Source organism: Streptomyces sp. rh34 (assembly GCF_002551245.1).
Taxonomy (GTDB): Bacteria; Actinomycetota; Actinomycetes; order Streptomycetales; family Streptomycetaceae; genus Streptomyces.
The window spans coordinates 1-49,889 of sequence record NZ_NTGZ01000016.1 but is presented as its reverse complement, the minus strand read 5'-3'; the positions used below and the strand labels follow the sequence as shown (position 1 = coordinate 49,889).

Here is a 49,889-nt window from a genome sequence, read left to right as displayed (position 1 = left end):
TCTCCCGGATCGCGGCGGAGCGGTCGACGGCGGTCGCCGAGGCGACTCTGGCCGACCAGCGCAGGGAGGCCGAGGAGCGGCGCGCCGCTGAGGAGGAGGCCGGTCGGCCTCGGGTCGATCTGCGGGTTGAGTATCAGACCGGGAGCGTCTTCCTTCTGACCAACCACGGGGCTTCCCCGGCTCAGAACATCCGGACGGCGGAAGAATACCCGGCGATGACGACCTGGCCAGCGGATCTGTCGCTGGGTGAGAACGAGCGGTACCGGTTCATGATGATGGGCGATCTGGCGCACCACGTTCCGGCTGTGATCCGGGTGGTGTGGGACGGGCAGGACGAGCCCGTGTCCCTCCGGGTCCCACGCAACAACGCCTGAGAACCGCGCGCCCTCCCGACACAGAGTGGGGTGGGCGCGCGGTCGCGCAATCAGTGAGGCTGGGCGGGTTGAGTCACCCAGGCGTACGCCTCAGCCAGCTCTTTCAGAGCCTTGACCGTGCCGCCGGATCCGCGGTACTCCGCAAGTTCCTTCGTGTTCTCGATGATCTCCGTGTAGATCGCGTCCTGGGCCTGCGCCCTGAGGCTCTTCTCTTCTTCTTCCACGGTGGCGCCTTTCGTCGTGCGCTGTACGGGTGCTGGCCAGCCTCGCACGGCCCACTGACAATCCCTCCGAACCACGGCTACAAACGTCGGGCGGAGAGCCACTGGACGAGGTCGGCGAGCACAGGCGCCGGGGGAGGGTCGGCCGGGACGGTGAGGAGCCAGTGCGCCGGCCGGAGGGTGAGGCGCCCGTCTTCGGCGGTCCACCAGTAGGGCTTGCCGTGGAGCCAGACGGTGCGGGTCCGGTCGGTGGGATGCATGGGTCAGGCCTCCGTGGGGTCGGTGAAGTTCGTGCACCCGCAGGCGCAGAGGCCGTCGTGCCAGCTGCGGGCGTGAGTGCAGAGCGCGCACGGCTGCTCCCTGATCGGGTCGGCGGGCATGAGCGCGCGCATGTACTCCATGACCTCGGTGGCGCTGAGCGGTGGGGCAGCGCCCGGGGTGGGCCGGCAGTGAATGACGCCGGGTGTGATCGTCGGGTCGGCGACGAGGGGCCAGCCGAAGCCGTGGGCGGCGTGGTAGGTGATCACTTCGGGCGTGGCCTGGGGCGGTTGGGTGCGTGGGGACAGGGCGGCCGTGAGGGCTTCGAGGGTGTCGGGCTCTGCGGCGATCTGCTGGACCGGGTCGGTGCGTACGAGGTACAGGTACATGGGTCAGGCCTCCGTGGTGGGCTGCTCGGTGGCCAGCCACCACCGCATGCCGTGCTGGTCGGCGTGGCTGCCTTGGTGCCCGGGGCGCAGCACGCACTCGGTGGGGCTGGCGTTGTGGAGACCGTCGACGGTCGGCGGCTGGTCGCCGCAGTGCTCGGCCGGCGCGACGGGCGCGCGCTGGTCGCGGTTGCGCGCGGCCTTGCACCGCGGGTACGGGCAGCCGTCGACGGGCGGGGCGTGGTGCTTTTCGCACATGGCGCGGGAGTCGAGGCACTGCCCGGCGGTGAGGCGTGCGACCTCGGCTTCCAGCTCGCGGACACGGGCCTTGGCGCGGTCGGCTCGGACGGTGGCAACTTCGGCGCGGTTGCGCATGCGGGCAGTGGCTGCCTCGTAGAACTCGACGTTGCCGCGCACCTTCCCTACGAGCTCGCGGAGCCGGTCGCCTTCGCCGGGCAGGAGCACGTTGCGTTCGGCCCGGTCGAGGAGGTGGTCGAGCTCGGTGCTCATCGGGGCTCCTTCGTCGGGTCGGTCCAGCTGTCGCGGATGGCGGCGGCGAGGGCGGCGGCGTCGTGGTCGGCGGTGCCGGCACGGGCCTGCTGCTCTGCGGAGCGGGCTGCTCGCCGTTGCTGCGCCTGGCGGGGGTTGGCGATGTGTCCGGTGAGGGTGGCGGTGGTGAGGATGACGAGGGCGGTGACGAGCAGCACGGCGGTCACCAGTCCCCCTCGGTGGTGTAGGTCCGCAGCCCGTCGGCTGGGGTGTCGGGGTGGCCGGCGCAGTTGATGCAGTGCACGCCGTTGATGTCGGTGGTGTAGTCGGGGCCGAGTTCGGCGCCGCAGGTGGTGCAGGTCATGTCGTGGGTCCTTCCGGGTTGGGGTGGCCGCCGGGTGGGGCGGCCACCCACAGGGGCAGGGGCGTCAGCCGGCGGGCAGGTAGTGGATCTGGACGGCACCGTCGAAGCCCTCGGCGTCGAACCTCACCTGCCAGTCCGACTCGGCGTCCTCGGGCTGCCACTCGAAGCGCGCCCACGCGGCTTCCAGCGGGTCTTCCGCGTACTCGGGGTCAATGTCCTGCGCCTTGCAGTACGCGACGAGCGCGCCCCGGGCGGCGTCCTGGTCGGCGGTGAGGATGACGATGTCCTCGTCGTCGAGCTGGCAGACCGGGACCCCGGCGTAGGTGGCCCCGTCGAAGTCATCGACGGTGGGCGTGAACGCCCCCATCGGCAGGGCGGGGACGGGGACGACCTGGTCGAGGTATCGGATGCCGTCGTAGTCGGGGCGGCAGGCCACGTTGTTGCGCTTGCCGTCGAGGCGGACACGGAGGCTCGCGGGGTCGTCGGTGATCGCGGTGATGATGCCGGGCAGGAAGGTGGTCTGGTCGCGGTAGTAGGCGAACTCGACGCGGCGGCCGATGACGGCCTGGGCGGGGAGGGCGGTGGTGTCGGTCATGTGGGTCTCCGTGGTGTGGGCCGGGATCACCCGGCAGCAGGGGCGGGGGTGGTCGGTGCGGTGGGTTCGAACGCTCGGCGCAGCGTCCAGTGGTGGCGGCAGGCGGGGTTGCGGCAGACGGCGAGCGCGCGGTGCGGGTCGCCCTTCCAGAACTCCATGTGCTGCTCGGCGGGGCGGACGACGCCGGTGGTGTCGATGACTGCCTCGTCCCAGACGATGTGGCAGTTGACTTCCTCGACGACGCCGACGGGTTCGCCGCACTTGGTGCAGAGCAGGGGCCGCGTGGTCATCGTGTGGGCTCCTCGGGCGCGGCAGGGGCAGCGGGCGGGGTGGCCAGGACGTCGCGACCGCACTCGTGCCACGTGCAGAACCCCCCGTCGGGCAGGTCCTCGGAGTCGACCGGGACGAACTCGCCGGTGCGAATCAGGTACGGGCTCGGGGCGCAGGCGATGCAGCGCAGGATCTTCCCGGTGTGGGACCGGTAGCCCACGATGGGCAGCTCGCCGCCGGGTGCCTTGGTCTCGCCCTCGGTGGTCTGCTGCACCCCGGCGGCAGCCTCGTCGGCCAGACGGCGGAGATCCCGGCCGATGCCCGCAGCGACAGAGGCGGCGTACTGGCCGGTCTCGCTCTCGCCGCAGGCCCTGGCCGCGCGCACGGCCACCTCGGCAGCCTCGCGGAGTACGGCGGCCCGGTCGGCAGGCGCGGGCGGGGCGGCGTCGGCCAGCCTCTGCGCCTCCGTCTCCAGCTCGGCCACGCGGTCGCGCATCTCGCCCCAGTTCCTGCGGAGCCGGTCGGTCACCACGGGCATGACCGCGTCGGCCAGGGCGAGGTCGTCGACGCGGGAGGACTCGGCGCGAATGGCGGCGGCGATCCGGTCCCGCAGTTCGGTGTCCGGCTCCGGCTCGACGACCGCGCCCTCGGCCGCGCTGGTGCCGAGAAGCTGCCGGGCCACCGTGGCGGCGACCGCCGCGATGTTGCGCGGGTCGTCCACGACGATGCTGTTCTCCGTGCGGCACTGCTCCCACACGGCGGCGGCGACGGCCTCCATCAGCGGGTCACCGTCGGACCAGACGGCGGGGGTGGTGTCGGGCATCAGGGGCTCCAGGTGATCGGTACGGTGGTGGGGCGCCCGCCCGGCTACGACCCGGGCGGGCGCACTGTGTGGTCACGCGGCGGGGAGCAGGGCGTCCTGGACGACCGCGGCCGGGATGGTGGTGGCAGGTTCCAGCGGCCCGGGGTTCCATTCGATGTGCACCCCGGCCCAGCTCGTCTCGGCCATCTCCTCGAACGCGAGCGCCGACACCCAGTCGCTCCCGCCCGCGGTCATGGTGAGACGGCCATCGGGGTGGAGAGTGCAGTCCTGGGTGTGGCCGTCCGGGTAGTAGACGCGGAACCCGGTGGGCTGCTCGGGCATCGGGTCGGGCAGGGCGATCGGCTCGACCGCGGTGGGGACCGTGTCAGTGCCGTTCTTGGCCCGGCAGTGCGGGCACCGCTGTTCGTGGGTGTTCACGCGGCACGCCCTGACCGGTCGCCCACGGGCGCCTGGTTCGCGGGGAGGTTAAGGCGGTAGCGGGCCATGCAGACGCCGCTGGTACCGATGTCGAGGTGATTAGCGATGAGCCGGTCGGTGAGACCGCGGCGGTGGAGGCGGCGGATGGTCTCGTCGCGCTCGGCCTGGGTCATGCGACCGTTCCAGTTCCCGGCCACCGCCCGCTCGACGACCGCGTGGTCGTAGTCCGTGGCGACAAGGTAGGTGGGGTTGCCGTGGCGGACGTAGCGCTGGTAGCAGCGGGGGCAGTAGCCGCGGGCGCTGTGTTTGTTGGTGCAGCCGGGGACGTTGCAGATCCGGATGCGCATCAGGGGCTCCTCGGGTCGGCGGGGACGGTGAAGGCGAGTTGGCCGGCGGCTTCCCGCGCCGCGCGCCGGGTCGCGGCCGCGGTCTGCCGGTGGTGCTCCCGGTCGTAGTGCAGGTGGCACCCCTGGCACATCGCCCGCAGGTTCGCCGGGTCGCAGTTCTCCGGGGTGTGGTCGAGGTGCGCGACGGTGAGGATCACCAGGGACCCGGTGCCGTACGCCCGGCCGCGGTTGACGTTCGGGCAGCGCCCCGGGTGGGTGCCGCGCCCGCACTCCCCGACGCACTCGCACCGGCCGGCGGCGCGCTCGGTGCGGATGCGGAGGCTGATGGCCGGCCAGTCCTTCGGGTACCGGGCCCGGTTCTCCGGACGGATCGGCACCGGGGTCACAGCCCCTCGGCAAGGTGCCGGTGTTCGGCGGGGAAGTCCTCGTCGCACCAGAAGCCGATGGTGAGGTGCATGCCGTGGTCCTCCACGACCTTCCACACCGCGTCAGCCGTGCACGCGGGGCGGCCGTCCTGCTCCCGGTGGTGGTTGCTGGTGCAGGGCTCCGCAGTCTGCGATCCGCCAAACAGCCAGCCGTCCGCGCGGCGGAAGACCCTGATGATCGGGCCGTCGTCGCCCGTGCCGTTGGATCCGTCGAGGTCCTCGACGACGTCCAGGTCGAGCGTGGCGGCGATGCTGTCGAGCGCCACGAAGGTGTCCTCGTTGACCTTCTCGATGAGGTCGGTGGCGACGCGGTTGATGGCGGCTGCGGCGTAGGCCGGGCCGACTGCTGCGAGGACGGCGTCGACGGCGTGGGCGTGGGCCTTGTGTCCGTCGAGGCCGAGTTGCGTGGCGTCGTGCTGGCCGGCGAGGAGCGCTTCGACGGCCCGGTCGTGGATGCGGAGGAAGGCGAGTTGCTGGTAGGGGGTGCCGCCGGGGGTGGGCGTGTACTCGGTGAAGGCGGCTCCGCAGTCTTCAGTGGTGGTGTCGATGGTCATGGGCTGCTCCAGGAAGTGGCGGGCGGGAGGACGGTCACGCGGTGGCCGGCCGGACGGACCACTGGCCGTCAGGGTGGCGGACGAGCGTGTCGCCGAACCGGGCCACCACACGGTCGGGGCCGGTACCGACGCGGAGGCCGACGATGGCGGTGCGTCCGTCGACCCACTCGAAGTAGCCCTTCGCGTAGACGCCGTACGCGTCGACCGCGTCGTCGACGGCGGTGATGGTGTCCGGGGTGACGAGCCAGGTCTGGCAGTCGGTGGTGGTCATGGGTCTGCTCCTGGTGGTTGGGCTGGGGGCTGGTTGGTCCGGGGCTTATGCGGCGGGGTGGCTGCCGGTGGTGGGGTCGCAGCCGAGGTGGGTGTCGTATCCGCGTTCGGCTCGGAGTGGCTGGAGGGTGTGGCCGCAGATGGTGCAGAGGGGTGCGGTGGGGGTGGTGTTTTCCTCGTCGCTCCCCACACCTCCCCCCTCCCTAGAGGGGGAGCGGGGGGAGGGAGGTTTTGATGGGCCATCCCCCGGGCCTCCCCCCGTGGTTGGGGGGATGTTTGACCTGGGGTTTTGTGTGAACTCCCCGGGGGTCCCCCCGTTTTCGGGGGGAGGTTGGTTGAAAGTTGTAGGGGGGAGGTCTGGGGGGAGGTCATTTCGGGTGCAATCGGACGGGGGTGGGTCCGCTTCGGGGGTGTATGCCTGGCCTGCCCCGGTGTGGGTGTCCGGGTTGTCATCCCCCGTCCGCATATGGGGGTCGTCGAAGCTGTTCCGGTTCTTCCGGATCCGGACGGCCTCCTCGATGAGGCCTTTCCGCATCTGGATGCCTCGGTCGGCGCACCACCGGATGACCCGCGGGCTGCCCCAGGCGATGTCCACACGGTCGGTGTCGAGGCGGCGGACCAGCCAGGCGGGCGTGCCGATCGCGGGAACGTCGGGCCGCTGGTCGAGGGACTCCAGGACCACGCTCGTGACGGGCCGGCCGTCGGGCTTGTGCTCGCCGTCGAGGGTGACGACCTTCAGCCCAAACTGAAGGTCGGCGCCTTCCTCGGAGTCCTTCTGCTTGCCGACCTTCATGGTGACGACGATGTTGCGGGCGTTGTCGCCCTTCTTGGAGACGTGCATCTCGGACTGGAGGGCGCCCTTGGCGGCGGAGGCGCCGCGCCCGTGCTCGCCGATGTGTCCGGTGTGGTGGATGAGGAGGACACAGGCTTCGGTGGCGCGGCGGAGGTCGTCCATCCGCTCGATGACGATGCCGAGTTCGGTGTTGGAGTTCTCTTCGACGCCGACGGAGACGCGGGCCTGGGTGTCGATGACGATCATGGCGGGCTGGAGGCGGCGCATCGCCTCGATGAGGGTGTCCCACTCGGGGCCGCGGGCCTGGACGGGGCGGGGCAGGAAGAGGACGCCGGTCATCTTCAGCCCGTGGTGCTTCTCCCAGGCGCGGACGCGCTGGCGGATACCGCGGGCGCCTTCGGCGACGAGGTAGACGACGGTGCCCTGGCGGACGTGGTGGCCGTGCCACTTCATGCCGGTGCCGACGTGCCCGGCGATGTCGATGGTGACGAAGCTCTTCATGTGGCCGGAGGGGCCGATGATGCGGGCGAGGGTGTCGAGGTGGAGGAGGTCCCCGACGAGGGGCTCCAGGGTGGGCATGTTGTCCAGCGACGAGGCGTCGAGGAGTTCGGCGAGGAGCGCGTCTGCGGGGTCGCCGGAGCGGCCGGCGGCGCGTTCCTTCTGCCGCTGGAGGTAGTCGTCGATGAAGGTGACGGCTTGGCCGGGTTCGGCGTCGGGGGCGGTGGCTTGCTGGACGATGCGGCGGCCGAGGTCGGCCTCGGCGCGAAGGTCGGCCGCGGCCCGGACCTTCTCGGCCCAGTACAAGGGGTCGCCGCCGCCGACGTGGTCGCCGACCGCGATGACGTAGTTCAGTCCGCCGGCGCGGGTGAGTTCCTTCCGCTTCTCCAGCTCGATGCGTACGGCGATGTGGTTCGTGGGTTCCCCGCGGGCGGCGAGGTGGGTGAGCGCGCCCCAGATCAGTTCGTGTGCGGGGCGTACGAAGTCGCTGCCCTTGAGGATGGCCTGCACGGCGGGGATGTGCCGTGGATAGTGCATGCATCCGCCGATGACGTCGAGCTCTGCGTCCATGGCGCCGCTGTCCGAGGCGTGCGTGTCGCCCGTGTCTCGCGGGTTCATGTGGCGGACGTTCTCCACGGTGGCGGGCTCCGATCAGAAGAGGGTCGTCGGTGGCGCTGTGCACTGGTGGTCGGTGACGTGGGGGTGGGGGCAGTTCTGGGGGTGCCAGGTGTGGATCCAGCGGAGGCGCAGGGGCCGGTGTTCGCCGGTGACCAGGCACCAGATGAGCCGGTTGGGGGTGCGGGCCTCGGCCTGCTGGGCGGGGGTGAGGGGGGTGAGGTCCGCGGTGACCCGTACTGCGGCGGTGTCGCCGACCCATTGGGTGAGGGTGGGTGCGGAGCAGGAAGGGCAGCGGGTGGGGCTGCTGCCCTTCCTGCTCGCGCGGGCCATCAGGCGGGGGTGCCGTTCATGACCGGCTGGTCGATGTGCTCGCCGATCGCGGTGACGACGTCCTGGAAGGCCTTGGCCCGGATGTCCCCGGGCCGCTCCAGCTTGTAGCCGAGGGTCAGTTCACCGTCGCGGCCGACGCGGTAGCGGAAGCGGGCGGTGAGCTTGTAGCCCTCGGAGCCGTCGAAGGGGACGAGCCCGATCGTGAACGTCTCCGGGATGGTGAGTTGGCCCTTCTGTCCCGCCTTCGCGGTCGTCGTCTCGACGAATTGGAACTGGCGCTGTCCGCTGCTGAGGCGGGTGGAGGACTGGAATTCGGCCTTCGTCGCCCCCTGGATCGACTGGGCGATCTCCAGCATCTCGGCCGCCGACGGCTCCAGCAGCTCGGGCAGGTGGTCCTCGAGGAACTCGGCGAACTGCTCCTGGCCGAGGAGCCTTCCGTCGAGGGTGGCCCACTGCTTCCACGCCTCGGTCTCGCGGAGGGAGAGCCGGAGAACGTGGCCGCCGAAGCGCGGGGCGTCGGCCTGGTGGGCGTCGAGGACGGCGGTGATGGTGAGCCGGTCGGAGTCGGCGTACACCTCGGTGTCGATGTCGGCGTGCTTCTCGAAGTACGCGTGGAAGCTGGCGGCGTCGCGGACGGTGGTGGTGCCGGTCTTCCGGGTGGGGGCGGCGGCGGGGCCGGTGAGGTCGACCTGGTGGACGCCGGTGGGGGTGTGGAAGGCGTACACCTTGCCCGGGGTGAGCTCTGCCGGCGGGGCGGAGCGGAGGGCGGTGTCGATGACGGGCTGGATGTCGGTCATGTTCAGGCGTCCTTGAAGGTGTTGGTGGCGGGGGCGGTGCGGAAGTCCATGGCCATCTGGCGGGGGTCCTCGCGGACGGGCAGCCCGTCGTCGTCGAGGAAGTACAGGGACTTGACCGGGGTGGGCTTGGGGGCCTTGACCGCGGACTCGATGCCGATCGGCATGGGCGCGGACTCGACGCCGTTGGCGGGCGGGTCGACGATGATCGTGATCGTCATCTGGCCCTTCTTGCCGTGGGCGCGGACCGCTTCGAGGAGGGTGTGGAACTCCGTGCTCAGCTCCTCTTCGGTGCGGCCGTTGAGGTGGGAGGCGAGGAACGCGGCGACGGGCGCGGTCTCGGTGATCTCGCCGGTCTCGGGGTTGGTGCGCTCGGTCATGCGGCTTGTGCTCCTTCGTGGTGGCGCTGGGCGGTGGGGTGGCAGTTGGCCGGGTGGGTGATGCGGATGGTCTGGGTGAACGCGGTGACGGCGGCGGCGCCGACGACGGGGCCCTCGGTGGTGCGGCAGGCGAGGCACTCGTACTTGGCCTTGGGGTGCTCGGCCCAGGTGCCGCCCTTGAGCTGGCGGCCGAGGACGACGGTGAGCACTCCGGTGATTTGCCGGCCGCCGGGGAGCGGGTAGCCGGTCATGCCGCGACGGGCATGTCGGCGGTGCGGCCCCGGGCCCGCGCGTTGCGGGTCTCCTGGTCGGTGAGGTGTTGCACGCATCCCTTGTGGTCGCAGTCGGGGTAGACGCGTCCGACCGGCGGCTGGCCGTGGATGACGTGCCAGGCGATTTGGTTGCGGCTGAGGCGCTGATCGCCGATCCGGATCTCGGGAGTGCCGGTCCACTGGACGTGGCCGTCGATGGCGTTCGTCATGAGGTCGTACGCCTCGCGGTGGGTGGTGAACGCGGGGATCGGTTTCCGAGTGCGGAACGGGGCTGTCCCGCGGGACCGGTGGCGCAGGATGGAGCGCCGCTGGTTTTCGTCGAGGCCGCCCCAGATCCCTTCTTCCACGCGGTTGTCGAGGGCCCACTCCTGGCACTGCTGCATGACGGGGCAGCGGCGGCAGACGTACTTGGCTTCCTCGGCCTGGGTGAGGGCCGGGCCGGTGGTGCCGAGTGGGAAGAACAGGTCGGGGTCTTCGTCCAGGCAGGACCCGCGAAGCTGCCACGCGGTGTTGGTCATGACGTCCCTCCGAAGATCGAGGCGAGTTGGGTGCGGAGCTTCTGGCGCATCGGTTGGTCTTCGAGGTGCGAGCCCTGCACGCACCCGTCCTGGTCGCAGCCCGGGATGACCTTGCCGACGGGCGGCCGGCCGTAGTGGGTCTCGAACGCGAAGCGGCTGGCGGTGTAGGTGCGCCCGGCCCAGCGGAATGCGGCGAGGCCTGCGGCGTTGCGGTAGCCGGTCCAGTCGAGGTGTCCGCCGCCGACGGGGCGGACGCGCTGGTCGAACAGCACCTGGGGGTTGGCTGCGGGGGGCTTGCCGGGCTTGTGCTGGGGGATGTGGAGGGTGCGTCGGGTGGCGGCGACGGTCTTGTAGTCGACGTGGAGGGCGCGGACGATGGAGGCGTCGGAGTGGCCCTCGCGGAGCATGGCGATCACGTCGGTGCGGGCCTTCATCGGGCCACCGCCACAGTCTCGGGCCAGGTGCAGCCCTCAAGGGCGCGGGCGTGGGTGGGCGGGACCGGGGCGAGCGGGTGCCCGTAGTGGTGCAGGCCCATCGCGAGGAGGACGTAGGCGTCGGCCTCGTCGTACCGCCACTTACCTTCGGTCTCGATGCCGTACCGCTCGGCGACCGCCGACCGGACCAGGCCCTTCAGGGCGGTGCCCTTCAGGCGGGCGCCGGTCTCGTCGCGGTGGACGGTGCTGCCGGTGGCGTACGTGATCCTCTTGCTCGGCGTGATCACGGCGTACGGGATGCCGCGCTTCCACAGGTCGTGGCGGACCATCCACCGCATCGCGGCGAGCGCGTCGGCCCCCTGGTTGTTCTTCGAGTAGGCGGCGCCCTCGATTACGACGAGGTCCGCGTGCCGGTAGAAGGAGGCGCAGCCGTCGAGCTGGTGGGCGAAGCGCTCGTGCTGCCCCTTGGCGGCGGTGTGGATGTGGCCGGTCCAGCCGAGGCCGGCGACGCCGGTGGTGCCCATGGCGACGTCGAGGCCGATGACGAGGGGGAGGTGGGTCACCGCGGCCGGGCGGGTGGTCGGCCCGGCCGCGGGAGTCTGGTCGAACAGGGTTGCTGTGGTCACGGCTTCACTCCGTGGGTCTTGTCCGTGCGGTTCTGCTGCCACATGGCTCCGGCGTCGACGGCCGGGGTGGTGATGCCGCAGGCGTCGTCGAGGCGGTCCTGGAGCCGGTCGGCGCGGCGGGTCTCGGCGGCGAGCTGGGCGCGCGCTTCACGGAGTTGCGCGAGCGTCTCGTCCGGCGCGGCCGCCTGCTCGGCGAGACGTCGGCAGTTGGCGAGCGCGGACTGCTCGACACGGCGTGCGTCGCGGGCGGCCTGTGCGTACGTCTCGACGCGGGCCTGGAGGGTGCGCAGGGTGCTGCGGCGGATGAACGGCATCACGCCTCACCCCGCTGGCGGGGGATGAGCGGCCAGGCACCCTCGACGACCGCGGCCGGGTCCTTCTTCCGGAAGTGCGCCTGCAAGCTCGTGGCCTGATCGGCGGCCCACTCGACCTGAGCCCGGTGCAGCTGCTCCAGGCCCATCGCGGCGAGCGGCTGGTGCATGGTGCCCTGCCGCCAGGCGACCCGGCACGCGGCGATCGCGTCGGCATCGGCGGTGTGCGCGTCGCCGATCGGGACCTTGTAGTGCTCGCACAGGGCGGTCAGCTTGCGGCTGCCCTTGCGGTACTTGTCGACGTGCTTGTCGATGACGAACGGGTCGATCACCAGCGGGGCCGGCAGCGGGTCGAGCCCGTACCGTTCGGCCTCGCGGTCCAGGAGGGTGAGGTCGTAGCGGGCGTTCATCGCGACGACCGGGACTCCGGAGAGGATGACCTGGGCGAGGGCTCCGAGGATCTCCTCGACGGCCTGGCGGAGGTCGACGCCGTCGGCGTGTGCGCGGGCGGTGGTGACGCCGTGGATGTTCGCGGCCTCGTCGGGGATTTCCTGGCCGTCGACGTCGGTGAGCCAGTTCGCGGTCTGGGCGGGCTGCTTGCCGCCGACCTGGACGACGCAGGCGGTGACGATGCGGGCGGTCAGCGGGTCAGTGCCCGTCGACTCGATATCGAAGCCGCACATGCGGCCGAGGTGCCAGCTCATGCGCCACCACCGAACCGCTCAGCACCCACGCGGAAGATCAGCCCGGCCAGCGGTTCCTCGTCACCGACCTCGTTGACGACCTTCACCCCGGCAAGCCCGTGCTGCTTCACCTCCGCGTTGATCTGCACCATCCGCGAGCGGCTCGTGCTCCGCTCCAGGGCCTCGTCGCGGTACGACGCGGGCGTACGCACCGGTGCCTCGCCGCGCTCGATGACCGACAAGTCCGGGTCCTTGTCGTGCGTCGGGGTCAGCCCGCCCGTCAGTAGCAGTACCCTCAGCGCCACGGACTGGGCCTTCGCCGTCCCCTTGTCCGCAGAGTCGAGCGCCTCGCCCTGCGTCTGGAGCGACAGCGTGTCGCCCTTCGGGCCGACGATCAGCCACGAGACGCGGACCGTGCACTCGCGCATCTTGTTGCCCTTGGACGTGGTGGTGTCCCGGTACTCGGCGTCGACCTTGACGGGGAAGACGTTCACGCCGTGCCGCAGTGTGACTGGGCCGAAGGTGTTGACCACGGTGTCGACACCACGGAAGTTGAACCGGGTGCCGCCGCCGTTGTACTGCTCGCCCTTCGCGATGGCCCGGACCTCTTTGCGGACCCGGAGCCAGGCGAGGTGGACGGGGACCATGTCCGGGTCGTCTTCGCCCGGCTCGTAGTTGGCCATCGGGTCGACAGCCGGGGCCTGCTCGGCGGTGTCGGGGAGCGTGTGCTCCTCGGCCGTCGGGGTGGTGGTGTGGGGACGGCCGGCCGCAGCCGCCGCCCGCTCAGCAAGAGTGCTCATGCCTGGTGCGCCTCTCGGACGGTCTTCGGGATGTTGATACGGCGCGACGGCCGGTCCTCCACGCACGCCGCGTAGGCGTCGGGGAACTCCTCGCGGAGCCGCTCCCGGTCGACGTGCTCGCGGGTCGTCTCGTCGTAGGAGAAGGCGACGTGACCGCCCTGGATCGCGGTGTCCGCGCTGCCGAGGACACCGACGAGGGAAGAGAGGGCGGTCTTTTTCCGGGCCTTCGCCTCGCGCTCGTCGACGGCGGCGTCGAGGTAGTCGGACAGCGCGTCGAGGGCGTCGCCGTCGCGGTCGATCGCGACGATCCCGGCCCGGTCGTGGTGCAGCTGCTCGTACAGGTCGAGGAGCACCTCGGGGTCGGCGTCGTGCGGGAGGATCGGCGGGCGGCGGTCGGTGATCTGCTGCCACGCCCGCGCCCCGGCGGCCCGCAGATCAGTGATGAGCTGCTCGTGGTCCGCGACTCGGACGACGAACTGGCGGTAGTCGTTGCCGCCGATGAGGACACCGACGTGGATGTGGTCGTAGCCGCAGACGTCGGCCTGCCACAGGGTCTGGGCGAGGACATCGTCTGGGCAGCCGGTGCGCCACTGTCCGGCCTTGAACGCGGCGCGGCATTTGATCTCGACGGCGCAGCGTTCGCGGTCGACGGCGAGGGGGCATTCGAGGACGCGGCGGTCGAGGGTGCACATCTGCCACGGGCGGTCGACGTTGGCGACGAGCCCGACCCGGCGGACCACGGACCGGTTTCGGCGGGCCCACTCGCGGGCGACGGTGTCCTCGATGGCGCGGCCCCACAAGGCGGGCTCGGAGTCGTCGTTCTCCAGGGGGAGGCCGCCGGTCTTGTCGTGGTAGACGGAGAGGGCGTTGCCGTAGCGACTGATGCCGAGGACTGCGGCCATGTCGGAGGAGCCGAGACCGGAGCGGCGGGCGGTGAGCCAGTCCGCGCGGTCGGCGTCAGCGGAGAGGATGAGGCGGCCGGTCGGGGTGACTCGGCGGCCGGCGGCCGGGGCGGTGCTCGCCCCGGCCAGCGCGGTGTTCGTCATCAGGCGTCCGCCTCCGGGTCGTACTCGGCGGCGACGGTGATTCGCGTGACGGTGTAGTCCGTCGTCTCCTCGGATCCGTCCTTCTCGACGACCAGTTCGTACGGTGCGTCCGGCTCGGACTCGTCGCCGATCCAGTCGAAGGAGAGACCGGAGGGGTCGTCTGCGTTGTTGGTGGCGTCGACCGTGCAGTGCGTGCGGGCAGCGGCCTGGTTGGTGTACGTCCCCATGGGGACCGGGCCCCAGGCGGCGCGGTAGACGTAGGCGACGGCGGGCTCGGTCTCCAGCTGCGGCGCGGGCGGGGCCGTCTGCGCGGCGACGAGGGCGAGGGTGGCGTGCACCTGCGCGGCGACCAGCAACCGGTCGGCCTCGCAAGGCCCCTCGTCGTGGGGCCGGAGGATGGTGTACGACTCGGCCACCAGGCGCTCGGCCTCGCGGTAGTGCTCGGGTCCGGTCATCAGGCGGCGCTCCGTTCCGGGGTGGTCGTGGTGTAGGTGCGGCGCCCGGCGGTGTCGACGGCGGCGAGGACACCGCGTGCGGCGAGCGCCCGCAGGTCCTTCCGCGCTGTGTTCCGGCCGGACGACGGCCACGGGGAGGCGGTCAGCAGCTCGGCGGCCCGGTGCGTGGTGACCGGGGTGGGCTCCTGCTGGACGGCGACGGCGAGCCAGGCCCGCCGGGTGATGGGGGTGCTCACGTGACGGCTCCGAGGATCGTGAGGAGGGAGAAGGCGACGACGGACCAGAGGACGGCGGTGATGGTGAAGGACCAGGCCCAGGCGCGGCGGCTCACGCGGCACCGCCTTCCTGAGCGCGGTCGACGTGGGAGAGGGCGATGCACGCGTCGTGCCTGAAGACCCAGACGACGGCGGTGTGGCCGCCCAGGACGGACGCCTTGGTGCGGGTGCGGGTGAAGAGCCGTTCGGCTTTCGGGTCGTCCTCGGGGCGGCACCCGGGGTAGGCCACGACGAGGGAGCCCACCGGGTTCGCGGCGTTCCACCGGTCGGCCTCGGCCGCCGGGCCGGGCTCGGCGCCGCCGTGCCGGGAGGACAGGCTGTCGCGGGCGGTCATGCGGCACCTCGACGCTGTGACGGGAGCGCCACGACCGTGCCCGCACCGTTCGACGAGAGCAGCAACTCCGCCACCCGCTGCACCTGCTCGCCAACCAGCCGCAGTTCAGCCCCACCGAGCTGCGTCAGAAGGTCGTCGACCAGCTCGTCCCGCTCGTGTCGGGCGTGCGAGTCCTTGCCCGGGTTCGACAGGGCGTCGATCTCGCGGAGCTGTTCGCCGATTCCCTTGGGGTCCTCGGTGAACTGCTCGGCCAACTCCAGCACCAAGTAAAAGAGGTGGTGATCGAGGTGGAGGACGGCCCCGCCAGCGATCGACGAGACGTTGACGCGGGTCGGGCCGGAGTACGCGCCGCCGATCAGACGGGGGCGGGTGGTGGTGAGGAAGCGGAAGAACCGCATCGCACGGGTGAGCTTCATCGGTTGCCTCCGAGGAGCATGAGGAGTGCGGCGGCCGTGAGCGGCGCGGCGTGAACGGCGTGGGAGGTGGCGGCCGGCAGAGCGCGGATCCATCCGGGGGTGAGGTGGTCGGCTTGGGCGAGGAGCAGCACGGGGATGGACCCGGCGGCGAACGCGGACACGGAGAGGCAGACGAGCGCGGGCAGCGGGTGCTCCATCACAGGGCACCGCCCGACGGCGTCACGTTGTCGAGGGGGCAGCCGGTGCGGTGTTCCGGGATGCGTTGCCCGGTCGCATCTGCCGGGGCTCCACAGCTCGGGCACTCTGAGTAGGCGCATCCGTCGGCGTGCCGGCCGAAGCGCTTCGGGCAACCGCAGGGGTGGCACGGGTCATCGGGCCCCAGCGGGGCCAGTCCCTCGTCCTCGTCGTGGGTGAGGACCCACCGCTTCGTCTTCTGGTCCCACTCGATGTGCTCGTCCCCGAACGGGCCGCTGATGTGCCCGTCCGGCTCGATCCAGAACGCGATGTCCGCGTCGACCAGGGCGTTCAGCCCAGCCACCGCCCGCTCCCACGGGGAGGACGCCTCCAGCTCGGCGACCCGGGCCCGCAGCTCCTCCAGCTCGGACGGCGCGCAAGCACGGCACGGAGCCGTCACGCCCCCGTTGGCCACGAACCGCACGGCGTCAGCTCCGTAGCAGCGCGTGCAGCTCGGCGACGGGGCCACGTACGTTGCAGCCTCCAGCTCGGCGACCCGGGCCCGCAGCCGCTCGTTGTCCGCCCGCAGCTCCGCGACTTTCGCCGCGTGCCGGTCATTCCGCAGCAGCTCCCACACACCGAGCACCGCAGGCAGACCGATGTCGAACGCCGACGTGTCCCACGTGCCCATGAAGTAGGCACCGCTGCTCTCGCAGCTGGCCGGCCACTCCCGGCAGAAGCACAGGTCCTCGTGGTAGTGATCGTTCAGCGCACGGTTCCCCGCAGCGCTCAACGCGTCCAGCTGCTGCTCGGTCAGCTCGACGGGCATCGGCTCGCCCACCGGCATCGGCCGTGCACCCATCAGCGCCACCGCCGACGGCAGGTCCGTCACCGGCGGGGCCGCCTTCACCCCGTGCTCAGCCAGCTCGGCCAACGTCGCCATCACGAAGCGCGGGCAACCCACGACGCCCTCCGGGCAGTACAGGCCGAGCCCGGCGCGCGTCACCGCCGCCTGCACCCACACCGCACCGTCCAGCGTCTCAACCCGCAGCGGGCCCGGACCGGCGCTCACAGGGACACCGCCGTAGCGTCAGCCGCCGCGTACAGCACCGCGACCGCGCACTCCGTCGTACGCCCCTCGACGTCACCCCACGCAGCAACGTGGATCGCGAGGTTGTCCGGCTCGTCATTCCACGCGGGCTCACCGTCGACCTCCAGCCGACCGGCCAACACCTTGATGGCCTCCTCAGCGAGCGGGGCGAACCGGCGAGGGACCCCGGTCACCACGCACCGGATCGCAGCCACGATCGACAGCGGGCGCTCAGCGTCCGGGGTCGTGAGGCGCCGGTTGAACGGGTCGGGCAAGTAGTCGCCCTGGTAGTGGCCGTTCGCCGCGAGCAGCCGGGCAGCCGCCCGGAACACGCTCGGCACGGTCGTCGGACGGGGGATCGTCACGTCCACGTGGACCGTGCGCCGGTGACCGGCGGGAAGATCAGTGGGGCAGATAGTCTGTACAGACACGGTGTCCTCGATTTCTGAAGTGGTTGAGGTACTGCCGTAGGGGCGTCGGGCCCGGCATGGCTCGGCGTCCCTTGGTTTGTGCGGGGTCAGACGGAGGCGGCGACCAGCAACGGTGCGGTCGTGCCGGCCTCGATGAACTCCGGGTCCTGCTCGGCCATCCACGCCTCCACCTCGACGAGGTCGAAGCGCTTTTCACGGCCGGGGAACGGGCGACTCGGCAGCCCCTTCTTGAGCCACTTGATAACCGTCCAGTCGGAGACGCCGTAGTACGTCTCCAGCTGCGGCTGGCTGAGCAGGGGAAGAAGTCCGGCCGGCAGGGTGGTGAAGCGTTCACTCTTCTTCGGCATCGGAGCTTGACCTTTCTACTGTCGCGGTCGAATGTGTCGGCATGCGGCTAAACAGTGCGTGCATGCGGTCATCGAGGGCCTCGGTGATCAGCCACGCCGTCCGGAGTTCGGTGCGCTCCCGGGCGGTGGTGCCGCGCCCGGTGAGTCGAGCGATGGTGGCCGGGCTGACGCCCCTGCCTTCCGGGTCGACCTGCTTGGTCTTCTCGGAGAGCTGGTCGAGGGTGAGGTGCTGGCGCTTCAGTGCGTCGCGGAGTGGCTGTCCTTCGCCGTTGCGGAGCACCTTGGGCATGGCTACCTCGGGCTGTTCGGTGTTGGTGAGCCCCTCGTTCTGAGGTGCTGTGACAGTTTTACAGTCGCAGTCGTAGTTGTGTCAACGAGAACTTCCGAGATTTCCCGAGGGCTTCCGAGATGTGTCGCGTGATTCGAATGCGTGTTCTATGGTGGTGACATATGCCAGCGCGCGGGCGCGTGACGGGGAGGTCACGCCCGGTGCGTGACTCCGTCGTGGTTCTACTTTTACTTGCTAAAAGTAGAGATCAAAGGGCACCCTTAGGCGTGGCCACAGACGACGCGACCCCCACCGAAGACCTCGCGCAGCTGCTCGCGCGCCTCAAGGACGAGTACGGCGCTAACGACAGCCAGATCGCAGCAGCCATCGGCGTGTCCGTCTCCACCGTCAACACGTGGGTCCACCGGAAGCGGCAGCCCCGCCCGGACGCCCTGCGCGCCCTTGCTGCGGCCTACCCCAAGTTCACCGAAGACCAGATCTTCGCCGCCGCCGGCCGCAAGATCCCTGGCCCCCTCGCGCCGGCCGCCGAGGAGCGCCTCCTCGAACTGTTCCGCGGCCTCACCGCTGAGCAGCAGGAAATCAAGGAGCTGGAGCTCCGCGCGCTGAACGAGCACAACCGTCGCGCCCTGTCGTGAGTCTCCGCTAAATGGACCCCGTCACTCCCTGTGCCTGATGGGGCGTCATCTTGTGTAACAGTGGTCGCATAATCAACGACTGAGAGGTACGGTCGTTCGCACGGCCGATGCCCTCCCCTCATCGACCGCAGGTATCCCATCCCGCCTGCGTACACGGGGGTCCGCATGTGTATTCGCGTCCAATACGCTCCGATCGGCTCGGCTCGGCCCTACGACGCCGCCACCCAGACCATCGCCCTGCCGACCGGCCTCGACCGCGAACGCACGGTCACCGCCGTACGGGCGATTCTCTCCGAACTGGCAGTGCCACAGCCCCAGTTCGGTGCACGCTGTTTCTGCGGGGAGCCGCTCGACCTGGCTCCCCGGATCCCACAGCAGAGGACAGGAGAGCAGGCGGTGACCCATGGCGCGTAGAGCCACGAACAACCCGCGACAGCTACGAGAGAAGGGCTGCGGCTGCAAGGCCTGCATCGAGCACTACCCCGTCGACAAGCACGGCGAGCGGAAGCCCCGGCGCGACTGCATCGGAAGTTGGCAGGCCCGCTACCGGGACCCCGACGGCAAGCAGTGCGGGCCCGTCTTCCCCACCCAGAAGGAAGCCACGGCCCACCTGGACAGGGTGCGCACGCAGGTGCGCGAGGGGACCTACCAGGACCCGAAGCGCGGCGCGATCACCGTGGACGACTGGTACGCAATCTGGTGGCCGACCGTGAAGGTCACGTCCATCACCACGAAGAACCGGAAGCTGTCCGCGTGGACAGTCCACGTTCAGCCGAAGTGGGGCAAACGCAAGCTGAACAGCATCACGTGGATGCAGGTGCAGGACTGGATCACCAACGAGGTTAAGGGCCACGCCACGCAGAAGAAGGTGCTGGAGCTGCTGCGGCACATGATGGTCGCTGCGCTCCGCGACCGCCGCATCAGCGTGAACCCCTGCACCGACATCGAGGTGGCCCCGGCGCCAGCCCGGCACCCCGACGAAATGATCCCGCCCACCGCAGCACAGTGTGCGCTGATCCGCGAACACCTCACTGCCTACTACCTGCCCGTCGTAGTCTTTGCTGAAGAGACCGGGATGCGGTGGGGCGAGTACACGGGGCTGCGGGCCTGCAACGTGGACCTCGACGGTGCCACGGTGAAGGTGAAGGAAGTTCTCATCGACGACCGTGGCACGATTCGGAGGAAGGCTGCGCCGAAGTCGAGGGCCGGATTCCGCACGGTGCCTCTGACCCCGGCAGCGGTCGAGGCCGTGAAGGTGATGATGGCGAGGCTGAGCCCAGCCGCCACGGAGTCAGCGATCGGCGATGGGATGCACGCCGAAGAGCTGATCTTCCGAGGGCCGCTGTCCGGGACCAAGAGGAAGAACAAGGACGGGGTGAAGACGGACCTCGACGGGGTCCTGACGCGCCCGAACTTCCGCCGGCACTGGATCCCCGCCATCAAGGCCGCTGGCCTGGCCCGTGAGGTGAAGAACCCGGAGACGGGCCGCACGGAATTCTGGCCGCGGGTGCACGATCTGCGGCACACGTTCGCCACAAGGCTGAAGGACGCCGGGGTCCCGGAGAAGGACGTCCAGGTCATCATGGGGCACGAGCGTGGGGGCCGGGTGACGTGGCTGTACCAGCACGCGGGGCCGGAGTTGGTGGAGGAAGTGCGGGCTGCGCTGGTCAAGGGCCGTCCGTTGCGGGCTGTGTCGTGAGGGCGGATGCCGCATCGATGCCACGTAGATGCCACAAACCCCGCTCGGAGGCTCTCGGAAACTCTCGGAGCTTTCCGTTTTCGCAGGTGAGAGCGGCACTCGGAAGCTCTCGGAAGTTCTCGGAAGCCCCCGGCCCGGGTTTACGGGTTCTTACAAAGCAGATGTCGGCGGTTCGAAACCGTCCGCGCCCACCAGCCAGAACGCCCCCGCAGCGAGCCGCTGCGGGGGCGTTGACGGTAGTAGATGACGGCAGTCAGGCTTGCTCGCCTCCTGTCTCCACCTCAGCGTCAACGTTCTGCGGCTTCGCGCCGAGGCTCCAGAGGTAGATCACGCACTGGAACAGCAGGGCTGCCGCAGGGGATCCAGCGGCAGGTATGAATCCGTGGGCGATTTCGTTGCGCAGGTTCCAGCCGCCCGCTGGGTTTCCGCAAATTGTGAGGATACTGCGGTACCACGATTCATCCATGTCTTTTGTGCGCAGAACCCCTAGCAGGTATCCCAGACCAGGGTACTGCCCTGGCTTTTCGTTTCTCTGTAGTTTGTATACTCCTGCGTCCAGCGCTAGCACCAGATTTCGGGCTAGTGTCTCAACTTTTGGCGCGATGGTGAAGGCCGCTCCTTCGGTGTCTCCGGACCAATAGCGAATGAAACATCGCGCAATGGATGAGGCAAGCTCGGCGTCAGTCAGCATCCCCTGAGCGAAAAAGCTCGTTAGGTCCTCCTCCGTCGGTACGCCGTGTGTCTCTGCGATTCTATGAAGCGCGATGGCCAGCAGAGGGGCCATGTGTTGCAGGGTGAAGCTTTCCTGGCGCGTCAGGCGCACTTCCTCGATCTCGGCGTCGCTTTGAGGAGAAAATCTAGGAAGTCCGTCGGATCCAATGAGTTCCATTGTGGCTAGGTCTGCGAGGACAGAATGTTTCGCGTACTCTGCGGCTCTCTTTCTGGTGTTCTCTATGGATCCAGTTGCGGGGCCGTAGGTAAATGCGAAGTGAAGCAAGGCTTGTTGCCAGTCGGTGCAATCCACTACTGGCTTTAGATAGGACTCAAACTCTTCCCGGCTCACGGCGCTAGAGGCGCTGAATGATTTAAGTCCCAGGTCCTCATTTCGTAGTGTTTGCAGAGAGCTCGCTGCTCGGTCGATGAGGTGAGGTACCGCAGATGCTTGCGCCTGCTGCAGGGCCGCTTTGAGGTGCCCGGCTCGGACGAGACCCGTTGCCTTAGCTGCTGCGTCCAGCCACATCTGGACTAGGTCAGAGTAGATGCCGCTGCGCGCCCCGTCCCCCTTGTTAAGTCGCAGCTTGAGGCTGAAGAATTGGGCTTTGACGAATGGGGAATCGTATCTGTCGATGGCGGCGTCCAGTAGGCCCTGCAACGCCTTTGGTGGAACTCGCTCGCCGATCAGAGGACCGAGTATTTGAGTCGCCGCGCCGGGCTTATGTGCATCGCTTGCGATCACATTGGTGGCGAGAGTCAGCATCGCAGTTACCACGTTGTTGGCGAGGTCATGATTTCCTACCGAACGCGCCAGGCGAAGCGCTATATTGAGGCATTCCCCTTTGTCTAGTTCCTTCTCCCAAGTTCCCGCCAAAGTCAAATAGGACTGCGCGGCGAGAATGGCGTGATCGCGTACTTTCCCAACCTTTCTTTCGAACAATAGGTGGTGCAATCGCGCCTTGCCGAAATGAGAGCAAACTTTCGCACTAAGTGCTGTCCATGTTTCTACGCCGAAATCCGAAACGTCAGGGACTTGAGGAGGTATGGAGTGACTGTCTGGCCCTTGGAAGTAGGGAACGATCTGCACTCGCCATTTGCCGTCATTCTCAACAACTTGAACATGGTACGCGAAAGCCCAGGCGGCTGCCCGTCTGGTCGCCGAAATTCCTCCAACGGATTCCACTGGGCCTTCGTGCTCGCTAATAGGGATCTTTCCGTTAAATTCCCTGTGAGCTTGAAGGGGTGTCTCGGACAGCGCTGCGCTGTCGATCCAATTGGCGATGGTTGACAACTGGGCATCAGTACTCGGCATATGCACAGTGTGCAGGGGTCGTTGGGGGATATCTACCAGTTTCCGAAGACCCCCAGTTCTACCCGAATGCCCCGTGGACTGAAGCTCGCCTCCCGTAGCAGGGCCTACGAGAGGCGAGCCTAGACATCAGCGGCGGCGTCGAAGGAGACGGTCCATGTGTCCCATGGCCTCTCGTCGCTTGTCGTCAGAAACGTGGGTGTAGATGTTCATCGTGACGGCGATCTGCGAGTGCCCCAGGATCTCCATCACGACCCGCGCCGGCACACCTGCGGCGAACAGGAGCGTGGCACACCCGTGCCGGGCATCGTGCAGCCGGATGCGGCGCAGTCCAGCGTCCTCCGTGATGCGCTCGAACGACCGGCTGAGATTCCTCGGCTCGATCGTTCGCCCGGTCCTGGTCGTGAACACGTAGTCGCTGTTGATCCAGGCGTGCGCTGCGGCGAGACGCTGCTCACCCTGGCGGAGCCGCTGCCAGCGCAGCGGTGCCACGCACATGAGCGGTACGGGGATGGCGCGCGTGCGGCGGTTCTTCGTGGAGTCCGCGTAGAGCTCCTTCTGCACCCGCTGGATCTGGTTCCGCACGGTGAGAGTGCGGCGCTCCAGGTCGATGTCCGACCAGCGGAGTCCAAGGACCTCTCCTCGCCGCAGCCCCAAAGCTACGGCGAGCACGAACGCCGCGTACAGCGGATCCTTCCTCGCGGCCTCCAGGAACGTCGTCGTCTCCTCCAGGTTCCACGGCTTCAGCTCTCGCGACTGAACCCGGGGGGCCGGGACGAGCTTGACTACGTTCCTGGTGATCAGCTCCTCGCGACATGCGGCCGTAAGAGCGCTGCGGAGAACGCGGTGCGACTCCTTGGCTGTCGCAGCCGACGCTTGTGCCGTCACGGCTGTGAGCATGCGTCGCACGTCGGCGGCCCCAAGGGTCTCCAGTCGTTTAGAGCCGATTTGCGGGATCAGATAGCGGCGCACGTGCGTCTCGTACTTGGCGTACGTCGTCTTCTTGCGGTCGTCCCTGACGAACTCCTCCAGCCAGTAGGGCAGCCACTCGGAGAGCTTGGCGGAGCGGGTGGGCGTTGGGATGCCTTGCCGGTCGCGTAGGACTAGCTCCTGCCGCTTGGCGTCGCACTCGTCCCAGGTGCTGCCGTAGACGGTCTTGCGCCTGCGTGTCCCGTCGGGTTGGGGAACATAGACGCGCGCTTCGTAACGGCCGTCTTTGCGCTGCCAGATGCTGCCTGCGCCGTTCGGATTTCTTTTGCGTGCCATCAGGCGGCCTCTTCCAACTGGTGATCGATGAAGGTGCGGAGGGCATCGGCGGGCACCCTGCGGCACCGGCCGATCTTGATGCTCTTGAGTTCGCGTGAGCGGATGAGGTCGTAGACCTTGAACCGGCTGAGACGCAGCGCGCGCATGACCTCAGGGACGGTCAGGGCCTCGGTGGTCGTGGACAGGGGGGCGCTCATGGGTCACTGCCTCCTGGGCAGAGCGAAAGAGGGGCTGGGGCCCCTACCTGTCAGGGGCGCTACTTCCGCTACCGCCGCTACCTCGCAGGTCAGGAGCCTGGTGGAGGTAGCGGGAGGGGGTAGCGGTAGCGGATGGGTAGCGGCAACCGAGACCGGGTGCCGCTACCGTGTTAGTGCTGGTCAGACTGTGTTCTCGGTGCCGGGTAGCGGAGGTAGCGGACTTTCCGGGGGTGGGGGGCAGTAGCGGGCCCAGGCGTCCCAGAGATCGGCGGTGTAGTAGCCCTTGAGCACGCTCCCGGCGGTCTTGATGTTGCGGGAGGCGATGGGCTCGTTGTCGGCCGTCATGTACTCGGCGAGCATCTTGGACAGGCGCCGGTTGTCCAGTGGCTTGCCGTGGAGGTCGGCCCACGGCGCGTCGTCCAGGGCGTTGAGCCTGTCGAGGATGGCGACTGTGGGCAGGCGGTCGATGCCGACCATGACGTGGTCACGCAGGTCGGTGAGCAGCCGGACACCGATGCTGCCTTTGTCATTGGCACGGGAGGCAGTTACGAGGGTCACGCACGCGGCGCGGGCCCGCTCGGGCCAGTGACCGCCGACCGCGTCGGCGATGGCGAGCAGCGGTTCCCACACGTCGGCCGGCCGGTCACTTACCCCGTCGGGCATGTCCGGCCAGGCGCCCATGACGAAGCCGCGGGCGTGTTCAGCCCACTGGGCGAGCCGGTCCCGGAGCTTGTGTCCTTCGGCTTCGTGAATACGGGCCCGGAAGGGCTCGACCTTCTCGTTACGGGCCCGGCGGCGCATGCGGACGATGACGGCCCGACTCATGATCGTGTCCGGGAGTGAGCCGAGACCGGCGACCGCGACTGCGCAGTACGAGGGAAAGGCCTGCACGGTCTGCTGCCCCCCGTCACCAATGCACCGGTAGGTGACCCCGGTACGGCGGTGACCGGCGTTCAGGAAGCCGCGCAATTCCTCGTTGTCTCCTGCTTTGGGCCCGAAGACGGTGTCGATTTCGTCGAACAGGATGGTGGGCTTGCCGTTGTCTGCGGAGACGGACCGGAACAAGGCGGCGGCGGACGCGTTGACGGCCGTCATGGGTTGCGGGACGAGGGTTTCCACGATCTCCAGCGCCCGGGTCTTCCCGGACCCCGGTTCGGGGGACAGGAAGGCGATGCGGGGTGTGGAGTCGAAGCAGTCGAGCAGGTGAGCGTGCGCGTCCCACAGAGCGACCGCGACGAACGCGGCCTCACTAGGGAAGACGTTGAAACGGCGGTGGAATGCCTCCACCTCGTCGAGCAGCGCGGCTCCGTCGATGGGCGGTGTGGTGGATGCCGAGTCGGTCATGCGGCGGCCCTCCCGGTGGCGGGGGTGTTGTGGGGGCAGTGCCCGACGGATGCGCGGGTGGTGAGTTCGGTGACGGCGCGGCGACCCCAGGCGCGTTCGTGGTGACCGCAGGAGCAGAGCCAGTCAGCGGCGGGAGTCTGGTTGCGGCCGAGACCGCGCACCGTGAGGCCGGGGCGGATGCCGGTCACCGTGATCGGGTGTGGGTCAGGGAGAACAGCAACGGGGACGGCCTTGCGGCCGACGCCTTTCGGCTCGCCACCGGTAATCCGTGCTGCGGCGACGTTGGCGGGGCGGGGGGTGTTCGTAGCGGCAGGCAGGCTCTTAAGGCGGAGATTCGGGGCGGTGGTCATGCCGGCCGCCCGGGGTTGTTGGCGATGGACCAGTTCAGAGCGCTGGCCACAGCGCTGCGGCACTCGTTCTCACGGAGTCCGGCCGCCAATCCCGCCGAACTAAGAGCCTGCTCGACCTCATAGCGGGCGAGGTCGCCGGACGGGATGAACCGCCCCAGAGCGCGGGCGGCCCTCACCAGTGTCCAGTTGCGCGACCCCTCCCCAGCCCCGGCCACGGCCGCTGTTTCGGCCCTGAGAGCCGCTGCGGCGTACCGAGAGGCCCGAACCGGCACGGGTGCGGCCATCAATGCCCGTGTCGACTGACGGGGCGCCAGGAGGCCGCACAGCCATTCCGGGAGTGGTACGGGCGCGGTGGGGTCAACCACGTCGTACGCACCGTTCGGGAGGCTGCTCCCGGCGCCCACGACGTAGCCGCCGTGGGCGCGGGTGTCGATGTGCTTGCCGAGCCTGCCCGCGCTGTTGCCGAGCCGCACCCCGGGCGGGGCGGTGAAGTACAGGTGGTGCCCACCGCTCGCAGTCCGGGCTCGGTAGGTAGTGGGGAGGGTCTGCCCGGCGCGCTCGCAGAGCGCTTGCAGGGAAGTGACGCCGTCAGGCGTTCCTTTCGGGTCCTTGGCCTTGACCGGGTCCAGGTCCACCACGACTAGCCTGGACGGGCCCGTGGCGATCCCGACGTTGAACGGTCCCACCGACCAAGCGGCGCGGATGCGGTCGGGGTCGGTCGTGGCCCGCTGCTCCCACTTCCGGTGACCAGTCGAACAGTCGCCGGTACCGGTGCAGGCGGTCTCACCGTGTAGGGCGGGGCGCTTGTCGCGGGGGCGGAGCGGGAAGACGTGCCAGTCGCGCCCGGCCGCGTCCAGGGCAGCGGTCAGGAGGTTGGTGTTCATGCCGCGGCTCCGGTGGGCTCGTCGTGCGCGGCGACGATTTCCATGAGCAGGGCTTCGGCGGCCATGAGGTGGCCGACGAGGACGCCCGGGTTGGTGAGGTCGATGGGGCCGATGTTCGCGACGTAGGCGCGGGCGGCCTCGATCGCGACGACGCGTGCGGCCTCCCGCACGGGGGTGGGGTGAGTCATGATGAATGTCTCCAGTTCTGTGTGACTGGCGGACGAGAGCGGCCCCGGTTCATTGGCGTGAGAGGGGCCGCTTTCGGCTTGCCGGGCGGTATCCGGAATCCCTGCTGTCGATGCGGCAGGGAGGCTTGGGCACCCCCTGCCGGGGTGTGTGTGGAGAGGGTTTCGGGGGTCTGACCTGCGGTGCCTCCCTGACTCCCTGACAGATCATTTCTGCTGGTCAGGGCCAGGGAGGCGGGTCAGGGAGGGTGTCAGGGACTTCTCCCTGCCTCCCTGACCCCACGGGGTGCGACTCCCCGTCACTCGGCGGCGGAAGCGGAACCATCGGTGTCGCGGTTGGCGAGGTGGCGGAAGAGCCGGTCCCGGGCGATGACCATCCGGCCGTCGGACTTGTAGGGCTCGGCCCCGGTGCCGTCCAGGACCCGCTTCAGGTCCAGGTGCGACCACGTCCCGTAGGCGTCCTCGCTCAGCGCGGTCAGCCGCTTGAGCACGTCCGTGGTCAGGACGCGGGAGGCATCTCCCAGGGCGGTCAGCACGTCCATGAGCGGGTCACGCTCCTCACCACGGTCGACCGCGTGGAGGGTGGTGACGCCGTCGCGCAGGGCCTTGGCCCTCTCGGCGATCTCGGCGGCGTCGTCGGTGCTGATGTAGTGCGTCCGCACCGTCAGGGCGGCCTGCCCGGCGGGAATCTTGATCCCGTCGGATGCGACGACGACCGTGCCCTTGTCCAGGCCCGGCCGCAGCAGGTTCGGCGCGGCCCCGCCATCGACAGCCTTGTCCCCCAGCGCCATGCGGGCCTGCGACTCCGTGCCCAGCGCGAGGGACGCCCGGGTGTGTGCGCCTTCGCGGACCAGCTTGGGGAGGTTCTGGTCGGTGGGGTCCTGGGTGCCCTGGTAGAGCAGCACGTCCACGGCCCGCCCCTGGTTGTGGATCTTCCGGGCGGCCATGAAGTACCGGGCCGTAGCTTTCGACCCGCCGTAGGGCCGCTTCGCGCTGTCGACGACCGGGCACATGAACGCGACCTGCGCCTCATCCACGATGCCAATCAGCGGCGTGAAGACGGTGCCGGGCGGTGCCTGGATGCGGCGTTCCATCTCCGTGACCAGGTCTTCCAGCATCTCGGTTGCCTCGATGACGTGGTCATCGGTCGGCCCCTGAATGAGCACGGTGGCGAGGCCGTCGAACATGCCCCAGTCCCCGACACCCTTCAGGTCCGCCACCCGGAACTCCACGCGGGGGTCCAGGGCGAGCCAGAGTGCGAGCGCGCGCAGGGCGGCGGTCTTGCCCTGGTTGGACAGCCCGGTGATGAGCATGTGGCGCTGGTAGAGGCTGATCAGGGCGGCATCCCCGCGCAGGTCCTGGCCCCAAGGGGCGCGGCCCTTGGTGTAGTCGGCGGTGAGGGTGGTGTCGGTGAGGAGCGGGGAGGGGCCGATCGGCTCGTCCAGGGCCCCACTGTCGGCGATCCAGAGCCGGACGGTGCGGGCGGCCTGCGGGATGGTGATGAACACTTCGTGTTCGTGGCGGGCGAGGTTCTCGGCGAGCTTCCGCCGGCGGTTCTGGACTTCGTTGGTGGCGACGCCGGAGGGGAGGGTGACGTCGACTTCGACGCCGCATCCGGCGATCCGGATCGGCCCGAGCATCGCGGCCCCCGCATCGCCCATCTCCTTCACCGCCTGCCTGAGCGGGGCGATGCCGAGGTCGCGCAGGGCGGTGACGACGACGGACGGGGTGATCGGCGCACCCGCGTCCGCCGTGCGGGCCGGGAGGACCCATTGCGGTGCGGCCTGCTGGTGACGGCCCACGCCCCACAGGGCGAGTAAGGCGGCCCACGGTCCGAGGGCGACCAGCGGCCCCCACACCACGGTGATGATGACGACGATCCACCGGACCAGCTCGATCAACGCCAGGGTCGGGGTGGCGAGGTCGGCGAAGTTCTCGTTGGCGACGGCGAGGATGATCCCGAGGAGCAGCAGGCCACCGGCGGTGATGCCGAGCCCGGCCGCCGCCCCCTTGGCCGCCTTCACCGGAGCCGACAGGAAGTCCATACGGCGCTGGTGGCGTGCGGCGCGGAACCGCTGGCCGCGCTCTTCCCACTCGGTGGCGAGGTCGAGGTTCCCCGCGGCTTCAGCCGCTCGCAACATTCGCTCGTAGCGGGCGGCGGTGCGGCCCTCCCACGCCCGCCGGGCCACGATCCGCCCGCCGCCGACCACGTACATGCCGTGGCGAACGGTGAACCGGCCAGTCGCCCGCGTTCGTTCGTGCGTGGCGGCCGTGCGGAGGGCGCGGGCGGTGCGGACCACCCGCGACCCCTGCGGGACGGCCGAGGCCGGGGTGCTGGTCTGGTCGGTGGCCGGGTCCTTGACCAGGGTGACCGGTTCGGCCGGCGGGGTGGGGCGGTGGTCGTCGAGGTGGTGCACGGTCCCCATTCCGGGGTCCGCGATGGCGGGTTCGGTCATGATGAACGTGCCTCTCCTGATCAATGGCTTGGGTGGGGTGTGATGGGGGCGGCCGGTTTCCTTGGCCGGGTTCGGCCGCCCCCGCTCAGCCGCGCTCAGCCTTCTGGACGGCCCGCTCGGCGAGGCGTACGCGCTGTTCGGCTTCCTTGCGGGCCTGCTTCGCGGCGGGCTTGTCGGCGCGGGGGGCGGTGCGCTCGGCGGCCTTGGTCCTGGCCAGGTCCTGCCGGGCGGTCGCCTGCACGTCGTGCAGGGCGCGGAGTTCGAGCGCACCGCGTTCGGCGGCGGCCCGGTCGATGGCTTCGATGCGCCGGGTGACGTGCGGGTCGACGCAGTCCGCGAGGGCCTGCTTGAAGCCCTTGCGGAACAGGCGGGAACGTTCGCGGGATTCGGCTCGGGTGTAGCTGTGCACGGTGGCCTCCCAGAGGGTGGGGCCGGGCTGTCCGGCTCCCCTTGCCACCTCCGGGGCGTGGTGCCCAGGGGGTGGCGCGGGCAGTCGTCAGGCGGGCCGCAGTTCGTGGGGGTGGCACAGGGCGGGGCCGATCAGCAGCCCGATCCCGTGCACGGTCCAGCGGCCCCCGGTGAGGGGGCCGGGCGGTACTTCGTCGACGATCCGGCCGGTTCTGCCGGCCGCGCGCGGGTCGTCCTCGCACGAGACGATCCGCACCTTGTCACCTGCCTTGAACGGCATGCGGGGTTCCTCTCTGGTCCGGGTCAGTGGTGGCCGGGGCGGTGCTGGTCAAGGGCCTTCTTGCACGGCCCGCACCTCTGGGAGGTGCCCCGGCCCTCGATCGGGGGCGGGATGACCGCCCCGCAGATAGCCGGGGTCACCCCGCGCACGAGACGGGGGTGACAGGTCGGGCAGTGGAAGTGCTCGATCGCGGCGGCCATCAGCCGCGCCGCCGGGACCTGCGCACCGCCCCGGCGGCGGCCTTGCCGTCCGAGCCGCCGACCGACTTCACGACAGTCACCACGCCCCAGGCGCAGACGGACGCGATCAGGGCGAGGAACGCCAAGTTGGCGGCGATCGCGGTGAGGACCCCGACGAGAAGGGGGCCGAAGTAGACGCCCGCGGCGACGGCTCCGGCGCCCATGCCGGAGCCGAGCGCGAGGCGCTGCACCGTCCGGTCGGGCGGGGCTTGATGGACGTGGACGACCTGCGGCACCACGTTGGCGGGCTGGTAGGAGGCGGGGAGGTGGTCGCTGTAGGCGGGGGTGCCGTCCGGGAGACGCACGACGGACGGGGTTCGGGGAACGGGCAGGTGGTCCATGGGCGGTGCCTCCTTCAGAAGTCGAGGAGCGCGGTGACGGGGATCTCGTAGATGTCGGTGACGGCGCTGGTGTTGGACCAGTGGCCGGGGCCGTAGTGGACGTGGGCGAGCTGGACGGCGTCGCCGGTGCGGTCCGTGGTCGCGTGGAGCGTCACGGTCGCGCCGTGGACGCGGGCCCGGCGAATGCACTGCCGGGTGATGTCGACCGTGACCGCCTCCGGCAGGTAGACGGTGTGGTGCTCCCGGCCGGTGTAGTGGACCAGGGACGTGAGCTGGACGGGGCGGCGCTGCTTCATGGGGTGGAGTCCTTCCGGTTCAGCGGGTGTTGTGGCAGGGCACGCACATGCCGAGCGACCGCGGGATGCAGTACCCGGCATCCAGGCGGCAGTTGGGGCAGGTGCGGCGGGCCCGTATCGCCGCAGCCAGAGCGGCGGCCCGGGCGGGGGTCATGGGGCGTACGGGCTTGGCGTGGTCGATGCGGTAGAGGTAGGCGACCAGCGGGGCCTTGCGGCGGCGGGGCCGGTGGAGTTCGGCGACGACGTCCTGACCACCCGGCCGCAACCCCATGGACCGGAGCTGACGGCGGGTGGCCAACCCGTCGGGGGCGAGACGCCACCGGTAGACGTCGGCCATCAGGCCGCCGCCTCACCCGCGCCGGCCGCCTGTTCGCGCTCGGCGCGCAGGGTGTCCCGCAGGACGCGGGCCTTGGCCGGGGACGTGTGGACCGCCCGGCGGATGCCCTCGGCGGTCAACTCCCGATCCGACCAGTCGGCCGCAGCCGTACGGGCCTCGATCAGGAGCTGTTCGGCGGTGCGGGCCGGTCGGGTCGATCGGGCCACCTCGGGGACGCGGCCGGTCGCCCGACGCGGGCGGGTCGACTCAGCGGCGACCGATCCGGCCGGGACCCGATCGGTCGGCTTCACCAGGGACACCGCCGGGACCGCCGGAAGCTCCCCCACAGCGGGGGCCGGGGTGATCGGCGCGGGGGCCGATACCACCAGGTCAGCCGTAGACCGATTTACATATGTCTCGGACGATTCATCCTGGTTCGGGGCGGTGGCTGTGGGATCTATCGGTCGGTGGTGCAGGACCTTGGCTACGAGGTCGGAACCGAAGTAGATCGATCCGACCGGCAGCGACGTGGCGAGCAGGACCAGCGCCCAGTTGGCCGGGTCCCAGTCGGCCAGTCGACCCCAGTCGACCACCTCGTCGTGAAGCTCCGGAACCAGCCCGTGGACGTAGTTCAGGACGAGGGAAGCCAGGGTGTAGGCGGCCAGTACCCGCAGGGCAAAGCGGCGGGCGTCGTCGGTCAGGACCAGGGTCGCGACCAGGGCGAGCGCCATCAGTCCGTCGACGACGAACGGGTAGAGCGTCGCGGCGGTGGAGTCGGCCCCGGTGGCGGTGGCGACGTCCCGCAACGCATTCCAGGACACCCGGAACGCCATGCCGACCACACCGACCAGAGCGGCGATCAGCAGGCCCTTGCCCCAGCGGTTCATGCCGCACCACCCCGGCGGAAGTGGAGCGCGAGGAGCCATCCGGCGGTCTGGGCGAGAGCACCGACGACGGCCACGGCCCGCCACACCGGGCGGCCGGTGGCCGTGGCGAGCGAAGCCCCGATGACAGCCAGAGCGATACCGGCGAACACCAGCAGGAGCGCCCGCCGGACGGCGATGGTGGTGGTGTCGCTCATGCCGCACCGCCCGACAGCGTCAGCGTGGCGGCGCGGTTGGCCAGGTCCCGGCGGGCGGCCAGCACCCGGCGACGGGCCCGGCGGATCCGCTGCTCGTCCAACTCGGTCGGCGTCCGGTCGATGGTCATGATCTGCGCATCCAACAGGGCGACGTCCGCCAGGATGGCGGGCAGCTCCGTCTCGATCGCGTCCAGCTCGGCGTCCGTCGGCTCACCGTCGAACGGGTTGGCCGTAACAACAGCCTGAAGTGCTGCGGTGGTCTTCATGGGTCGTGTTCTCCCTAGCAGGTGGACGGCCCGAACTGAGGCCCCGGTGTTCCAGCACCGGGGCCTCGCGCCGTCTGGCGGAGGTCGGTCGTGGGCTACGAGCGACCACGGCGACCCGACACCCCCTGTCCGCCGGCAGGGCGGGTGTGGGTGCCGGGCACCGTGAGCGCTGGTGCGTCGGTTCTCCGATTCGCTCGGCACTGCTCGGTCCGGGGAGATCCGAAGTCCCGGACGTCTGAGGTGGCAGCTTCAAGGTGTGCCGTAGCGGTTCTTTCGAGTCGGTGGCGTGTCCCCCATCTGGGGTGTTGGGCCCCGGTGTGACGGGGGCCCCTTCTCGGCCGACTGGTCTCCACTCGCCTCGGCCGGAACGGTCACGGCCGCCGTACTGCGGTGGATCACGCTGTTGAGTTTTGGCGTGACGGAATCGACCCCCTCCGGAGATTCCGGATCGGGCGATGACCACAACAAGAGACTGGACCGGTGGACCGGTCCAGTCAAGCGATGAATCCGCGTGCCGCTGCCCCGTCGCGAAGGAAAGTGCAGGTGGGGGAGTGGATTCGGGCACACAAAAAAGCTGAACCGGTGGACCGGTCCAGCCGTCTCTGTTGCTCGTTGCGCCTACATGGCGTAGGTGTCCACCTGCTCGAAGAGCGACGAGGGTGTAACGCCCTCCTCGCAGACCAGTGGCTTCCCCTGCTCGTCATACGCCGTGTGCAGCAGCACGGCTACCGGTGTGCCCTCCGGTACCCCCAAGCGCTCCGCCTCCGTCTCCGACGCGAGGCGCACGGTGGTGACGTCCACTCCTTCGGCCGGACCCCGCCCGGTCTGACGCCGGACGTAGCGAGTTGTTCCTTCGGCGATCGGGTTGGTGTCAGCAAGGCGCGGTGACACCTCCGCGATCTCCGGGGGGAACCACGCCTCAACGCAGCTATTCGGCGTTCCGTCCGGGAGCTGGAGGACCCGAACGCGCCGAAGTGCTGTTGTCCCGGGGGAGAGGCCGAGGGCGGCGGCGACGCGGGCGGGGGGTTCCGCCCAGTCGGGCGCGCCCAGGCGCAGGAACGGCATCCCGCCCAGGATGCGCGCCGACCCGGCGCGGCGTGCGCCGGCGGGGCGTGCCACGGGCGTCTCCGTGACGACGAACCCGGTTCCCTGCTTGGCCACGACCACGCCATCGTTTCGCAGTACATCGACGGCCTTGATGGCGGTGGCTCGTGACACATCCCACTGCTCGGCCAACTCGCGACCCGATGGAATCGTGGCCCCGGGTGCGATCTCACCAGCGGCGATGCGGGCGCGCAGGAACTCTGCGATCTCTTCGTACTTCAGGACTGCCATGGCTTCCCCTATTTCCTGCGCTGGACTGGTCCACCGGTACACACGATACTGCGACCATGTCGAATCTCGAATTGGCGCCCTCCGTGATGCGGTTCTATGGCGAGTCGGTCAACGAGGACAGCCGTCTGCGCAGCTCGGCAGACGGGCGGATGGAACTGGTCAGAACTCAGGAACTCCTCCGACGCTTTCTGCCCCCCGCGCCGGCGCGTGTGCTCGACGTGGGCGGGGGGACTGGGATTCACGCTGAATGGCTGGTGAAGGACGGCTATGACGTCGCTCTGGTGGACCCGGTGCCCCGTCATGTTGAGGCCGCGTCGGCGGTGTGCCCGGCGGTTGTCGGGGACGCGCGCGACCTGCCCGAGCCGGACGACACCTTCGACGTCGTGCAGCTCCTCGGGCCGCTCTACCACCTGCCCGACCCCGCCGACCGGCAACGAGCGCTCGCGGAAGCTTCCCGCGTGGCCAAGCCCGGCGGGCTGGTCGCCGCAGCTGCGATCAATCGCTATGCGTCGCTCTTCGAGCACGTCACGTACGCACACCTGCACACCGACCGGATCCACGACTCCGTCTCCAAGATTCTGGAGACGGCGGTCTATGACGGAGCGCGAGGTTTCACCCTGTCGTACTTCCACAGGGCCGAAGAGCTGGTGACGGAGCTGATCGCCTCTGGGCTGGAGGATGTGCAGGTCTTCGGCATCGAGGGCCCCGCCTGGTCGCTAGTGAAGGCGGCAGAACAGCAGCCGGGCGACGGCCCCACGGATGATCTGATCGCCTCAGCCATGGACGCGGCCCGCATGGCGGAGCCGTACCCGGAACTCCTCGCCGCCAGCTCGCACCTTTTGGCCGTTGGCACGGTCCCGTCCGGCAGCGTCGATTGACCGACGGCGGGAGTTCGGCGGGGCGGCCAGTTCCATGACGTTGGTTGAGTCGAAAGTCTGCGTGACATGGAGCAGTCTCCCTGCCTCAGGCGTAGTGTTCGAGCATGGCCATGGGAGACCGGCAGCGTCGCGACGGAGCTGCGAAACGCGTCCAGTTGACCAGCGGAGATCACGGCGGGCCGAATGACAAGAAGGCCCGTAGACCGCGAACGGTGAAGCCTGATGGGGCTCACCGGAGGGGTGCCGCTGCGAGGGAGTGGAAGAAGCTGTTTGCGCGCCTGAATGAGGTGCGGCAACGGGAAGCCCGGCTACAAGAGCGCCCGAAGTAGGGCAAGTTCCGCCCCTCGGGGCGTCGGGTGATGACGGCAGCGGTTGACGGCAACGTCCCCGCATGACTGCGTATCCCTGCTGTCTGTGACAGGGGTCCGCCCCGGTGTGAGAGCCCGAGAAGCGGTGGCCGCGCGGCCGGTCAGTCGAACTTACAAAGCAGATGTCGGCGGTTCGAAACCGTCCGCGCCCACCCGTACGAAGGCCCCCGACCAGCCATGGTCGGGGGCCTTCGGTGTCCTTCTCCCGCCCACGATCAATGCGCGCGGTCACTCACCGCCTCCGCGATCGACAGGCTGTTCTCGTAGAGGTGGTGCCGGGTGATCCGGCCGTTCTCGACGGTGAGGCGCAGCGCGAACGGTCCCTCGAACGATCTGCCCGTCGCCCGTACGGTCCCCGACAGGTGCCCCATCAGGACGGCGTCAGCGCCGTCCACGAGGAACGCGTCGACGGAGGCGCGGGCGTCCTCGGGCACCGTGTGCTCCATCAACTCCGTGAACTGCGACGCGCATTCGGCGGCCGTGGACCGGGGGCGGATCCACGGCACGGCCGGGTTCTCGGCCAGCAGCCAGTCGACCTCGTCGGCGAAGAGCGCCGTGAGCCGCGCGGTGTCCCCGGCCAGCCGGGCGGCCAGGAACTCCTGGACGACGGCGCGGGTCGCACCGGTGGGGGAAGGCGCGGCGTCGGCCGAGCTTGCCGGGAGGGTGGGGGACGTGACGGACATGGCGTTCTCCTCGCTGCTGGGGCGGGGCCTGTCAGGGCTTCCCGTCGATGGGTTCGATCCTGCCGCGGCGGGCGGATGCGGTCGATTACGCCGGAGGTCATGCCGGAGGTGAGGTGACCGGCTGCGTCGAAGGCCGCCTCCTCGGGCGCGTGTACCGGGGGCACCTGGACGCCTGCCGTGCGATGGACCGGCCTACCCTGGGCCGGTGCGCCACCAGAGAGACGGATGAACGTTCCTCGTCGTCCGTCCCCGCGTGGTGGCACGGTGCTGCGGCGATGCGACGGTCTGGCCGAACGACGAGGTACGAGGGGCCACTTCATGGGACAGACGCTGGCGGAGATCCTGGACGAGGCGGCGCGCGGGAGGTTTCCGGAGACCGACGGGGGGACGACCGTGGTCGCCGCGCCGAACGGTCGCGACACGGGGGTGATCGCCTTCACTGCGCACTCGGTCGTGTTCACCGACGAGGACCCCGAATGGGTCCACGTGACGCTGGCCGCCCTGGAATGCGATGCGCTGGCCGCCACGATGCACCCCCGCTTCCTGACGGCCTTCCTGGAACGCACCGGGCGGGTCACCGACACGATCGACCTCCTGACCGTGGCGTCTTCGCTGCCCGGTGAACCCGGGCTGGAGCTGCGGGAGGTCACCGATCCCGTGCACTCACGGGTGATGAGTGCGCGCCGGCGCCGGGACGGGGTGCGGATGTGGGAGGCCGACGGGGGAGTGCTGGTGCTCGGGCGCGGGGTGGCGGGGCGTTGGGAGGTGGCGGTCGAGCTGGACGAGGATGCCCGGCACCGGGGCCTCGGCCGCGCCCTCGCCACCGCCGCACGGCACCTCGTGCCCCCGGGCGAACCGCTCTGGTCGCAGCAGGCCGCGGGCAATGCGCGCAGCGTCCGGGCGTTCCAGGCCGCCGGATTCCGGCCGGTCGGCTCGGAGGCGCTGCTGCTCGGCCGGAGCCGGGGGCAGGACGCCGGGGGAGCGTGACGGCTGTGCCGGGTCCCCCGTACGACGGCGGTGGCCGTCCGCCACTCTGCTCGCCGTGATCGACTCACCCGTGAGCCCTCGTCGTGGCCGCGGGTGCCGAAACGCGCGGGCTGCTGACGTCGCTGATCCGCGTTCGTGGGCGGAGTGGCTGAGTCATTGCCTGTGCCGCGCCGGGCGGGTGTCCGCCCGCGCCGTGCCCCCTCGGAGGTCGTGTCCCCCCCCCTCAGACGTGCAACTCGGGCGAGAAGCCGGTCCAACGGAGTTCGGCGGGCAGGTGGCCGGTGTCGTTGAACAGGAGGAGGGCCGGGGGGCGGCCGGGGGCGTAACGGATGACGGTCAGCGCGGCGTTGGCGTGGTTGATGCCCAGCCAGCGCCACTTCGGGGCGTCCAGCGCCGCCCGGACGAGCCAGCCGACGAGGAAGTTGTGGGTCACGAGGAGTTCGTGGCGGGGCTCGTCACCCTCGACCGTTCCCGTGAACCGCGCGAGGGCCTGCCGGGCCAGCCCGGGGCCCTGCTCGCGTTCCGCCGCGGGGAACCCGGCCAGCCGGGCGAGCGTCTCGTCGGCCGACTCCGCCGGCAGCTCCTCCCTTCGCGGCAGGTACGGGATGTAGTCGCCGGCCGGTTCGGACCGCAGCAGGGGAACTCCCGTCAGCCGCTCGCCGACCAGCCGCGCCGTCTGCTCGGCGCGCGGGAGCGGGCCGTGGTGGATCGCCGTGATCGGGGCTCCGCGGAGCCGCTCCCCGAGCAGGGCGGCCTGACGGCAGCCGGCGTCGGTCAGCGTGCTCTCGTCGGCGGAGGCCTGGCCGTGCCGGGTGAGGTACAGATAGCGGGCAGCCATGGCCGTCATGAGCGGTCCTCCGTCGCGGTTCATGATCGTACGAACGTCTGCGGGGACGCAGGGACGCGCTCGGGCGGTTCCGCCGGGGTGAGCGGGGGCACGGAGCCTGCCTCCCGGGATGCGCGGGGGCGGCGCTCGGGGCACCGTGGAGGCATGGCCGAGCACCCGCCCGTGATCGTCTATCCGCCTTCCGCGACCGGAGGGCGGCGGGTCACCGTGCACGGGCAGATCGTGGGCCTGGCGCACGGGCGGGGCGAGGTGGCCGCGCTGCTGCGGGCCGCGGGGTTCGCCCCGGGGCCCGACAAGGTCGTCGAGCTGGACCGGCCGGGGCTGATCGAATGGCGCGGCGGCGACCTCGACACCTGGGAGTGATCCCGTGCGACGTCGTCGGACGGTACGGGAGAGCGCCCGTGACGTCAGCGCGCCGTGACACCTCACCCGAACGGGTGCGTCCAAGTGGCGTCGCCCGGGGGCCGCGAGGAACGTCGGAGCTGACCTGCCCGCACTGCCGGGGCAGGTCAGGACAGCAGGCGCCCGGCGTCTGTTCCGACCAAGGAGTCCTCATGTCGCAGCCCAGCACACCCGGCGCCTCGCGCCCCGCCGACCCGCGTCCGGGCGGACACACCGGCAGCGGGTGGGCGGCCGGGGGAACGGTGTTCGCCGGTGTCCTGCTCTTCGTGGACGGCGTCCTCGGCGTGCTGAAGGGCATTGCGGGGATCGCCTCGAACGACGTCTATACGAGCATCAACGACTACGTCTTCAAGTTCAGCGTGACCTCGTGGGGCTGGATCCACCTCGTCCTCGGCGTGATCCTCATCCTTGTGGGCTGGGGCATCCTCAAAGGCGCGACCTGGGCCCGCGGCGCGGGTGTCGGTCTCGCCTCCCTGAACCTCATCGCCAACTTCATGTGGCTCCCGTACACCCCGGTCTGGGCCATCGTCACCATCGCGATCGACGTCTTCGTCATCTGGGCCCTGTGCACCGACCGGTCGAACCCGAGCGACCTGGTACGGAGCTGACCCGGCCGGGACGGCGGGTGACGGCGACGGGTGTCCGTTGTCAGTGGGGCGGTCCACACTGGAGACATGTGCCGCAGCATCAAGACGCTTCGCCCGCCCGCCCTCCCCGAAGAGGCCACCGAGGAGGACATGCGGGCCGCCGCCCTCCAGTACGTACGCAAGGTCTCCGGGTTCCGCGCGCCCGCCGCGCACAACCGGGAGGTCTTCGACCAGGCCGTCGACGAGATCACCGCAGCCACGATGAAGCTGCTCGACGGTTTGGAGATACGGGGCGCGGCCCGGGGCTGAGACTCGCCGCCCGCAAGCCGGCCCCTCCGGTAGGTCCCTTCGGTGCGCCCTTCCGGTCAGGGGGCGGCCGGTGCGGGCGCCGACACCGGTCCCGGCCCGCCGAGGACGGCAGGTCCGGCCGGAGGAGTGGCACCGGGGGCGGGCGTGGGCGACGGCAGGGCCACGAGCGGGGGCGTCCTCGGCGCCACGGCCGAGGACGCGGGTGCGGACCCGGGCCTGGCTGCGGATCCGGGACCGGATGCCGGTGCCTCCGTTGCCGACGGCACCGTCTCCGCCGTCTCCGCTGCCTCAGCCTCGGCTTCGGTCCCCGTCACCGTTCGCGTCGCCGGGCGCTTCACCACGAACGCGGCCAGCGCGCCCGCCACGAACAGGGCCAGTACGGAGACGGCCGTGCCGAACCAGGTCGAGCCCAGCCACCGGCCGCCGAAGTAGCCGAGCCCCACGCTGTAACCCGCCCATGCCAGGCCCGCCAGCGCGGACCAGGGGAGGAAATCCCGCTTCCTGCGGTGGGCGGCGCCCGCACCGAGGGAGACCACGGAGCGGCCCGCGGGCGCGAACCGGGCGATGATCACCAGCGCGCCGCCGCCCCGGCTCAGCGCCGCGCCGAGACGTTCCTGCGCGGAGGTGAGACGCCGGGAGCGCGCGATGGCCCGGTCCAGCCGGTCGCCCCCGCGCCAGGCGAGCCGGTACGCGACGAGGTCGCCGAGCACCGAGGCTGCGGCCGCGCACAGGATCAGCACGACGAGTGAGGGAACCTGCCCGCCGGTGCTTTCACCGGCGCCGCTGACGGTGGTGGTGCCCGCTGCCGCAGCCGTGGCGGCCGTGATGACGAGGACACCGCTGGGCAGCAGGGGCAGAAAGACGTCCAGGAGAACGGAGAGGGCGACCACCGCGTAGATCCATGGGCTGCTGGTCAGCGCGCCCACACTCTCTAGCACCGTCTGTTACTCCCCGAATCGTGTCAACGCCGCGACGTCGCAGGGGAGCGGCAGGGGCGGCAGGTTCAGCTGTACAGCGTACGCGTGAGGGCCATCCGGACATCGCCCGGGGCGGGTGATGTTGTGCAGGTCACGTACACCTGGAGGCCATGTGCCCGTTAGGCGGGGAGAACGACCGGCACGAGCGAGGAGCAGCGCATGACGGCATGGATGGTACGGACGGGACACGGTCAGGCGCACCCGAATTCGGGACGCCGGGGGACGGTGGGACGTGAGGGTGACGCGATGTCGCGGGGCCGGGGGGTCTCGCGGGTCCCGGGCGTGCTGGCGGGCACGGCGGCTGTGCTGACCCTGGCCTGCGGTGTCGGTGTCGCCCACGGAACGGACGGCGGCGCGGCCGGCGCCGCCGGCGCTCACGGCGCGCACGGGGCTCCCTCGGCGGGGGCTTCGGCGGGGGTCTCGGCGCGGGAGCCGGGCGGCGGTGGAGACCCGAGTCGCACGGTCGACGTCGCCGCCGTGGGCGGCAGTTCGTGGATGCGGGCCACGGGAGTGTTCTCCCCGCCCGGTTCCTTCGTGCCGTCCGACGCGCTGACGTACGACACCCGGCTCGTGCCGGCGGGCGCGCGGATCGAGGTCACACAGTTCGTGGATCCGTCCGGCACCCGGGTCGGAGCGCGGCTGCGGGGGCTGGTGCCCGGCCGGGCGTACGGGATGCACGTGCACACCTCGCCCTGCGGCGCCGATCCCGTCGCCGCAGGGCCCCACTACCAGCACCGCCCGGCCGCGACCGCGGACCCGCTCAACGAGGTGTGGCTGGACTTCCGGACGGACGAGGAGGGCGACGGGCGGGCGGAGGCCCTGCACGGCTGGGGCTTCCGGGAGGACGGGGCGCGGTCGGTGATCATCCATGACCGGCAGGGCGGTGCGGGGGAGCGGGCGGCGTGCTTCACGGTGCCGTTCGGGCCCCACGGGAGGGAGTGACGGGCCTCCGCGCCGTCGGGCGGACGACGGCGTACGGCGGTGTCCCGCTCCTCCGCGTCACCGGGAGGTCGGGGCACCGCCGTACGTCCCCGCCGCTCCGTGCGAGGAGGCCGCGGGGCAACGCCGCGACGGCGGGTCGGACCGGGGCGCGGGTCGGACGGGGAGGGCGGGTCGGACGGGGACCGGGGGTCAGACGGGGACGGTCGGGGTCTTGTCGTGCCGGGGCGCGCCGTCGGTGGTGGCCGCTGTGTTCCGCGAGCCGAAGAAGCGGTCCAGAGCGACGCTTCCCGGGCCGGTGAAGGCCAGCAGCAGGAACGCCCAGCAGAACATCGCCGCGAGCTCCCCGCCGTTCTGGAGCGGCAGGAAGGCCTCGGGCTGGTGCACCTTGAAGTACGCGTAGGCCATCGACCCCGAGGCGAGGAAGGCCGCGGCGCGGGTGCCCAGGCCCAGGGCGACCAGGGACCCGCAGACCAGTTGGATCAGAGCGGCGTACCAGCCGGGCCAGGCGCCGGTCTTCACCTGGTCGGCGCCGAGCACTCCGAAGAGGGTGGCGGCGCCGTGAATGGCGAAAAGCAGGCCGACGACGAAGCGGAAGAGGCTGAGAACGTAGGGCTGGGCCTGGTTCAAGCGGATCAGCATGGGGGGCTCCTTCGGTCGTGGTGGGGACGTGAACCGATCGAGCGCAGGTTAGGGAGGCCTCACCGATACTTGCAACTTCAACATTCCGTCGAGTGGCTGGAAATCGCCTCACTCTCAGGGGTGAGTGAACGCTCAAGAACCACGTCGAGCTGGGCCCCCTGCTTGCTCGCCTTGGCCTGGATCAATGTCAGCGCAGACTTCCGGCCATGCAACGCGAGCGTCATGAGCTGGTTACCGAACCAGGGTCCGCCTGCCCTGTGCCAGATCACCGGCGACGCTCCCGTGCGGCCGTGGCGGGTCAGCAGCCGTCCGATCCGGCGGCCCGCCCGGCTCCAGCCGAAACGGAAACCCGTCCGGATCGACCGGGGGATGGAGTTGTGCACGGGTGAGCAGGTCAGCTGGAGGACGCGGGAGTCCGGGGCGCCCCGGGAGCCGGTACCGGAACCGGCCTCGGGGTCGGAACCGGGTCCGGGATCGAACTTCGGCCACCGGGGCTCGGCGATATAGGCGTGGTGCACATCGCCCGAGAGGACGCATACCGTCGCCGGGGCGTCCGGGCCGCTCCCCGCTTCCCGCAACAGCTCCGTGAACCGGTCGAAGGATTCCGGGAAAGCGGCCCAATGCTCCAGGTCGGACGCGCGGCGCAGCTTCTCGCCGAAGCGTGCCCAGCGCCGCCCGCGTACGCCCGCGCACAGGGCGGCGTTCCACCGCTCCGCGTCGTGGACGAGCGGGGGCAGCAGCCACGGCAGGGAGCTGCCGATGAGCAGATGATCGTAGGAAGAGGGGTCGTCCAGGACCGCATCCCGCAGCCAGTCGGCCTCGTCGGCGTCGAGCATCGCCCGCTGTTCCCCGGCCAGGACGCGGGCCGCTCGGGTGTCGACCATCACCAGCCGTACTCGGCCGAAAACACGCCGGTAGCTCCACCGGGTACGGGCGGGATCCGCGTCGGTCTCGGCGGCGAAGCGGCGCAGCGCCTCGGTGCCGTCGGGCGAGGATCTGACCGCCGCGTACACGGGGTCCGCGGCCAGCTCGACGGGGGAGAGATTGCCCAGGTGCTGGTGGACCCAGTACGACATCAGCCCGCTGACGATCCGTTCGTGCCACCAGGGCGTGGCGCGCATCTCACGCTGCCAGGCGGCGCTGGTGTTCCAGTCGTCGATGACGTCGTGGTCGTCGAAGATCATGCAACTGGGGACCGTGGAGAGCAGCCAGCGGACCTCCGGATCGCGCCACGATTCGTCGTAGAGGTAGGTGTACTCCTCGTAGTCCGCGATCTCCGTACCCGGCGGCTCGCGCAGGTCACGGCGGGCGGCGATCCTGCGCCGGGTCGCCCCGGAGGTCTCGTCCGCGTACACCTGGTCACCGAGGAGCAGCAGGACGTCGGGCCGCTCGGCCGCCGGATCCGCGGCGAGGTGGGCGGCCAGGGTCACCAGGGCGTCCGGCCCCACGGGGTCGTGCCCGCCGCCGGGGGCGGCCGCCCACCGGCACGACCCGAACGAGATCCGCACCCCGGCCGGCTCCGCCCCGGCGTCGCCCGTCTCCGATCCGGCGTCCTCCGCCGCACCCTTTGGCCCCAGCGCCGCGGGCGGCGTGGTGATGGTGCTCGGCGGGAGGCGGGCGTCGTCGGGCGGCCAGACGCGCCGGGACCCGATCAGCACTTCGTACGCCGTGGTGGAGCCGGGGGTCAGCCCCGTCACGACGACCAGGGCGTAGTGGTGCCCGGCCACCGAGAAGGTGGGCGACGCCCCCGAGGCGCCGTCCGCGCACCGGACCTCCACGGTGCACGGACGGCTCGCCTCGACCCAGACGGTCGCGGTGGACCCGGACTCCCAGTCGACGTACCGCAGCAGTGGTCCCAGGCGCAGCCCGGCCATGTGATATCTCCTCGCGACGCCGTTACGGATGGGGTCCGTAACGTACAGAACGAAGGAGGAGCGCGCACGGGTTCCGGTGGGCCGGCGGCCGTGCGGGGGAGCCGGCGGCCGGCCGCGGTGGTCAGCAGCCGTTCAGGGCCGACTGCAGGGCGCTCTTCTCGGCGGAGTCCACGGTCAGGTTGTAGTGCTTCTTGACGTGGACCCAGGCGCGGACGTAGGTGCACTTGTACGCGGAGCGCGGCGGCATCCACTCGGCCGGGTCCTTGTCGCCCTTGGACTGGTTCACGTTGTCGGTGACCGCGATGAGCTGGGGGCGTGTCAGGTCGTTGGCGAACGACTGGCGCTGGGCGGTGGACCAGCTGCTCGCGCCGGAGCGCCAGGCCTCGGCGAGCGGGATCATGTGGTCGATGTCCACGTCGGACGCGGCGCTCCAGGTGGCGCCGTCGTAGGGCGAGTACCACCTGCCGCTGACCGCGGCGCAGGAGGAGTCCTGCTGGACGTTGGTGCCGTCGCGCTTGAGGACGACCTCGCGGGTGTTGCAGGCTCCCGACTGGGTGATCCAGTGCGGGAACTTGTCGCGGCTGTAGCCGCTGGACGAGCCCTCCGCGCCGACGGTGAGCTGGCCGAGGTAGGTGCGAGCGGTTGCCGCGCTGACCGGGGTGGGCATGGCGGCCTGTGCGCTCGGGGCGCTGAACAGGGCGGACGTGGCGGCGAGCGCGGCGGTTGCGGCGACGACGGAAAGGCGACGCGCGTAGATACCGGACATGCGAACTCCCTTGATGTGGGGGGTGCTTGGGCGGGCGTGGGCAAGCCCGGCCATCGTGGCGACGCCAGATTTCCGTGAGGTGGGCGTCAGGTAACAGAGTGGCGACATGTGCACGTCACATCAAGGGGTGTGCAAGGGGAGTGACGGGTCGCGGGAGCGCGCGGAACCGTCACGGCGGAGTTGTCCGGGGAGTGTTGGGCATCCGCCGGGGGCTCCGGGGCGCTCGCGTTCCTGGTCGCACGCCCCCGCCGCGGTGGCCCCGGGGGTGGGGGAGCCGGGTGGCCCAGGGGTGAGGGGTGTGGGTCGACGGTGCGGGGGGTGAGGGTGTGTGGCGAGGCCGGGCGGAGGGGGTGCGGACCTATCGTTGCCGCGTGCTGCTTCCGGTCTCCGTCACCCTCGGCGTCGTCCTCGCCGTCCTGCTGGTCCTCGCCGCCGCCGTCGCCGCGTGGGCTTCACTGGGCCGGTCGCGCGAGATCCTCGTCGCCGGGGTGCGGGCGGCGGTCCAACTCGCCGCCGTCTCCCTGCTCATCGGCTGGGTGGTCCGCTCCCTGGCACCGCTTCTCGGGTTCGTGGCGCTGATGTTCGCCGTGGCCGTGTGGACCGCGGGGCGCCGGATCACCGGCAATCGCACCTGGTGCTGGGCGGCGCTGCCGATCGGGGCGGGTGTGCTGCCCGTGCTGGGGGCGCTGCTGCTCACGGGGCTCGTGCCGGTCAAGGGCCTGGCGCTCATTCCGATGGCGGGCATCCTCATCGGCGGTGCGCTCACCGCGACCGTGCTCGGCGGGCGGCGCGCCCTGGACGAACTCGCCGGGCGGCGCGGGGAGGTGGAGGCGGGCATGGCCCTCGGGCTGCTCGACCGGGACGCCCGGCTGGAGATCGTGCGGCCCGCGGCGTCGGACGCGTTGCTGCCCGGGCTCGACCAGACCCGGACGGTCGGGCTCGTCACCTTGCCGGGGGCGTTCGTGGGCATGCTGCTGGGCGGCGCCTCACCCGTGGAGGCGGGCGCCGTGCAGCTGTTCGTCCTGGTGGCGCTGATGGCGGTTCAGGTGGTCGCCGTCGCGGCGGTCCTGGAGCTGGTCGCGCGCGGGCTGCTGTTCCGGGACTGATCCCCGGGGGGCCGGGCCAGGCGCGTGTCTCAGGCCTCGCCGATGTGCAGGCGGATCGAGCCGTCCCCGGTCGCCTCCACGCGCACCTGCGTCAGATCCTCGACGTGGGCGTCCGGCGAGAGGGCCGCGGCGCGCGGGCCGACGCCCACGACGCGCATGCCCGCCGCCCGGCCCGCCGCGATGCCCGCCTCGGAGTCCTCGAACACGATGCAGTCCGCCGCGTCGAAGCCCAGCTCCGCCGCGCCCTTGAGGAAGCCCTCGGGGTCCGGCTTGCTGGCGCCGACCTGCTCGGCGGTGACGCGGACGGCGGGCATCGGCAGCGCGGCCGCACCCATCCGGGCCGTCGCGAGCGCGGTGTCGGCGGAGGTCACGAGTGCGTGCGGCAGCTCGGCGATCGCGGCCATGAACGCGGGTGCCCCGCCGATCGGCACGACGCCCTCGACGTCGGCGGTCTCCTCGGCGAGCATCACCCGGTTGTCCGCGTAGTTCTCCTCGACCGGGCGGTCCGGGAGCAGCACGGCCATCGTGGCGTACCCCTGGCGGCCGTGGACCACCTTGAGGGCGGCCTCGGGGTCCAGTCCGTGCTCGATCGCCCAGCGCCGCCAGCAGCGCTCCACCACCGCGTCGGAGTTCACGAGGGTGCCGTCCATGTCCAGCAGGAGGGCTTGTGCGGTGAGGACGGTGGGAGGCATCGGCTGCTCCAGAACGCGGGGAGGTGTGCGAACAGTCCGGGTGCTCGTGCCGCGGGGCATGACGTACGCGGGCTGCGAAGGGTGCGCGGTACGAGGTGTGCGGTACCGCGTGCGGTAAAGCAGAGCAACCCCCGCCCGCCGGTCAGGGAGTGCGGGCGGGAGCTACTTTGTTCCATCACGATACAAAAACCGGGGCCGGAACGCCAATCCCTGTGCCGCGTGGCCGGGCTCAGTGGCGCCCGCGCCCGTTCGTCTCTTTCTCCAGCACGCGCCGGGTGTTCGGTCCGTACACGCCCGTCGGATCTCCCTGGATCGCCTTGTACGACTGGTAGATCGCCACGGAGTGCGCCACCTGGTCGCTGTAGCTCCCGTCGACCGGCCCCGGGTAGAGCCATTCCTCGACGGTCCTGAGCCTGCTCTGCAACTCGGCGACCTCCGGGCCGCGGTCGCCGGGCCGCAGCGAAGAGCCGGTCAGCCCCGGGGATGGACCGGCGGGCGGTGCCGCCGGAGGCGCGCTGCCCTCCGGGGTGGACGACGCGCTCGCCTTCGGCGACGCGGACGTGGTGGTGGTGGCGGTCGGGGCGGGCTTCCGGCTCTTCGTCGGCGAGGCGGACGGGGACCGTGACGCGGACGGTGTGGCCGAGGGGGACTGCGTACGGGTCGGAGTGGCCGACGCGGAGGGGGACGGGGCCACCGATGCGGCCGGTTCGTCCTCGGTGTCCGGGACGCTCGTGGTGGCCTCCGGCAGCGCCTCGTCCTTGCTGTCGTCACCGCCGAACAGCCCGCCGGCGAAGGCCGCCGTGCCGACCACCGCGGCCACGGCCGCCCCCACGGCGAGAGCCCCGAAGGGGCGCCTGCGGCGTGGCCGCACCGGGTCGGGGGCGGCGGCGGTGTTCGCGCCCGCGGTGCGCCTCCGGCTTTCGTCCGGCACGGCGTACGGCGCACCGCCAGGGGTGCCGCGGTCACCCACGCCCGCGTCCGGGCCCCCGCCGCCCAGGAACAACGGCATCGTGGCCGCCGCCCCCTCCCAGGCGCCGGACCCGGGCCGAGGCTCCCCGAACCTGTCCCCGCCCTCGTCCCCGCCCCCGGCCGCCCCGGCGGGGTCCGTCAGCGTCACGTACGGCCGGATGCGCAGCGGGTCGAAGTCCTCGGCCGCGGCGATCTCCGCCGTACGGGCGGCGCGCTGTTCGTCCTCCGAGAGCTGCGCCGAAAGCGCGCCGGCGCCGCACCGGCACGGCGCCCGGTGCTCCGTGCCGGGCTCCCCGGCCGTCCGTCTCCCGCACTCCGGGCATGCGTGTCCGGTCATCGTGGGTCCCCTCCCCTTGAGCTGCCTGCGATTATGCAGCCCGCTCCGGGGAAGCCCAACGGCCTGCCGGGGCTCGGCCCGCCCCTGACAGGCCATAACGGGGCGAAACGTCCAGGATGGGGGTGTAGTGGATCAGTGAGTCAGCGCGTCGACGCACCAGTGGATCGAGGAGACGTCCATGGCCCAGCAGCTGAGCCCGTCACCCCCGGCGCCGGGTGAGGGGCAGTCCCACCGGAGCGTCCTGGTGGCGATCGGTGCACTGCTCCTCGGCATGCTGCTCGCGGCACTCGATCAGACCATCGTCTCCACGGCGCTCCCGACGATCGTCAGTGAGCTCGGCGGCCTCGACCACCTGTCCTGGGTGGTGACCGCCTACCTGCTGGCGGCGACCGCGGCGACCCCGCTGTGGGGCAAGCTCGGCGACCAGTACGGCCGCAAGAAGCTCTTCCAGGCCGCGATCGTGATCTTCCTGATCGGCTCCGCGCTCTGCGGAGTCGCCCAGAACATGCCCCAGCTGATCGGCTTCCGGGCCCTCCAGGGACTCGGCGGCGGCGGGCTCATGGTGCTGTCGATGGCGATCGTCGGCGACCTCGTCACCCCGCGCGAACGCGGCAAGTACCAGGGGCTCTTCGGCGCGGTCTTCGGCGTGACGAGCGTCCTCGGGCCGCTCCTCGGCGGCTTCTTCACCGAACACCTCAGCTGGCGTTGGGTCTTCTACATCAACCTGCCGATCGGCGTCGTCGCGCTGGGCGTCATCGCTGCCGTCCTGCACATCCCCGTCCGCCGCGAGAAGCACACCATCGACTACCTCGGCACCTTCCTCATCGCGTCCGTCGCCACCGCGCTGGTGCTCGTCGCCTCCCTCGGCGGTACGACGTGGGCCTGGAGCTCCCCGCAGATCATCGGACTCGCGGTGCTGGCCGTCGTGCTGCTCGTGGTCTTCATCGCCGTCGAGCGGCGCGCGGCCGAGCCCGTACTGCCGCTGAAACTGTTCCGGATCAGGACCTTCAGCCTCGTCGCCGTGATCAGCTTCGTCATCGGCTTCGCCATGTTCGGCGCGATGACCTACCTGCCGACGTTCCTCCAGGTGGTCCACGACATCACCCCGACGATGTCCGGCGTGCACATGCTGCCGATGGTGTTCGGCCTGCTGATCACCTCGACCGGGTCCGGCCAGATCGTCAGCCGGACCGGCCGCTGGAAGGTCTTCCCGGTCGTGGGCACGGCCGTCACCGCCGTCGGGCTGCTGCTGCTCCACCAGCTCGACGAGAACAGCTCCACCTGGCTGATGAGCGCCTTCTTCTTCGTCTTCGGCGCCGGCCTCGGCCTGGTGATGCAGGTCCTCGTCCTGGTCGCCCAGAACTCCGTCTCCTACCCGGACCTCGGTGTCGCCACCTCCGGCGTGACGTTCTTCCGGTCCATCGGCTCCGCGTTCGGCGTGGCCGTCTTCGGGACCATCTTCGCCAACCGGCTGACCGGGCAGCTCACGGACGCGCTCGCCGGGCAGTCGCTGCCGTCGGGCGTCGACGCGGGGCGGCTGGCCGCCGACCCCCGGGCCATCGGGCAGCTCCCCGCCGATCTGCGGCCCTCCGTCCTCGGCGCGTACTCCACCTCCATCACGGACGTCTTCCTGTACGCCGTCCCCGTCGTCCTCCTCGCATTCGTCCTCGCCTGGTTCCTCCGCGAGGACAAGCTCCGGGGCTCGGTCACCGCCCCCGACACCAGTCAGACGCTCGCCTCCAACCCCGTCGAACGCTCCTCCTACGACGAGTGCGCCCGCGCCCTGTCGGTGCTCGCCACCCGGGAGGGCCGCCGCGAGATCTACGAGAAGATCACCGCGCGGGCGGGGTACGACCTGCTGCCCGCCGCCAGCTGGCTGCTCCTGCGGATCAAGCGGCACGGCACCGTCGAACCAGCCCGGCTCGCCGAGACGGCACCCGTACCGCTGCACGTGATCACCGATGCGGCCCGGCAGGTCGAGGAACGCGGCCTGGCCCGCCGGGAGGGCCTGCAGATGATCCTCACCGACACCGGGGCCGAGGCCGTCGTCCGGCTCTCGCAGGCCCGCGAGGACTCCCTCGCCGAACTCCTCGGCGACTGGTGGGGTCCCGAACGCCCCACCGACCTGGTCAAACTCGTCAGCGAACTGACCGCCGAGGTCAGCGGCTCGACCAGGGAGCGCCCCCACTCCCCGCAGCCTCCCCGCGACCACGAGGCCCACCTGCGCCAGGACGAGCGCGAGGCCCACCACCGGAGCCCCGACGAGCGCGACGATCACGGCCGCCGCCACCCACCCGCCTGAGCACCCGGCTCCAGGGCACCGTCCGACAGAACGGACGCCGCCGTCACAGCTCCTTGGCGAACCAGTGCTCCGCGTACGGGTTGCGGCGGTGGAACGCCGGCACCTCCCGGTACCCGTGCTTCGTGTACAGCCCCCGCGCCTCGACCAGGTCGTCGCGGGTGTCCAGCCGCAGCAGCCGTACGCCGTACGCCCTCGCCGCCTCCTCCACCGCGGCCAGCAGCAGCCCGCCGCCGCCCGTGCCCCGGAACGCCGGGCGCACGTACACCCGCGTCAGCTCCGCCGTGCCCGGCCCGGCGGACTCCGTCAGCACCAGCCCGGCGCAGCTCGCGGCCTTGCTCCCGTACCGGCCGACGACGAACTGCCCGGTCGGCGGTGCGAGCAGCTCGGCTCCGTCGCCGTCGAGCCCGTCGTCGATCTCCGCGGCGGTCGCGGGCCGCTGCCAGTAGCGGCTCGCGACCTCGTCGTAGTAGTCCCGGCGCAGTGCGCTCGCGTCGGGGGAGTCGAATCGTTCGGCGGTCACGGTCCAGGTCATGTGGGGCATTCTTGCTGCCGCACGGCCGAACGACGACGCGATTTACCTGCAGGGGGCAGCAGTGACTGATGTGTACGCGACCGGGACCGACTCCGGGACCGAGACCGACTCCGGGAACGAGACCGAGACCGAGACCGTGACCGGGGCTACAACCACGACCGGAGCCGTCCAGCGTCTCGCCGAGCGATGGATACGGGACGGCATGGCAGCGGGAGAGGACCGGGACGGTACGGGGACGGGAACGGACACCGGCTTCGTGTGCTCGCCCGCCGGGCTCTGGCTCGCCCTGGCCGCCGTGGCCGCCGGTGCGCGCGGCGCGACCGCGGCCGAGCTGCGGGCCCTCCTCGGCACCGCGGCTGTCTCTTATACACATCTCTGATGGCG

General features: G+C 70.7%; 72 protein-coding genes and 2 pseudogenes (1 of these 74 running past the window's edge). 13 read left to right on the top strand and 61 right to left on the bottom strand.

Annotation, left to right across the window (positions count from 1 at the left end; translation table 11 throughout):
• On the top strand, positions 1–374 hold the 3' portion of the coding sequence (locus CR470_RS06110; RefSeq protein ID WP_257138462.1) for a hypothetical protein. It extends 169 nt beyond the left edge of the window; the window shows 374 of its 543 coding nt (coding positions 170–543); its start codon lies beyond the left edge, outside the window; its stop codon occupies positions 372–374.
• A 50-nt stretch (positions 375–424) separates the two neighbouring features.
• Here the strand turns inward: CR470_RS06110 and CR470_RS39430 are convergent, their stop codons facing one another.
• From CR470_RS39430 to CR470_RS05950, 35 genes and pseudogenes are all read right to left on the bottom strand, one after another.
• Complete coding sequence (locus CR470_RS39430; RefSeq protein ID WP_179892161.1) at positions 425–598, bottom strand: hypothetical protein; 174 nt, start codon at positions 596–598, stop codon at positions 425–427.
• A 77-nt stretch (positions 599–675) separates the two neighbouring features.
• Entirely contained in the window at positions 676–855 is a 180-nt protein-coding gene (locus tag CR470_RS06105) for a hypothetical protein (protein ID WP_097866551.1), read from the bottom strand.
• Between the two features lie 3 nt (positions 856–858).
• Complete coding sequence (locus CR470_RS06100; RefSeq protein WP_097866550.1) at positions 859–1,242, bottom strand: hypothetical protein; 384 nt, start codon at positions 1,240–1,242, stop codon at positions 859–861.
• Positions 1,243–1,245: 3 nt separating this feature from the next.
• Positions 1,246–1,749, bottom strand: a complete 504-nt coding sequence (locus tag CR470_RS06095; RefSeq protein ID WP_097866549.1) for a hypothetical protein — start codon at positions 1,747–1,749, stop codon at positions 1,246–1,248.
• Positions 1,746–1,955, bottom strand: a complete 210-nt coding sequence (locus CR470_RS06090; protein WP_097866548.1) for a hypothetical protein — start codon at positions 1,953–1,955, stop codon at positions 1,746–1,748. The genes CR470_RS06095 and CR470_RS06090 overlap by 4 nt, the downstream gene beginning before the upstream one ends.
• A complete protein-coding gene (locus CR470_RS39425) occupies positions 1,952–2,092 on the bottom strand; it encodes a hypothetical protein (protein WP_179892160.1) in 141 nt (46 codons plus the stop codon). The genes CR470_RS06090 and CR470_RS39425 overlap by 4 nt, the downstream gene beginning before the upstream one ends.
• 64 nt (positions 2,093–2,156) lie before the next feature.
• Complete coding sequence (locus CR470_RS06085) at positions 2,157–2,687, bottom strand: hypothetical protein (RefSeq protein WP_097866547.1); 531 nt, start codon at positions 2,685–2,687, stop codon at positions 2,157–2,159.
• A 26-nt stretch (positions 2,688–2,713) separates the two neighbouring features.
• A complete protein-coding gene (locus tag CR470_RS06080) occupies positions 2,714–2,977 on the bottom strand; it encodes a hypothetical protein (protein ID WP_097866546.1) in 264 nt (87 codons plus the stop codon).
• Complete coding sequence (locus tag CR470_RS06075; protein ID WP_097866545.1) at positions 2,974–3,780, bottom strand: hypothetical protein; 807 nt, start codon at positions 3,778–3,780, stop codon at positions 2,974–2,976. Before CR470_RS06075 ends, CR470_RS06080 begins: the two co-directional genes overlap by 4 nt.
• A 72-nt stretch (positions 3,781–3,852) precedes the next feature.
• The gene (locus CR470_RS06070; RefSeq protein WP_097866544.1) at positions 3,853–4,197 is read right to left on the bottom strand and encodes a hypothetical protein; all 345 of its coding nucleotides are present in this window, start codon (positions 4,195–4,197) and stop codon (positions 3,853–3,855) included.
• The gene (locus CR470_RS06065; RefSeq protein WP_097866543.1) at positions 4,194–4,544 is read right to left on the bottom strand and encodes a hypothetical protein; all 351 of its coding nucleotides are present in this window, start codon (positions 4,542–4,544) and stop codon (positions 4,194–4,196) included. Before CR470_RS06065 ends, CR470_RS06070 begins: the two co-directional genes overlap by 4 nt.
• Positions 4,544–4,921, bottom strand: a complete 378-nt coding sequence (locus CR470_RS06060; RefSeq protein WP_097866562.1) for a hypothetical protein — start codon at positions 4,919–4,921, stop codon at positions 4,544–4,546. Before CR470_RS06060 ends, CR470_RS06065 begins: the two co-directional genes overlap by 1 nt.
• Positions 4,922–4,926: 5 nt before the next feature.
• The gene (locus tag CR470_RS06055; protein WP_097866542.1) at positions 4,927–5,523 is read right to left on the bottom strand and encodes a hypothetical protein; all 597 of its coding nucleotides are present in this window, start codon (positions 5,521–5,523) and stop codon (positions 4,927–4,929) included.
• Between the two features lie 34 nt (positions 5,524–5,557).
• Positions 5,558–5,794, bottom strand: a complete 237-nt coding sequence (locus CR470_RS38660; protein WP_107489445.1) for a hypothetical protein — start codon at positions 5,792–5,794, stop codon at positions 5,558–5,560.
• Positions 5,795–5,839: 45 nt separating this feature from the next.
• On the bottom strand, positions 5,840–7,702 hold the full coding sequence (locus CR470_RS06050; RefSeq protein WP_143663778.1) for an AAA family ATPase: 1,863 nt from the start codon (positions 7,700–7,702) through the stop codon (positions 5,840–5,842).
• Between the two features lie 33 nt (positions 7,703–7,735).
• Positions 7,736–8,032 carry a hypothetical protein gene (locus CR470_RS06045; RefSeq protein WP_097866540.1) on the bottom strand — a complete coding sequence of 99 codons (297 nt, stop codon included), beginning with the start codon at positions 8,030–8,032 and terminating at the stop codon, positions 7,736–7,738.
• The gene (locus CR470_RS06040; protein WP_257138461.1) at positions 8,032–8,829 is read right to left on the bottom strand and encodes a YfdQ family protein; all 798 of its coding nucleotides are present in this window, start codon (positions 8,827–8,829) and stop codon (positions 8,032–8,034) included. The genes CR470_RS06045 and CR470_RS06040 overlap by 1 nt, the downstream gene beginning before the upstream one ends.
• A 2-nt stretch (positions 8,830–8,831) precedes the next feature.
• Positions 8,832–9,206, bottom strand: coding sequence for a hypothetical protein (locus CR470_RS06035; RefSeq protein WP_097866538.1), 375 nt, complete (start codon positions 9,204–9,206; stop codon positions 8,832–8,834).
• A complete protein-coding gene (locus CR470_RS06030) occupies positions 9,203–9,457 on the bottom strand; it encodes a hypothetical protein (RefSeq protein ID WP_097866537.1) in 255 nt (84 codons plus the stop codon). The genes CR470_RS06035 and CR470_RS06030 overlap by 4 nt, the downstream gene beginning before the upstream one ends.
• A 290-nt stretch (positions 9,458–9,747) precedes the next feature.
• Positions 9,748–9,996, bottom strand: a pseudogene (locus tag CR470_RS40345) (WhiB family transcriptional regulator); the annotation flags it as partial.
• A complete protein-coding gene (locus CR470_RS06020) occupies positions 9,993–10,430 on the bottom strand; it encodes a hypothetical protein (RefSeq protein WP_097866535.1) in 438 nt (145 codons plus the stop codon). The gene CR470_RS06020 and the pseudogene CR470_RS40345, both read right to left, overlap by 4 nt.
• Positions 10,427–11,056, bottom strand: coding sequence for a hypothetical protein (locus CR470_RS39420; protein WP_257138460.1), 630 nt, complete (start codon positions 11,054–11,056; stop codon positions 10,427–10,429). The genes CR470_RS06020 and CR470_RS39420 overlap by 4 nt, the downstream gene beginning before the upstream one ends.
• Positions 11,053–11,370 carry a hypothetical protein gene (locus CR470_RS06010; protein WP_097866534.1) on the bottom strand — a complete coding sequence of 106 codons (318 nt, stop codon included), beginning with the start codon at positions 11,368–11,370 and terminating at the stop codon, positions 11,053–11,055. Before CR470_RS06010 ends, CR470_RS39420 begins: the two co-directional genes overlap by 4 nt.
• Positions 11,370–12,071, bottom strand: a complete 702-nt coding sequence (locus tag CR470_RS06005; protein ID WP_097866533.1) for a 3'-5' exonuclease — start codon at positions 12,069–12,071, stop codon at positions 11,370–11,372. The genes CR470_RS06010 and CR470_RS06005 overlap by 1 nt, the downstream gene beginning before the upstream one ends.
• Entirely contained in the window at positions 12,068–12,850 is a 783-nt protein-coding gene (locus CR470_RS06000; RefSeq protein ID WP_257138458.1) for an ERF family protein, read from the bottom strand. Before CR470_RS06000 ends, CR470_RS06005 begins: the two co-directional genes overlap by 4 nt.
• Positions 12,847–13,896 (bottom strand): YqaJ viral recombinase family nuclease, encoded by a 1,050-nt coding sequence (locus CR470_RS05995; protein ID WP_097866532.1) that lies wholly within the window; start codon positions 13,894–13,896, stop codon positions 12,847–12,849. Before CR470_RS05995 ends, CR470_RS06000 begins: the two co-directional genes overlap by 4 nt.
• A complete protein-coding gene (locus CR470_RS05990; protein ID WP_097866531.1) occupies positions 13,896–14,351 on the bottom strand; it encodes a hypothetical protein in 456 nt (151 codons plus the stop codon). The genes CR470_RS05995 and CR470_RS05990 overlap by 1 nt, the downstream gene beginning before the upstream one ends.
• Positions 14,351–14,587: a hypothetical protein gene (locus CR470_RS05985; RefSeq protein ID WP_097866530.1), complete on the bottom strand. Its 237-nt coding sequence runs from the start codon at positions 14,585–14,587 to the stop codon at positions 14,351–14,353. The genes CR470_RS05990 and CR470_RS05985 overlap by 1 nt, the downstream gene beginning before the upstream one ends.
• A 91-nt stretch (positions 14,588–14,678) precedes the next feature.
• Entirely contained in the window at positions 14,679–14,960 is a 282-nt protein-coding gene (locus CR470_RS05980; protein WP_097866529.1) for a hypothetical protein, read from the bottom strand.
• Positions 14,957–15,376, bottom strand: coding sequence for a hypothetical protein (locus CR470_RS05975; RefSeq protein ID WP_097866528.1), 420 nt, complete (start codon positions 15,374–15,376; stop codon positions 14,957–14,959). Before CR470_RS05975 ends, CR470_RS05980 begins: the two co-directional genes overlap by 4 nt.
• Positions 15,373–15,573, bottom strand: a complete 201-nt coding sequence (locus tag CR470_RS05970) for a hypothetical protein (RefSeq protein ID WP_097866527.1) — start codon at positions 15,571–15,573, stop codon at positions 15,373–15,375. The genes CR470_RS05975 and CR470_RS05970 overlap by 4 nt, the downstream gene beginning before the upstream one ends.
• Positions 15,573–16,622: a hypothetical protein gene (locus CR470_RS05965; RefSeq protein ID WP_097866526.1), complete on the bottom strand. Its 1,050-nt coding sequence runs from the start codon at positions 16,620–16,622 to the stop codon at positions 15,573–15,575. The genes CR470_RS05970 and CR470_RS05965 overlap by 1 nt, the downstream gene beginning before the upstream one ends.
• The gene (locus CR470_RS05960; RefSeq protein WP_257138457.1) at positions 16,619–17,071 is read right to left on the bottom strand and encodes a DUF6197 family protein; all 453 of its coding nucleotides are present in this window, start codon (positions 17,069–17,071) and stop codon (positions 16,619–16,621) included. Before CR470_RS05960 ends, CR470_RS05965 begins: the two co-directional genes overlap by 4 nt.
• Before the next feature lie 86 nt (positions 17,072–17,157).
• The gene (locus CR470_RS05955) at positions 17,158–17,418 is read right to left on the bottom strand and encodes a hypothetical protein (protein ID WP_097866524.1); all 261 of its coding nucleotides are present in this window, start codon (positions 17,416–17,418) and stop codon (positions 17,158–17,160) included.
• Complete coding sequence (locus CR470_RS05950; RefSeq protein ID WP_097866523.1) at positions 17,402–17,707, bottom strand: hypothetical protein; 306 nt, start codon at positions 17,705–17,707, stop codon at positions 17,402–17,404. The genes CR470_RS05955 and CR470_RS05950 overlap by 17 nt, the downstream gene beginning before the upstream one ends.
• A gap of 266 nt (positions 17,708–17,973) precedes the next feature.
• On the opposite strand from CR470_RS05950, the gene CR470_RS05945 reads away from it, so the two are divergent.
• The 3 genes from CR470_RS05945 (at position 17,974) to CR470_RS05935 (ending at position 20,041) form a co-directional block, all read left to right on the top strand.
• Positions 17,974–18,342, top strand: a complete 369-nt coding sequence (locus CR470_RS05945) for a helix-turn-helix domain-containing protein (RefSeq protein ID WP_218923751.1) — start codon at positions 17,974–17,976, stop codon at positions 18,340–18,342.
• 165 nt (positions 18,343–18,507) lie between these two features.
• The gene (locus CR470_RS05940) at positions 18,508–18,756 is read left to right on the top strand and encodes a hypothetical protein (protein ID WP_097866521.1); all 249 of its coding nucleotides are present in this window, start codon (positions 18,508–18,510) and stop codon (positions 18,754–18,756) included.
• Entirely contained in the window at positions 18,746–20,041 is a 1,296-nt protein-coding gene (locus tag CR470_RS05935; RefSeq protein WP_097866520.1) for a site-specific integrase, read from the top strand. The genes CR470_RS05940 and CR470_RS05935 overlap by 11 nt, the downstream gene beginning before the upstream one ends.
• A gap of 253 nt (positions 20,042–20,294) precedes the next feature.
• Here CR470_RS05935 and CR470_RS38650 read toward each other — a convergent pair whose 3' ends face one another.
• From CR470_RS38650 to CR470_RS05855, 17 genes are all read right to left on the bottom strand, one after another.
• Complete coding sequence (locus CR470_RS38650; protein WP_107489444.1) at positions 20,295–22,067, bottom strand: DUF4209 domain-containing protein; 1,773 nt, start codon at positions 22,065–22,067, stop codon at positions 20,295–20,297.
• Positions 22,068–22,193: 126 nt separating this feature from the next.
• Positions 22,194–23,330, bottom strand: coding sequence for a tyrosine-type recombinase/integrase (locus CR470_RS05930; RefSeq protein ID WP_097866519.1), 1,137 nt, complete (start codon positions 23,328–23,330; stop codon positions 22,194–22,196).
• Positions 23,330–23,527, bottom strand: a complete 198-nt coding sequence (locus CR470_RS05925) for a helix-turn-helix domain-containing protein (protein WP_031100247.1) — start codon at positions 23,525–23,527, stop codon at positions 23,330–23,332. Before CR470_RS05925 ends, CR470_RS05930 begins: the two co-directional genes overlap by 1 nt.
• A 180-nt stretch (positions 23,528–23,707) precedes the next feature.
• Entirely contained in the window at positions 23,708–24,871 is a 1,164-nt protein-coding gene (locus tag CR470_RS05920; protein WP_097866518.1) for a DUF3631 domain-containing protein, read from the bottom strand.
• A complete protein-coding gene (locus CR470_RS05915) occupies positions 24,868–25,059 on the bottom strand; it encodes a hypothetical protein (protein ID WP_257138456.1) in 192 nt (63 codons plus the stop codon). Before CR470_RS05915 ends, CR470_RS05920 begins: the two co-directional genes overlap by 4 nt.
• 158 nt (positions 25,060–25,217) lie before the next feature.
• Entirely contained in the window at positions 25,218–26,105 is an 888-nt protein-coding gene (locus CR470_RS05910) for a bifunctional DNA primase/polymerase (protein ID WP_097866517.1), read from the bottom strand.
• Complete coding sequence (locus CR470_RS05905; RefSeq protein ID WP_097866516.1) at positions 26,102–26,293, bottom strand: hypothetical protein; 192 nt, start codon at positions 26,291–26,293, stop codon at positions 26,102–26,104. Before CR470_RS05905 ends, CR470_RS05910 begins: the two co-directional genes overlap by 4 nt.
• 296 nt (positions 26,294–26,589) lie before the next feature.
• Positions 26,590–28,746, bottom strand: coding sequence for an FtsK/SpoIIIE domain-containing protein (locus tag CR470_RS05900; RefSeq protein ID WP_257138455.1), 2,157 nt, complete (start codon positions 28,744–28,746; stop codon positions 26,590–26,592).
• Between the two features lie 85 nt (positions 28,747–28,831).
• On the bottom strand, positions 28,832–29,203 hold the full coding sequence (locus CR470_RS05895) for a hypothetical protein (RefSeq protein ID WP_257138454.1): 372 nt from the start codon (positions 29,201–29,203) through the stop codon (positions 28,832–28,834).
• Positions 29,204–29,242: 39 nt separating this feature from the next.
• Positions 29,243–29,434 carry a hypothetical protein gene (locus tag CR470_RS05890; RefSeq protein ID WP_097866515.1) on the bottom strand — a complete coding sequence of 64 codons (192 nt, stop codon included), beginning with the start codon at positions 29,432–29,434 and terminating at the stop codon, positions 29,243–29,245.
• Positions 29,435–29,633: 199 nt separating this feature from the next.
• Positions 29,634–30,014 carry a DUF6251 family protein gene (locus tag CR470_RS05885; RefSeq protein ID WP_097866514.1) on the bottom strand — a complete coding sequence of 127 codons (381 nt, stop codon included), beginning with the start codon at positions 30,012–30,014 and terminating at the stop codon, positions 29,634–29,636.
• Between the two features lie 14 nt (positions 30,015–30,028).
• Entirely contained in the window at positions 30,029–30,310 is a 282-nt protein-coding gene (locus tag CR470_RS05880; RefSeq protein WP_097866513.1) for a hypothetical protein, read from the bottom strand.
• A gap of 19 nt (positions 30,311–30,329) precedes the next feature.
• Positions 30,330–30,647: an RRQRL motif-containing zinc-binding protein gene (locus CR470_RS05875; RefSeq protein WP_097866512.1), complete on the bottom strand. Its 318-nt coding sequence runs from the start codon at positions 30,645–30,647 to the stop codon at positions 30,330–30,332.
• A complete protein-coding gene (locus tag CR470_RS05870; RefSeq protein WP_097866511.1) occupies positions 30,647–31,513 on the bottom strand; it encodes a DUF2637 domain-containing protein in 867 nt (288 codons plus the stop codon). The genes CR470_RS05875 and CR470_RS05870 overlap by 1 nt, the downstream gene beginning before the upstream one ends.
• Positions 31,510–31,707 (bottom strand): hypothetical protein, encoded by a 198-nt coding sequence (locus CR470_RS05865; protein WP_097866510.1) that lies wholly within the window; start codon positions 31,705–31,707, stop codon positions 31,510–31,512. The genes CR470_RS05870 and CR470_RS05865 overlap by 4 nt, the downstream gene beginning before the upstream one ends.
• The gene (locus tag CR470_RS05860) at positions 31,704–31,973 is read right to left on the bottom strand and encodes a DUF6284 family protein (RefSeq protein WP_097866509.1); all 270 of its coding nucleotides are present in this window, start codon (positions 31,971–31,973) and stop codon (positions 31,704–31,706) included. Before CR470_RS05860 ends, CR470_RS05865 begins: the two co-directional genes overlap by 4 nt.
• A 618-nt stretch (positions 31,974–32,591) precedes the next feature.
• Entirely contained in the window at positions 32,592–33,308 is a 717-nt protein-coding gene (locus CR470_RS05855; protein ID WP_097866508.1) for a GntR family transcriptional regulator, read from the bottom strand.
• Positions 33,309–33,364: 56 nt separating this feature from the next.
• Between CR470_RS05855 and CR470_RS05850 the strand changes: the two genes are divergently transcribed.
• Positions 33,365–34,186 (top strand): class I SAM-dependent methyltransferase, encoded by an 822-nt coding sequence (locus CR470_RS05850; RefSeq protein WP_097866507.1) that lies wholly within the window; start codon positions 33,365–33,367, stop codon positions 34,184–34,186.
• A 583-nt stretch (positions 34,187–34,769) separates the two neighbouring features.
• Here the strand turns inward: CR470_RS05850 and CR470_RS05845 are convergent.
• Positions 34,770–35,237, bottom strand: a complete 468-nt coding sequence (locus CR470_RS05845; RefSeq protein WP_097866506.1) for a nuclear transport factor 2 family protein — start codon at positions 35,235–35,237, stop codon at positions 34,770–34,772.
• A 318-nt stretch (positions 35,238–35,555) separates the two neighbouring features.
• Here CR470_RS05845 and CR470_RS05840 point away from each other — a divergent pair, with 318 nt between their 5' ends.
• The gene (locus tag CR470_RS05840; protein ID WP_097866505.1) at positions 35,556–36,224 is read left to right on the top strand and encodes a GNAT family N-acetyltransferase; all 669 of its coding nucleotides are present in this window, start codon (positions 35,556–35,558) and stop codon (positions 36,222–36,224) included.
• 223 nt (positions 36,225–36,447) lie between these two features.
• Here CR470_RS05840 and CR470_RS05835 read toward each other — a convergent pair whose 3' ends face one another.
• Positions 36,448–37,071, bottom strand: coding sequence for a histidine phosphatase family protein (locus CR470_RS05835; RefSeq protein WP_097866504.1), 624 nt, complete (start codon positions 37,069–37,071; stop codon positions 36,448–36,450).
• Positions 37,072–37,215: 144 nt separating this feature from the next.
• Between CR470_RS05835 and CR470_RS05830 the strand changes: the two genes are divergently transcribed.
• The 3 genes from CR470_RS05830 to CR470_RS05820 all read left to right on the top strand — a co-directional run bounded on the left by CR470_RS05830 (position 37,216) and on the right by CR470_RS05820 (position 38,369).
• Complete coding sequence (locus CR470_RS05830; RefSeq protein WP_007459297.1) at positions 37,216–37,434, top strand: hypothetical protein; 219 nt, start codon at positions 37,216–37,218, stop codon at positions 37,432–37,434.
• Positions 37,435–37,625: 191 nt separating this feature from the next.
• Positions 37,626–38,081 carry a DUF7144 family membrane protein gene (locus CR470_RS05825; protein WP_097866503.1) on the top strand — a complete coding sequence of 152 codons (456 nt, stop codon included), beginning with the start codon at positions 37,626–37,628 and terminating at the stop codon, positions 38,079–38,081.
• A 66-nt stretch (positions 38,082–38,147) separates the two neighbouring features.
• A complete protein-coding gene (locus CR470_RS05820) occupies positions 38,148–38,369 on the top strand; it encodes a DUF2277 domain-containing protein (protein WP_097866502.1) in 222 nt (73 codons plus the stop codon).
• Positions 38,370–38,425: 56 nt separating this feature from the next.
• Here CR470_RS05820 and CR470_RS05815 read toward each other — a convergent pair whose 3' ends face one another.
• Positions 38,426–39,307 carry a DedA family protein gene (locus tag CR470_RS05815; RefSeq protein ID WP_097866501.1) on the bottom strand — a complete coding sequence of 294 codons (882 nt, stop codon included), beginning with the start codon at positions 39,305–39,307 and terminating at the stop codon, positions 38,426–38,428.
• Between the two features lie 198 nt (positions 39,308–39,505).
• Between CR470_RS05815 and CR470_RS05810 the strand changes: the two genes are divergently transcribed.
• Positions 39,506–40,288 (top strand): superoxide dismutase family protein, encoded by a 783-nt coding sequence (locus CR470_RS05810; protein ID WP_097866500.1) that lies wholly within the window; start codon positions 39,506–39,508, stop codon positions 40,286–40,288.
• A gap of 189 nt (positions 40,289–40,477) precedes the next feature.
• Here CR470_RS05810 and CR470_RS05805 read toward each other — a convergent pair whose 3' ends face one another.
• The 3 genes from CR470_RS05805 to CR470_RS05795 all read right to left on the bottom strand — a co-directional run bounded on the left by CR470_RS05805 (position 40,478) and on the right by CR470_RS05795 (position 43,567).
• Positions 40,478–40,927, bottom strand: coding sequence for a DoxX family protein (locus tag CR470_RS05805; protein WP_097866499.1), 450 nt, complete (start codon positions 40,925–40,927; stop codon positions 40,478–40,480).
• 77 nt (positions 40,928–41,004) lie between these two features.
• Complete coding sequence (locus tag CR470_RS05800; RefSeq protein ID WP_097866498.1) at positions 41,005–42,801, bottom strand: alkaline phosphatase D family protein; 1,797 nt, start codon at positions 42,799–42,801, stop codon at positions 41,005–41,007.
• A gap of 121 nt (positions 42,802–42,922) precedes the next feature.
• Positions 42,923–43,567, bottom strand: a complete 645-nt coding sequence (locus tag CR470_RS05795; protein ID WP_097866497.1) for an HNH endonuclease family protein — start codon at positions 43,565–43,567, stop codon at positions 42,923–42,925.
• Between the two features lie 371 nt (positions 43,568–43,938).
• Here CR470_RS05795 and CR470_RS05790 point away from each other — a divergent pair, with 371 nt between their 5' ends.
• Positions 43,939–44,673: an ABC transporter permease gene (locus CR470_RS05790; RefSeq protein WP_097866496.1), complete on the top strand. Its 735-nt coding sequence runs from the start codon at positions 43,939–43,941 to the stop codon at positions 44,671–44,673.
• Positions 44,674–44,702: 29 nt separating this feature from the next.
• On the opposite strand, the gene CR470_RS05785 is transcribed toward CR470_RS05790, so the two are convergent.
• Complete coding sequence (locus CR470_RS05785) at positions 44,703–45,365, bottom strand: HAD-IA family hydrolase (RefSeq protein WP_097866495.1); 663 nt, start codon at positions 45,363–45,365, stop codon at positions 44,703–44,705.
• Between the two features lie 229 nt (positions 45,366–45,594).
• Positions 45,595–46,671 carry a peptidoglycan-binding domain-containing protein gene (locus CR470_RS05780; protein WP_097866494.1) on the bottom strand — a complete coding sequence of 359 codons (1,077 nt, stop codon included), beginning with the start codon at positions 46,669–46,671 and terminating at the stop codon, positions 45,595–45,597.
• Between the two features lie 178 nt (positions 46,672–46,849).
• Between CR470_RS05780 and CR470_RS05775 the strand changes: the two genes are divergently transcribed.
• Positions 46,850–48,973 carry an MDR family MFS transporter gene (locus tag CR470_RS05775; protein WP_097866493.1) on the top strand — a complete coding sequence of 708 codons (2,124 nt, stop codon included), beginning with the start codon at positions 46,850–46,852 and terminating at the stop codon, positions 48,971–48,973.
• Positions 48,974–49,016: 43 nt separating this feature from the next.
• On the opposite strand, the gene CR470_RS05770 is transcribed toward CR470_RS05775, so the two are convergent.
• Positions 49,017–49,505 (bottom strand): GNAT family N-acetyltransferase, encoded by a 489-nt coding sequence (locus CR470_RS05770; RefSeq protein ID WP_097866492.1) that lies wholly within the window; start codon positions 49,503–49,505, stop codon positions 49,017–49,019.
• Between the two features lie 61 nt (positions 49,506–49,566).
• Here CR470_RS05770 and CR470_RS05765 point away from each other — a divergent pair.
• Positions 49,567–49,860 (top strand): annotated as a pseudogene (locus CR470_RS05765) (serpin family protein); the annotation flags it as partial.
• Positions 49,861–49,889 lie beyond the last annotated feature (29 nt).

What these genes read in the sequence shown, in the direction of transcription:
- CR470_RS05795 (WP_097866497.1), bottom strand. Translation starts at nt 43,567, where the DNA reads ATGTCCGGTATCTACGCGCGTCGCCTTTCCGTCGTCGCCGCAACCGCC.
- CR470_RS39425 (WP_179892160.1), bottom strand. Translation starts at nt 2,092, where the DNA reads ATGACCTGCACCACCTGCGGCGCCGAACTCGGCCCCGACTACACCACC.
- CR470_RS05775 (WP_097866493.1), top strand. Translation starts at nt 46,850, where the DNA reads ATGGCCCAGCAGCTGAGCCCGTCACCCCCGGCGCCGGGTGAGGGGCAG.
- CR470_RS06085 (WP_097866547.1), bottom strand. Translation starts at nt 2,687, where the DNA reads ATGACCGACACCACCGCCCTCCCCGCCCAGGCCGTCATCGGCCGCCGC.
- CR470_RS38650 (WP_107489444.1), bottom strand. Translation starts at nt 22,067, where the DNA reads ATGCCGAGTACTGATGCCCAGTTGTCAACCATCGCCAATTGGATCGAC.
- CR470_RS05845 (WP_097866506.1), bottom strand. Translation starts at nt 35,237, where the DNA reads ATGTCCGTCACGTCCCCCACCCTCCCGGCAAGCTCGGCCGACGCCGCG.
- CR470_RS05970 (WP_097866527.1), bottom strand. Translation starts at nt 15,573, where the DNA reads ATGGAGCACCCGCTGCCCGCGCTCGTCTGCCTCTCCGTGTCCGCGTTC.
- CR470_RS05805 (WP_097866499.1), bottom strand. Translation starts at nt 40,927, where the DNA reads ATGCTGATCCGCTTGAACCAGGCCCAGCCCTACGTTCTCAGCCTCTTC.
- CR470_RS05780 (WP_097866494.1), bottom strand. Translation starts at nt 46,671, where the DNA reads ATGACCGGACACGCATGCCCGGAGTGCGGGAGACGGACGGCCGGGGAG.
- CR470_RS06020 (WP_097866535.1), bottom strand. Translation starts at nt 10,430, where the DNA reads ATGAAGGCCCGCACCGACGTGATCGCCATGCTCCGCGAGGGCCACTCC.
- CR470_RS06010 (WP_097866534.1), bottom strand. Translation starts at nt 11,370, where the DNA reads ATGCCGTTCATCCGCCGCAGCACCCTGCGCACCCTCCAGGCCCGCGTC.
- CR470_RS05855 (WP_097866508.1), bottom strand. Translation starts at nt 33,308, where the DNA reads ATGGCAGTCCTGAAGTACGAAGAGATCGCAGAGTTCCTGCGCGCCCGC.
- CR470_RS05810 (WP_097866500.1), top strand. Translation starts at nt 39,506, where the DNA reads ATGACGGCATGGATGGTACGGACGGGACACGGTCAGGCGCACCCGAAT.
- CR470_RS38660 (WP_107489445.1), bottom strand. Translation starts at nt 5,794, where the DNA reads ATGACCACCACCGACTGCCAGACCTGGCTCGTCACCCCGGACACCATC.
- CR470_RS06100 (WP_097866550.1), bottom strand. Translation starts at nt 1,242, where the DNA reads ATGTACCTGTACCTCGTACGCACCGACCCGGTCCAGCAGATCGCCGCA.
- CR470_RS06105 (WP_097866551.1), bottom strand. Translation starts at nt 855, where the DNA reads ATGCATCCCACCGACCGGACCCGCACCGTCTGGCTCCACGGCAAGCCC.
- CR470_RS05940 (WP_097866521.1), top strand. Translation starts at nt 18,508, where the DNA reads ATGTGTATTCGCGTCCAATACGCTCCGATCGGCTCGGCTCGGCCCTAC.
- CR470_RS05950 (WP_097866523.1), bottom strand. Translation starts at nt 17,707, where the DNA reads ATGCCCAAGGTGCTCCGCAACGGCGAAGGACAGCCACTCCGCGACGCA.
- CR470_RS05995 (WP_097866532.1), bottom strand. Translation starts at nt 13,896, where the DNA reads ATGACGAACACCGCGCTGGCCGGGGCGAGCACCGCCCCGGCCGCCGGC.
- CR470_RS06040 (WP_257138461.1), bottom strand. Translation starts at nt 8,829, where the DNA reads ATGACCGACATCCAGCCCGTCATCGACACCGCCCTCCGCTCCGCCCCG.
- CR470_RS05870 (WP_097866511.1), bottom strand. Translation starts at nt 31,513, where the DNA reads ATGAACCGCTGGGGCAAGGGCCTGCTGATCGCCGCTCTGGTCGGTGTG.
- CR470_RS05975 (WP_097866528.1), bottom strand. Translation starts at nt 15,376, where the DNA reads ATGAAGCTCACCCGTGCGATGCGGTTCTTCCGCTTCCTCACCACCACC.
- CR470_RS06045 (WP_097866540.1), bottom strand. Translation starts at nt 8,032, where the DNA reads ATGGCCCGCGCGAGCAGGAAGGGCAGCAGCCCCACCCGCTGCCCTTCC.
- CR470_RS06075 (WP_097866545.1), bottom strand. Translation starts at nt 3,780, where the DNA reads ATGCCCGACACCACCCCCGCCGTCTGGTCCGACGGTGACCCGCTGATG.
- CR470_RS05875 (WP_097866512.1), bottom strand. Translation starts at nt 30,647, where the DNA reads ATGGCCGACGTCTACCGGTGGCGTCTCGCCCCCGACGGGTTGGCCACC.
- CR470_RS05925 (WP_031100247.1), bottom strand. Translation starts at nt 23,527, where the DNA reads ATGAGCGCCCCCCTGTCCACGACCACCGAGGCCCTGACCGTCCCTGAG.
- CR470_RS05800 (WP_097866498.1), bottom strand. Translation starts at nt 42,801, where the DNA reads ATGGCCGGGCTGCGCCTGGGACCACTGCTGCGGTACGTCGACTGGGAG.
- CR470_RS05980 (WP_097866529.1), bottom strand. Translation starts at nt 14,960, where the DNA reads ATGACCGCCCGCGACAGCCTGTCCTCCCGGCACGGCGGCGCCGAGCCC.
- CR470_RS05890 (WP_097866515.1), bottom strand. Translation starts at nt 29,434, where the DNA reads ATGCCGTTCAAGGCAGGTGACAAGGTGCGGATCGTCTCGTGCGAGGAC.
- CR470_RS05865 (WP_097866510.1), bottom strand. Translation starts at nt 31,707, where the DNA reads ATGAGCGACACCACCACCATCGCCGTCCGGCGGGCGCTCCTGCTGGTG.
- CR470_RS06055 (WP_097866542.1), bottom strand. Translation starts at nt 5,523, where the DNA reads ATGACCATCGACACCACCACTGAAGACTGCGGAGCCGCCTTCACCGAG.
- CR470_RS05830 (WP_007459297.1), top strand. Translation starts at nt 37,216, where the DNA reads ATGGCCGAGCACCCGCCCGTGATCGTCTATCCGCCTTCCGCGACCGGA.
- CR470_RS05880 (WP_097866513.1), bottom strand. Translation starts at nt 30,310, where the DNA reads ATGAAGCAGCGCCGCCCCGTCCAGCTCACGTCCCTGGTCCACTACACC.
- CR470_RS06065 (WP_097866543.1), bottom strand. Translation starts at nt 4,544, where the DNA reads ATGCGCATCCGGATCTGCAACGTCCCCGGCTGCACCAACAAACACAGC.
- CR470_RS05770 (WP_097866492.1), bottom strand. Translation starts at nt 49,505, where the DNA reads ATGACCTGGACCGTGACCGCCGAACGATTCGACTCCCCCGACGCGAGC.
- CR470_RS05930 (WP_097866519.1), bottom strand. Translation starts at nt 23,330, where the DNA reads ATGGCACGCAAAAGAAATCCGAACGGCGCAGGCAGCATCTGGCAGCGC.
- CR470_RS05835 (WP_097866504.1), bottom strand. Translation starts at nt 37,071, where the DNA reads ATGACGGCCATGGCTGCCCGCTATCTGTACCTCACCCGGCACGGCCAG.
- CR470_RS05935 (WP_097866520.1), top strand. Translation starts at nt 18,746, where the DNA reads ATGGCGCGTAGAGCCACGAACAACCCGCGACAGCTACGAGAGAAGGGC.
- CR470_RS05860 (WP_097866509.1), bottom strand. Translation starts at nt 31,973, where the DNA reads ATGAAGACCACCGCAGCACTTCAGGCTGTTGTTACGGCCAACCCGTTC.
- CR470_RS05905 (WP_097866516.1), bottom strand. Translation starts at nt 26,293, where the DNA reads ATGACTCACCCCACCCCCGTGCGGGAGGCCGCACGCGTCGTCGCGATC.
- CR470_RS06005 (WP_097866533.1), bottom strand. Translation starts at nt 12,071, where the DNA reads ATGAGCTGGCACCTCGGCCGCATGTGCGGCTTCGATATCGAGTCGACG.
- CR470_RS05785 (WP_097866495.1), bottom strand. Translation starts at nt 45,365, where the DNA reads ATGCCTCCCACCGTCCTCACCGCACAAGCCCTCCTGCTGGACATGGAC.
- CR470_RS05900 (WP_257138455.1), bottom strand. Translation starts at nt 28,746, where the DNA reads ATGACCGAACCCGCCATCGCGGACCCCGGAATGGGGACCGTGCACCAC.
- CR470_RS05955 (WP_097866524.1), bottom strand. Translation starts at nt 17,418, where the DNA reads ATGCCGAAGAAGAGTGAACGCTTCACCACCCTGCCGGCCGGACTTCTT.
- CR470_RS05850 (WP_097866507.1), top strand. Translation starts at nt 33,365, where the DNA reads ATGTCGAATCTCGAATTGGCGCCCTCCGTGATGCGGTTCTATGGCGAG.
- CR470_RS06030 (WP_097866537.1), bottom strand. Translation starts at nt 9,457, where the DNA reads ATGACCGGCTACCCGCTCCCCGGCGGCCGGCAAATCACCGGAGTGCTC.
- CR470_RS05885 (WP_097866514.1), bottom strand. Translation starts at nt 30,014, where the DNA reads ATGGACCACCTGCCCGTTCCCCGAACCCCGTCCGTCGTGCGTCTCCCG.
- CR470_RS05820 (WP_097866502.1), top strand. Translation starts at nt 38,148, where the DNA reads ATGTGCCGCAGCATCAAGACGCTTCGCCCGCCCGCCCTCCCCGAAGAG.
- CR470_RS06000 (WP_257138458.1), bottom strand. Translation starts at nt 12,850, where the DNA reads ATGAGCACTCTTGCTGAGCGGGCGGCGGCTGCGGCCGGCCGTCCCCAC.
- CR470_RS05920 (WP_097866518.1), bottom strand. Translation starts at nt 24,871, where the DNA reads ATGACCGACTCGGCATCCACCACACCGCCCATCGACGGAGCCGCGCTG.
- CR470_RS06035 (WP_097866538.1), bottom strand. Translation starts at nt 9,206, where the DNA reads ATGACCGAGCGCACCAACCCCGAGACCGGCGAGATCACCGAGACCGCG.
- CR470_RS05840 (WP_097866505.1), top strand. Translation starts at nt 35,556, where the DNA reads ATGGGACAGACGCTGGCGGAGATCCTGGACGAGGCGGCGCGCGGGAGG.
- CR470_RS06095 (WP_097866549.1), bottom strand. Translation starts at nt 1,749, where the DNA reads ATGAGCACCGAGCTCGACCACCTCCTCGACCGGGCCGAACGCAACGTG.
- CR470_RS05990 (WP_097866531.1), bottom strand. Translation starts at nt 14,351, where the DNA reads ATGACCGGACCCGAGCACTACCGCGAGGCCGAGCGCCTGGTGGCCGAG.
- CR470_RS06080 (WP_097866546.1), bottom strand. Translation starts at nt 2,977, where the DNA reads ATGACCACGCGGCCCCTGCTCTGCACCAAGTGCGGCGAACCCGTCGGC.
- CR470_RS05825 (WP_097866503.1), top strand. Translation starts at nt 37,626, where the DNA reads ATGTCGCAGCCCAGCACACCCGGCGCCTCGCGCCCCGCCGACCCGCGT.
- CR470_RS05910 (WP_097866517.1), bottom strand. Translation starts at nt 26,105, where the DNA reads ATGAACACCAACCTCCTGACCGCTGCCCTGGACGCGGCCGGGCGCGAC.
- CR470_RS06050 (WP_143663778.1), bottom strand. Translation starts at nt 7,702, where the DNA reads ATGAACCCGCGAGACACGGGCGACACGCACGCCTCGGACAGCGGCGCC.